The organism is Azohydromonas australica DSM 1124 (genome assembly GCF_000430725.1).
In the GTDB taxonomy this organism is placed as follows: domain Bacteria; phylum Pseudomonadota; class Gammaproteobacteria; order Burkholderiales; family Burkholderiaceae_C; genus Azohydromonas; species Azohydromonas australica.
The window spans coordinates 4,743-46,477 of the sequence record NZ_AUMO01000075.1 but is presented as its reverse complement, the minus strand read 5'-3'; the positions used below and the strand labels follow the sequence as shown (position 1 = coordinate 46,477).

The following is a 41,735-nucleotide window of genomic DNA, read 5'->3' as shown; positions in this document are numbered from 1 at the left end:
CGACAGCGGCAAGAGCGCCTTCGTCGGCCGCGAGCTGACCAAGTCGGACCGCCCCGAGCTGACCGCCGCGAAGATCATCGTGTCGGGCGGCCGGGCGCTGGGCTCGGCCGAGAAGTTCACCGAAGTGCTCACGCCGCTGGCAGACAAGCTGGGTGCGGCGCTGGGCGCCAGCCGTGCCGCGGTGGACGCGGGCTACGCCCCCAACGACTGGCAGGTGGGCCAGACCGGCAAGATCGTCGCGCCCAGCCTCTACATCGCGTGCGGCATCAGCGGCGCGATCCAGCACCTGGCGGGCATGAAGGACTCCAAGGTCATCGTGGCGATCAACAAGGACCCCGAGGCGCCCATCTTCAGCGTGGCCGATTACGGCCTGGAAGCCGATGTCTTCACGGCAGTGCCCGACTTGGCACGCGCTCTGGAGGCAGACCATGCCCGGCATGGCTGAGCGCTGAGCGCTGAGCGCTGAGCCGGATCGTGCCGGGGCCTAATGCAAGAGCGCTTGACCGATCCAAGGCTGCTTCGCGGTCGGAAATGCGCCACACCTGGGGCGCAAGATCCGACCGCCCTTGCCTCAGAACAGGTGCCGCAGGCCCAACGCGACGGTGCTGGCCGAGCCGCCGGCCGGCAGGGTGTTGCCAGGGCCGAAGACGCCGTACAGCGCCGTGGTGGCACGGCCGTTGAAGCCGCCGTTCTTGTCGTCGATGTGGGCGTAGCGCAGGTAGATGTCGGTGCGCTTGGACAGCACGTAGTTGGCGCCCAGGTTGACGTAGGTGTTGCGGCCCTTGGCCTTGGCCGCTCCGGTGGTGTACTCGTGGCCGTCATCCTGGACGCGGCCCACCTGGGCGACGAAGTTCCAGGAGGGGCCCACCGGCACCTTCACGCCGATGCTCGCACCCCGGACCTTGGGCGTGGCCCCGCTGGGCAGTTCGTTGCGGTAGTCCCAATAGTTGCCGCCCAGCTGGAACGCGCTGAACTTGTAGGTGGCACCGACGTTGAAGGCGCGCTGGTCGGCGTCGCCGGCCGCCAACTCCTGGCCACCCTGGACGTAGCCCACGTTGGCGTCGATCGGCCCGGCCTGGTAGCGCAGCATGCCGCCGACGTTGCGCTTCATCGTGCCGGCGGCTGGGATCCAGGGCGTGGCCGCGCCGGGGGCAACGGCCGCGCGCTCCCCGGCAGCCACGGCGACCATGCCCGAGAAGCCGCTGAAGTTCGGCGTCCAGTAGCTGACCTGGTTGTCCTGGCGGCTTTGCTCGCCGTTGGAGAGGTACATCGCGAAGATGGGCGAGAACACGGCGAAGGCGTCGACGTCGCTGAAGAGCAGCGAGTAGTGCAGCGGCGAATACTGCCGGCCCAGCCGGACCTCGCCCAGGCTGGCCGAGGTCAGGCTCACATAGGCCTGGCGGCCGAACAGCCGCCCGCCCTGCAGCGAAGTGCCGGTGTCGAGCGCGACGCCGCTTTCCAGCACCGCCGTGGCCTTCAGGCCGCCGCCCAGGTCCTCGATGGCCCGCATGCCCCAGCGCGAAGCCGTGAGGCCGCCGCTGCCCAGACGCGCCAACGAGCCGCGGCCGGAAACGCGGGTGGATTCGGCATAGACGTCGGCCACGCCATAGAGGGTGACGTTGGACTGCGCAACGGCGCTGCCAACACAAGCCAGCAGCGCGGCGGCCATGGCGGGGTGTTTCATCAGGTTGTCTCCCGGTGGTGAGTTGATTGGTTTCGGTTCGATGAGGAGCACTGGCGCCAGGGACCGGGCAGTGCTGCGCCGCAGCCACCGCATGCGGGGCGGCTGGGGTCGGGTTGGGCGCTGAGGGCGTGCCGGCGCAAGTCAGCGTCGGCGCGGCCAGCGTCGCGTCGGGCTCAGGCGGCGACGGCCTCGGGCGACAGGACGACCTCCTCGGTGGTCGCGCGGCGCAGTTCCCGCCGCTCCGAGAAGTCGTACCAGCGGCCGCGGTGCACGGTGGCCGTGTTGTCCCACATCACCAGGTCGCCAGGCGTCCACTCGTGCGTGTAGACGAACTCGCGCTGCGTGGCGTGTTCGAGCAGGTCCATGATCAGCATGCGGCCTTCGGCCGTGGTCATGCCGACGATCTCGCAGCAGTGAATGCCGACGAACAGGATCTTGCGGCCCGAGCGCGGGTCGGTCTGCACCAGCGGCCACACCGCCGGCGCGATCGCGTTGCGCTGCTCCTCGGTGTAGTTGGTGTCGCCCAGCAGGAAGCGCGAATGCAGCGCGTAATGCACCGCCTGCAGCTTGTCGATCTTCTGCTTGAGCCAGCCCGGCAGCGCGTCGTAGGCCATGCGCAGGTCGGCGAACTGGGTCTGGCCGCCGAAGCTGGGCGTGATGCCGCAGGACAACATCGAATACTTGGCGCGCGGGCGCTGGAAGGAGCTGTCGCTGTGCCAGAGCTGGTTCGCAATGTTGCCGATGATCTTCGCGTGCTCGCGGCCGGCCACTTCCCCCTCGGCCGTGACGTTGGAGATGTCGGCCAGCTCGGCATACTTGAAGCGGTGCGGACCGCCCTTGACCTTGCGCAGCCCGAGGTCCAGGGGACCGAAGCGCTTGGCGAAGGCGATCTGCTGGTCCTGCGTCAGGGGCTGCCCGTGGAACACGAGCACCGCGTGCGTGTCCATCGCGTGCTCGATCTCGCGCACCTGCTCAGGTGAGAGCGGTTGAGTCAGGTCGATGCCACTGGCTTCGGCGGCGAAGGGCGACAGGGATTTCAGTTGCAGGCTCATCGGAGTCTCCTTCACTCGGGTTTGATGTTGGCCGCCTTGACGACGCGGCTCCACTTGTCGATCTCGGACCTGATCACGGCGTCGTAGGCCTCGGGCGAGGAGCCCACGGGCTCCATGCCAAGCTCCACCAGGCGCCCCGACAGCTCGGTCGAGCGCACCGCCTTGCCGATGTCGGCGCTGATCTGGTTGAGCAGCGGCCGCGGCACGCCGGCCGGCGCAATGACGCCGATGAAGCTCATGGCGCTGAAGCCCGGCACCGTCTCGGCCACCAGCGGGATGTCGGGACTGGCCAGCGCCCGCTTGGGGCTCGACAGCGCGATCACCTTGAGCTTCCCGTCCTTGACGAAGGGCATGGACGAGAACAGCACGTCGAACAGCAGCGGCACCCGGCCGCCGAGCACGTCCTGCTGCGCCGCGGCGCTGCCCTTGTAGGGCACATGCACCATGTCGATGCCGGCCATGTGGTTGAGCATCTCGCCGGCCAGGTGCGTGCCGGTGCCCATGCCGGGCGTGGCATAGGACAGCTTGCCCGGGTTCTTCTTCGCGTACGCAATCAGCTCGGACACGTTGCTCACGGGCAGCGACGGGTGGGCGAACAAGCCGAAGTGGGCCTGCGACACCTGGGCCACCCCCACGAGATCCTTCGTCGTGTCATAGGGCAGCTTGGGCTGCAGGGCCGGGTTGATCATGTGCGCCGTGATTGCCATGCCCAGCGTGTAGCCGTCGGGCGCGGACTTGGCCACGAAGTCGGTGCCCAGCATCGTGCCGGCGCCGGGCTTGTAGTCCACGACTACGGGCTGTCCCCACTGCGCCTGCAGCCGCTCGGCCAGCAGCCGGGCCACGAGGTCGGTGGGACCGCCAGGGGCGAATGGCACGATCAGCTTGACCGGCTTGGCGGGCCAGGCCCCGGGCTGCGCGGCAGCCCACAGCGGAAGCAGGCATGCGGCGGCGAGCAGGCCGCGTCGCGCGGCTGCGAATCTGTTCATGGCGGTGTCCGTCGGCGGGTATTGGGGTTCAGTCAGCGGTGGCGCTTGAGGCCTTGACGACCTTGGCCCAGCGGTCGATCTCGCTGCGGATGTAGGCGTTGAACTCCTCGGGCTTGCTGCCCACCGGCGTCAACGCGATGTCGGCCATGCGGGCCTTCATCTCGGGCGACTGCAGCGCGCGCGCGAGGTCGGCGCTGAGCTGGCTCACGATCTCCGGCGGCGTGCCGCTGGCCACCACCGCACCGAACACGCTCTGCACCACGAAGCCGGGCAAGGTTTCGGCGGCGGCCGGAATGTCGGGCGCGATGGCCTCGCGCTTGGGGCTCAGCACGGCAATGGGCTTCATCTTGCCGGCCTTGATGTGGGGCAGCGACGAGAACAGCGGATCGAACAGCAGGTCCACGCGGCCGGCAAACACGTCCGGGTAGGCGCCGCCGGAGCCCTTGTAAGGGGCGTGCAGCATGTCCAGGCCGGCGCTCGTCTTGAGCAGTTCACCGGCCAGGTGCATCGAGCTGCCGCTGCCCGGTGATGCGTAGGTGAGCTTGCCGGGCTCCTTCTTCGCCAGCGCGATCAACTCCTTGAGGTTGCCGGCCGGGAGACTGGGCGAAGCCGCCAGCACCACCGGCGAGGTGGCCAGCATCGACACGCCGGTCAGGTCCTTGAGCGTGTCGTAAGGCAGGTTCTTGCGCAGGCTGGGATTGATGACATGCGACGTCACCACCAGCCCGATGGTGTGGCCGTCCGGCGTGGCCTTGGCAGTGAAGTCGGTGCCCAGCACCGTACCCGCGCCGGCCTTGTAGACGACCAGCACCGGCTGCTTCCAGATCGCGTTGAGCTGCTTCTCCAGCAGCCGCGCCAGGATGTCCACCGCGCCCCCGGGCGCGTTGGGTACCACCAGCGTCACGGGCTTGTTCGGGAAGCCGCCTTGCGCCCAGGCCACCGTCGGGCCCAGTGCACAGCTCATGGCGGCGGCGCACAGCAACGATCTGCGAATCATCTTGTCTCCGATCATGTTTGCGAAACTTTGGACGCAGCGACCGTTTTATTCAAGCCTTTACCGATCCACCTTTCAAACTTCAGGGTCAATTCATCGAATAACTTTGCTTTTTTCGGTCTCGACGTCCAAAATTTTGGCAACGCGACAGGAGCATTGACCCCCATGAAGACCATCACCCGCACCGACGAGCGGATCCTGCAGTCGGACATCTTCGAGCGCGAGACGCGCCGCCAGCGGCCCGACCTGGGCACTTGGCGCGAGGCCGCCCGCGACGTCAAGGTGTACCGGCGCTGCGATGTGCTGGTGGTCGGCGGTGGCCCGTCGGGCACGGCGGCGGCGGCCGCCGCGGCCAAGGAAGGCGCCGACGTGGTGCTGCTGGAGCGCTACAACCACCTGGGCGGCCTGTCCACCGGCGGCCTCGTGATCTGGATCGACCGCATGACCGACTGGTCCGGCGATCTGGTCATCCGCGGCTTCGCCGAGGAACTGTTCGACCGGCTGCCCGCCGACGCGGTGGCCGGACCGTCGCGTGCCGAATGGGGCTCGCGCGATCCGGCCAAGGCCGCGTACTGGAGCAACCGCACCGCGGCCTACCACGGTGTCGTGACCTGGTCGCCCACGATCGACCCCGAGCGGCTGAAGCTGCTGAGCCAGGACATCGTGCTGGAGCGCAAGGTCCAGCTGGTCTACCACTCCTGGGCGGCGGAGCCGATCGTCGAGGGCGGTGCCGTCAAGGGCGTCGCTTTCGAGAGCAAGGAAGGCCGCATGGCGATCCTCGCGAAGGTGGTGGTGGACGCCACGGGCGACGGCGACATGTTTGCCCGCGCCGGCGCCGCCTACGAGAACGACATCGAGGAGGCCGACGTCCACCACTGCATGAACACCTCATGGCTGTTCGGCGGCGTGGACATGAAGCGCTGGATCGACTTCAAGAGCGGCGAGCCCGAGCGGCACGCCGCGTTCATGCAGGGCGGACGCGACGCGCTGGGCCTGTTCGAGCGCCCCTTCGTGTCCTGGCGCAACGACATCGCGCTGTTCATGGGGCCGCGCCAGTCGGGGTACTCGGCCCTGGACGTGGACGACCTGACCGAGGTCGAGGTGAAGTCGCACCGGGCGATGGCGGCGCACCTTGAGCACTTCCGTGCGCATGCGCCGGGCTTCGAGAACGCTTACCTGCTGCAGAGCGCGCCGCAGATCGGCGTGCGCCATGCGCGGCGGCTGCGCGGCGTCGGCGCCGTGCGGCGCACGCAGTGGCCCGATGGCATCGCGCTGCCTGACGAGGTGGGCGTGTCGCCGGCGGTGTCGCCCAAGTTCCCCAACATCTCCATTCCCTACGGCGCGCTGGTGCCGGAGCGGGTCGATGGCCTGCTGGCTTGCGGCCGCCACCTCTCGTGCGACAAGAACTCGCACGGCTTCATGCGCGAGATCCCCCAGTGCTGGATCACCGGCCAGGCCGCCGGCGCGGCCGCCGCGCTGGCCGTGGCCCAGGGCGTGCAGCCGCGCGCCGTGGACATCGCCTCGCTGCAACGGGCGTTGGTCAGGCAGGGGGTCTTCCTGCGCACCGCGGACGCCACCGCCACGGTGGCCTGAGGCGCCGACGCGTTCGGGCCATGCGCAGTCCTACAGTGCCGGGTGAGGCCGCAAGGGTGCGGCCGCGGAATTTCACCATGGCTGAACAAGAAGACCCGCAGAACAACCCACAGGCCCAGCGGCCCGACACCGTCAGCGCGCTGGAGCGCGGCATCGCCGTGCTGCGCTGCTTCGACGAGCAGCATCGCCAGCTCACGCCCACCGAGCTCGCGCGCCTCACCGGCATCCCGCGGCCGACCGTCACCCGGCTGGCGACCACGCTGGTCACCCTGGGCTTCATGACCCAGGAGCCCGGTGGCGAGCGCTTCATGCTGGGCCCGGGCGTGGTGTCGCTGGCGCGCGTGTTCCTCTCCGGACTGGACGTGCGCGCGGTGGCGCGCCCGCGCATGCAGGCCCTGGCCGAGGCCGTGGGCGGCGCGGTCTACCTGGCCGTGCCCGATGGGCTGGACATGGTGCTGATCGAGGCCTGCCGGCCGCGCTCGACCATGCTCACCGCACGCCTGGACGTGGGTTCGCGCGCACCCATGGCCAACTCCGCACTGGGGCGCGCCTACCTCTCGGCCCTGCCGGCGCGCGAGCGCGAGGCGCTGATCGAGTCGCTGCGGCTGGCGCGCGGCAGCGACTGGCCCTCCCTGGAGGGCGGGCTGCGCCGCGCGCTCGACGAAGCCGCGCGGCTGAGCTACTGCAGCTCGGCAGGCGAATTCCATCGCGAGATCAACTCGGTATCGGTGCCGCTGATCGGCCCCAACGGCGAGGTGATGGCGCTCAACTGCGGCGGCCCCGCGTTCGTGTTCACCGAGCCGGTCCTGCGCGACAGCGTCGCGCCAGGGCTGGTGGAGCTGGCACGGGTGCTGGCGGCCGACATCGGCGGCAGCGTGCCGCCACCACGATCCTGACCACCCTATGCGACTCAACGACGACGAAAAGGCAATGCTCGACGGCCGCGACGGCGCGGCCGTGAGCAAGGCGATGGACCTGCTGGTGCGCTACGGCGACGCGCTGGGCGCCGAGCGGCTGGTGGACACCCGCAACGTGTGCGGCACCGTCAGCGCCAGCACGCCCTTCATGCGCGACTTCGCGCTGCAAAAAGGCGGCATGGACGCGGTGTTCTCCGAGTTCAACCTCGACAGCGACACCGTGGTCGAGGTGCCGCCGGTCAAGGTGTACAGCACCCACCTGCAGCTGGGCTTCGACCCGAACGAGGCGCAGCGCATGGGCATCGCCGAGGAGGTGGTGCAGTTCTATCGCAAGGGCGAGGCCTTCACGGCCGGGCGCGGGGTGCAGCTGGGCAACACCTGCACGCCGTACCAGGTGGGCAACGTGCCCACGCGCGGCGAGCACTGCGCCTGGATGGAGTCGTCGGCGGTCGTGTACTGCAACTCGGTGCTGGGCGGGCGCATCAACACCGAAGGGCGCGAGAGCACCGGCGCGGCCATGCTCACGGGCAAGATTCCCTACTGGGGCTACCACCTCGACGAGAACCGCCGGGGCACGCACCTGGTCGAGCTCGACATCGACCTGGAGTCCACCTTCGAGTGGGGCCTGCTGGGCTACTGGATGGGCGAGCTGGTGCAGGAGCGCGTGCCGGTGGTGGTGGCACGCGGCGGCCGGTTCCTGAAGGCGCCCAACCTGCAGCGGCTCAAGCACTTCGGCGCCGCGGCCTCCTCCTCCGGCGGCGTGGAGATGTACCACCTGGTCGGCGTCACGCCCGAGGCACCGACGGTGGAGGAAGCCCTGGGCGGCAACCGGCCCGTGCAGCGGCTGCGCTTCGGCGAGGCCGAGCGGCGCGCGACCTGGGACAAGCTCAACAGCACGGCACGGGACCACGAGGTGGACTACGTGATGCTGGGCTGCCCCCACTACAGCATCGAGCAGATCTGGGAGGCGTGCCAGCTGCTGCAAGGCCGCAAGGTGCACGAGAACAGCAGCCTGTGGATCTTCACCCCGCGTGCCATCAAGGCGCTGGCCGACCAGAACGGCTACACCAGGATCATCGAGGACGCCGGCGGGCACCTGATGAGCGACACCTGCTCGGCCATGAGCCGCGCCATGCCGCAAGGCACCAAGGTGGCCGCGCTCGACTCGGCCAAGCACGCGCACTACCTGCCCGCGATCATGGGCGTGCAGGCCTGGTTCGGCACCACCGCCGATTGCATCGACGCGGCCTGTACCGGCCGCTGGAACGGAAGGCTGGCATGAGCACGACGACAGGAACCAGCACCATCGTGCTGCGTGGCCGCAAGGTGGTCGGCGGCATCGCCGAGGGCGAGGCGCTGGTCACCACCGAGCGCATCTCGGGCTGGGGCGGCATCGACCCGCGCACGGGCAGCGTCATCGAGACGCGCCACCCGCTGCGCGGCGTGAGCTTCGCCGGCAAGGTGCTTGTGTTTCCAGGCGCCAAGGGCTCGTCGGGCTGGTCCAACCAGTTCCACATGACGCGGCTGATGGGCACCGCGCCGGCGGCCCTGCTGTTCAACGAGATGACGACCAAGATCGCGCTCGGCGCCGTGGTGACGCGCGCGCCGGCGCTGACCGGTTTCGACCAGGACCCGCTGCAAGTGATCCGCACCGGCGACTGGGTGCGTGTCGATGCCGAGCGCGGCATCGTCGAAGTGACCAGGCGATCCACCGATGAGTGACCAGACCCCCAAGCGCAAGCTGCGCAGCAACTTCCCTCGCGGCTCCTACCTGTGGGCCGTGCGCAATGCGCAGTGGCAGGCGATGGGCATTCCCGAGGAGGACTGCGACAAGCCCAAGATCGCGGTCGTCAACTCCAGCTCCGAGCTGGCGGCCTGCTACAGCCACCTGGACCAGGTCGCCAAGGTCGTGAAGGAGGCAATCCGCGCCGCCGGCGGCGTGCCTTTCGAGATCCGGACCGCGGCACCGAGCGACTTCGTCACCGGCGCGGGTGCGCGGGGCGCCTACATGCTCGCCGCGCGCGACCTCGTCACCAACGACATCGAGGTCGCGGTGGAAGGGGCGCAGCTCGACGGCATGGTGTGCCTGACCTCCTGCGACAAGACGGTGCCGGGGCAGCTGATGGCCGCGGCGCGCCTGAACGTGCCGACCATCCTGGTGCCCTGCGGCTACCAGGCCAGCGGCGAGTACAAGGGCGCGCACGTGGACATCGAGGAGGTGTTCATCCACTCCATGCACGTCGTCACGGCCAACAAGCCGGCCGAAGAGGTGGTGGAGATGAGCCGCTGCGCCATCCGCTCCCCCGGCGTGTGCTCGGGCCTGGGCACGGCCAACACGATGCATGTCGCCTGCGAGGCGCTGGGCCTGGCGCTGCCGGGCAGCGCGCCGGTGCGCGCCCTGTCCGACAAGATGTTCCAGGACGCAAGGGCGGCCGGGGCGCGCATCGTGCAGATGGTGTGGGACGACCTCAAGCCGCGCGACATCCTGAGCGAAGGTGCGTTCGCCAACGCGGTGAAGGCGGTGCTGGCCATCGGCGGCTCGCTCAACGCGGTCAAGCACCTGCAGGCGGTGGCCACCGAGGCGGGCAGCGACATCGACGTCTATGCGATGTTCGAGCGCTTCGGGCCCGAGACGCCGGTCGTTGCCGGTATCCGCCCGATCGGCGAGCGCTTCATCGAGGAGTTCGAGGATGCCGGCGGCTGCCGCGGCGTCATGAAGCAGCTCGGCGCGCTGATGGACACCACCGCGCTGACGGTTTCCGGCGCAACGGTAGCCGACAACCTCGGCACGGTCCAGGTGCGGGACGAGGAAGTCATCCGCCCGGCCAGCCGGCCGGTGGCGCCGCGTCCCGCGGTTGTCCTGCTGCGGGGCAACCTTGCGCCCGAGGCGGCGCTGAGCAAGCCCGGCATCGTCGAGCGCAAGGTACGCCGCTTCAGCGGTCCGGCGATCTGCTTCTCGACCTCGGACGAGGCGCTGGCGGCAATGAACGATGGCCGCGTGCGCCCCGGTCAGGTGATCGTCATGCGCGGCGCCGGCGCTTGCGGTGGCCCCGCGATGGGCGGCGGTGCGTCGCGTGTCGTGTTCGGCATCGACGGCAAGGGCCTTGGCGACCAGGTCGCGATGCTCACCGACGGCCACCTCTCGGGCCTGGTCTGCAAGGGCCTCGTCGTGGCCGAGGTCGCGCCCGAGGCCGCACTGGGCGGACCGCTGGCGCTGGTGCGTGACGGCGACACGATCACGATCGACCTCGACACGCGCCGCGTCGATGTGGACCTGAGCGATGCCGAGCTGGCGCAGCGCCGCGCCCAATGGCAGCCCCCTGCCCCGCTGTTCGACCGCGGCTGGCTGCAGATCTACCGCCGCAACGTCGGGCCGCTGTCCCAAGGCGCCGTGCTGGTGCGCGAGACGAAGTAGCGCCCGCGCGGCCCCGCGCCCGTACCGAACGAAAGCATGCCCTGCCCGCTCGCGCGGGCAGGCGAGGACTCGTCTTGTGTTGACCACCTTGTGGAGTGAGACCCATGTTGAGACGCCGAACCGTTCTTGCGCTCCCGGCCAGCGCCTTGGCCACCAGCGTGTGGAGCCAGGGCACAGCGGGTCGCCCCGTGCGCCTGGTGGTGGGCTTTGCGCCCGGCGGCGCGGCCGACAGCATTGCTCGCGTGATTGCGCAGGCACTGGGCCGGCAGCTGGGCCAGCAGGTGATCGTGGAGAACAAGCCCGGTGCCGACGGCATCCTGGCCGCGCAGGACGTGCAGCGCGCTGCGCCCGATGGACACACCCTGCTGTGGGGCACCAACACCGCCTTGGTCCAGGTGCCCTCGACACGCGCCAAGCCACCGTACGACCCGTTCAAGGCCTTCACGCCCATCAGCTCGGCGGGGCAGTTCTCGATGTTCCTCGTCACCAGCCCCGCAGTGAAGGCCGACCACGTCAAGGCGCTGCTGGATGAGGTGGCCGCGCATCCCGACCGGTACAACGCTGCCTTCAGCAACAGCGCGGCGCAGCTGGCCATGATCCAGCTGCTCGGGCCGCGCAAGGCCGTGTACGTGCGCTACAAGGGCGACGTGCCCGCGTTGACCGACCTGGTCGGCGGCCATGTCCACATGATCTGGACTACCGGCACCTCGGCGCCAGCCTTCGTGAAGGACGGCCGCGCGAAGGCGCTGCTCACCCTGCAGCCGCAACGCAGCCCGCTGCTGCCCGAGGTGGCCACTGCAGCCGAGGCCGGCCTGGGCGAGCTGACCATCCGGGCCTGGGCGGGCGTCTTCGGCCCGGCCGGCATGCCGCCGGAAACCGTTGCGAAGCTCAACGGCGAACTGCAGGCCGCACTCAGGCGCAGCGACGTGAGGGAGCAGCTCGCTGCGCAGGGCTTCGAGGGCTACGGCATGGGAGCGTCCGAGTTCGCCGCCTTCTTCAAGGAGCAGTACGACAGCTTCAACCGGATCGTGAAGGACAACCACATCCGGTTCGAGTGACGCCGCATCGCATGACGTTCAGGAGACATTGCGTGAACCCGATCCAACGCCTGTTCACCGTGGCCGCCGCCGCGTTGAGCTTTGCCGCCGCGGCGCCTGCATGGGCCCAGGCCTTTCCTGAAAAGCCGGTGCGCCTGATCGTGCCGTTTCCGCCAGGCGGCGCCACCGATGCGCTCGCTCGCCTCATGGGAGACAAGCTGGCCGAGCGCTGGAAACAACCGGTTCTGGTGGAAAACCGGCCGGGCGCGAATACCGCCCTCGGCACCGATGCGGTGGCCAAATCAAAGCCTGACGGCCACGTGCTGGGCATCGTGACCGGTTCACATGTCACCAATCCGCTGCTGTCCAGCAAGCTGCCCTACGACACGCTCAAGGACCTGACCGGGGTCATGGCGCTCACCCGGTTCCACATGGCGCTGTACGCGCATCCCTCGCTGCCCGCGAGCACGCCGGCCGAACTGATCTCGCTGGCCAAGCGCAATCCGGGCAAGGTGGCTTACGCCTCGGCAACCACGCAAAGCTACCTCGGCATGGCGCTGCTGGAGATGAAGACGGGCGTGAAGATGCAGTACGTGCCCTACAAGGGCAGCGCGCAAGCCATCAACGATCTGATCGGCGGGCATACGCTGCTGATGGTGGACCCCGTGCTGCAGAGCACCCTGGAGCATGTCAAGAGCGGCAAGCTCAAGCTGATCGGCACGCTCGGTGCCACTCCGGCCGAACTGACGCCCGGCGTGCCACTGTTCCCCAGCGTTGCGCCGGGCTACGACTTCTCCGGCGTCTTCGGTCTTGTTGCGCGCAGCGGCACACCGCCGGCCCTGGTGAGCCGCATTCGCGACGACTTCGCCGCGGTGATGAAGCTGCCCGAAGTCGCTGAGCGCATCCGCAGCATCGGCCAGGAACCGCTGGCCACGAGCCCGGACGAGTACAACGCCTACATACGCAACGAGATGAAGAAATGGGAGCCGGTGGTGCAGGCCACGGGTGCCCGCCTGGATTGAGGCCGATGCAACATGTCGAGGCAACGTCGAGATGTTGCATTGCCGGCCAAGTAGACGGTATGGACGCCTCCCGGGCGCTGAACTGCTAAACAGCAGGCATACCGCCGGTCCGCTCGTGGCGGCTCGGGTGACGTCCCGAACCCCGCTTCGAGCTGTTCGGCCATCCAAAGTCCGGTACCCGCCCGCTCCACCACTGAGCGGGCAGAGGGCCGGCCGTCGTCTGCTTGCGGGCGCTTCTCATTGCGCCCGTCCTTCGGCCGCGGAGAACAACATCAGGTCCAATTCGCTGGGCTCCAGCCACTGGCTGCCGTAGCGCCCCTTGCCATACACGTCCAGTACGACGCGGCTGATGAGCGGCGACTCCCAGTCCTTGTCAGCCAGGCGGCGCCGGATGCCCGGCGTGGCGACGGAACCCAGGATGACCGGTGCGGCCTCGTCGATCCAGCGCACCTTCTCCTCCTGTGACAGTTCGGCGAACTCCGCGCGGAGCTGGCGCATGCGGCTTGCCTTCCACGCAAGGGCCAGTTCCTCCTGGTCCTTGCGTGGGTCCTGCAACACGACGGCCTTGTCCTTGTCTGGCGCATTGGCGGCCGGAGCGCAAGGCTGCGGCTCCTTGTTGGCCAGGATGGCCTTGAGGTATGCCAGCCTGTTGTTGATCCGCGCCGCGTTCGGGTTCTCGACATAGCTCTCCAGAGCGTCCAGCGCCTCGTTGACCCTTAAGTCACCGTAGCGCAGCACCAGAGCGTCGAGATCCTCCTCGCGCAGGCCCAGCTTGCCCGCGCGCAGGGCTTGCGTCACGTCGGCCGGCTCGGGAATGCGCGGCTTCTCGCGCGGCCGCCGAGCGACCTTGAACTGCACCGACACCAGCTGCGTCTGCTCCCGGTGCTCCACCAGTTCCACCACGATCTCGGTCTTGTCGTTGATTTCCCCGATGGCCGGCACCAGCAGCTCGTTCTTGAACTTGCGGAATTCCCGCGGCTTCAAGCCGCCCCCCTCGCGCAACACCCGGGTCCAGAAGTCCGGGTCGTGCCGGCTCGTCAATCCACCGGGGCTGTCCTTGTAGCGCGCGCAGATCTCGTACAGCGCCACGGCCGTGTAGGTCGAGAGCCGGGCGATCGAGTTGAGCTCGATCTGGGCCCAGCGTTCGGGGTTGATGAGCTGCTCCTTGATGGACGGCGGGTAGTACCAGGTCACCCAGGCCTCGCCACCGCGCATGAACAGGCGCGCCTCGGCCAGCAACGCGAAGGTGCGCGCCTCGTCCGTGATGGGCGGCGCTGCTCCATTCTCGAAGCCGTCGAGCAGCATGGTGCCCTGCTCACTGGCAGCCAGCGGCCGCCACACGACGGTCGTCTGCACCATCTGCTCGATGTACCGCTGCACGCGCTCGGAAGCTTTGGTGGTGGACCCGTAGCTCCTGAGGATGGTGCTTACCGGGCTGGTGTAGCCCCCATCGGCATTGGGAGTGCTGCGCTGCGCCAGCCACAGCATCACGTCGTAGGCCTTGCGACCCGTGACCGTGAGCGCCATCGTCAGCGGCTCGATGGCCAGCGCGAAGACAGACTTGCTCAACGTCCCGGACGCTCCGGACGGGACCGCCGAGGGAACTTGCGGCTTCTCCTTTGCAGGCTTTGGCATGGCCACTAGTGTAAGTCCAAGCAGGTTGGACACCATGGCTCGATCCAGCTTGCCCGGTATTCCTGGCATGTGGCTGCCCCCTGCCGGCCGCCGCACCCTTCGCGGCCATTCCAAGCCACACTTGCCGGACAGGGGCCATCAATCTCTGGGCGCCGCGGTTGTGGATAACTTCGGCCTCAGGAGCCGGACACCGACCACATATGCCGGACAGCCATGCCACGTTTGGCGGACGCACAAGCCACAGTCACCGGACGAGCAAGCCGCACTTGGCGGACATCAAGTTATCCAACTCATTGACCTGCATGATTTTTTTGGAAATCAAACTATCTAAACAAGTCAAACGTATTGAAGATCTGGCGTTCTTGGATCAGGCGTCATGCACAGACAGCGGCAATGTCCGCCAAGTGTGGCTTTGGCCCTGTAGCCCGACCGATTTGTGTGTTCACGGTCTAAGGCCGCTTCGAACATACAATCTGCTCAAACAAACCACAGGAAGCTAGATGACCAATATCGTGGTTGAAGGCCGAGAGCAGGTGGAACTTGCGGATATCGGCTCGCAGGCAGAAAGAGCCAAGAAGATCCTTGCTCGCGTGAGGAAGGCGATGCTGGCTCCCAATGCCACCAAGGAAGCGCCACGTTTCTCGCCCGCGCAGCTGGGCAGCTTGGTGAACCTCGACACCCGGCAGGTGGACTACCGCGCCAAGAAGGGTGAGCTGCCCGGCGGCGGCCTCAACGCGGCGGGTACCAGGCGCGAATTCCAGCTCCCGGAGGTTCGGCAGTGGGCGCGTGAGCTGCGCAAGCTGCGGCTGCGCCCGGAGAATGCCGAGGCCATCACCATCGCGGTGGCCAACTTCAAGGGGGGCGTCACCAAGACGACCACGGCCGTGACGCTGGCCCAGGGCCTGAGCATCCGCGGACACAAGGTCCTCGTGATCGACTGCGATCCGCAAGGCAGCCTCACCACGCTCTTTGGCATCCTGCCGGATGCCGAGGTCGAGGCCCAGCACACCATCCTGCCGCTGTGCCTGGGCGAGGAGGAAAGCATCGAGTACGCCATCCGTCCGACCTACTGGGATGGCATCGACTTGGTACCGGCGACGTCGGTGCTTTTCAGCGCGGAGTTCGCCCTGCCGGGCCGCCAGCGCGACGAGGGCCCGTCGTTCCAGTTCTGGAACGTTCTGCACTATGGTATCGAGCAGGCGCGCCAGGATTACGACGTCATCATCATCGACACCCCCCCTGCCCTGTCGTACGTCACCATCAATGCCATGATGGCTTCGGACGGCGTCATCACGCCGCTGCCGCCCAATGCACTGGACTTCGCCTCCAGTGTCCAGTTCTGGGACCTGTTCTACGACCTGACCAAGGAACTGGTCTCCCGCGGCAAGACCAAGAAATTCGAGTTCATCGACGTCCTGCTGGCCAAGGTGGATGCAAGCGACATCGCCACGAGCGTCGTGCGCGAGTGGATCAGCGCCGCGTATGGCGCCAAGGTCCTGCCCTTCGAGATCCCCAAGACTTCCACGGCTGCGTCCGCCAGCGCGGAGTTCGGCTCGGTCTACGACATGAAGCCCGGATCCGCCGGCAGCAAGACGATCAAGCGCGCGCTCGATGCCTATGACCAGTTCGTCGAGACCGTGGAATCGCAGATGGTCGGTGCGTGGCTGCGCCAAGTCGTCGCGGTGGAGGAGGCGCAGGCATGAGCAAACTGACGGAAAAGGCCAAGGGCATCAACTTCGACGAGGACGAAGACGACGCGACGTCCCCTGCTCCCGCGCCGGTGGCCGACAAGCCGCGCACGGCCATGGGCGCCATCAGTGCGTCGCTGGCCCTTGGCCGCGGCGTGGAGGCCGAGAACCGGGCGCTCAAGGCCAAGCTGCAGAAGTTCGAGGACGCCACGTTCGTGGAGTTCCTGGACCCGAAGCTGGTCAAGCCCAGCCGCTGGGCCAACCGGCACGCCCTGTCTTTCTCGGGACCCGAGTTCGCCACGCTCAAGGCGGAGATCGCCGATGCCGGGCGCAACGTCCAGCCCATCAAGGTCCGTCCGCTGCCGGTGCAGCCCGGGCAGTCCCCGGAATACGAGATCGCCTACGGACACCGCCGTCACCGCGCCTGCCTGGAGCTGGGTCTGCAAGTGGCCGCCATCGTCGAGGAGATGAACGACTCGCGGCTGTTCGCGGAGATGGATCGCGAGAACCGGGAGCGTCAGAACCTTTCTCCGTGGGAGCAGGGGATGATGTACAAGCGGGCGCTGGAAATGGGCCTGTTTGCTTCACAGCGCCAGTTGGCGTCGGCCATCGGTGCACAGAGCGGCAACGTCAGTCGTGCCATCCAGTTGGCCTCGCTCCCGGACGAGATCATCGGTGCCTTCGCGTCGCCGCTGGAGCTGCAGTACCGCTCGCTCGATACGATCAATCCGGCCCTGGAGCGTGACGCCAAAGCCGTGCTCGACCGGGCGCGTGAGCTGGCCGCCATGGAGCCGAAGCTGCCGGCCAGGGACGTCCTGGATCGGCTCATGGGCAATGAGTCCACCGTGACGCCCGCAGCTGCGAGGACTCCCTTGATGGTTGGCGGGAAGCAATTGGGAAGCTGGGACAAGGACGCCAAGGGCAACGTGACGTTGCGCCTCAAGGCTGGCGTTCTTGGTGACGCAAAGGAAAAGCGGCTCAGGGAGTTCGTCGAGAAGCTGCTTGGCTGATCGGGATGGTTGGTGAAAGCAAAAGGGGCCTCGGCCCCTTTTTCGTTGAAGACACGCATCGTGCGTGGCGCGGCGGGGCCGCAACGAGCCCGCCTCGCCGGCCAGGTCGCAGCCTGTCGGCATGGCCATTGCGCGATGATCCGGTTGGCGCCAAACAGTGCTTTACGGTAAAGCACCCCTGAACTTCATCCATGATCAGCCCGGCGAAATGCCGAGGCCCGTGCGGCGATATTGCACATTGACAGACCAGCAACATCGTCATGGCCCGGATCGTTTGAGGCCGGGTAGCGGCGGGGCCGCTCCATTGGGCTTGCTCACTTGGTGGGTAGCAAGGTCTTGTCACTGCACGCGCGGCTGCCAGCCTCGACCGCTGCGACGGGGACGAAATCTCAGTCCGACGACCGGCAAAGGCATCGCTGCCGTTGCCGGCCTGCGCCGCGAGGCACAAGCCCACGGTAGGGGTCCTTGGCCACGTTGCTGGACTGGTGCAGCGCTACGGTGAAAAGCCTTCTGTCCCATGGTGCCTGTACTGGGCAGAGCGTGCGGTGAGCCACCCATACGGCAGCTGCGTCGGGGCGAGTGCTTTACGGTAAAGCACCCTTGGCGATGCATCCAACGGCTGACCGGGGACATCCGTGCACAAGGTTCAGCAGGCCGCATCAAGGGGCGCTTTACCGTAAAGCGCCCCCAGCGACCAGGTCATGCGCCGCTGCCGTACGGGCACGCCTTCGATGCCCGCGACCCGCTGGTCGTGTGCGCTCACAGCCAAGGCTGCCTGCGGAATTTCGTTTTGGGCCGTGCCGTCACCGCAGTGCTGCGCTTGAGCAGTGTGCGGGTGCTGTCTCTGCACCAAGGCTGTCGTGGCGCCAGCTGGCTGGTCGAACAACCCGGCTCTGCAGAGCCGGGGGGATACGCCATCGCTGAAGGCCATATCAAGCTTCAGAGCAGAGTGAAACAGCCGCGTCTTCTCACGCATGAGAACGTCACGGCAGGAGCAATGGCGCAAGGCATTGAGTCCTACGAAGCCAGCGAACTGGACCGCGCGCTGCGGGCCTGGGCGCTGCACGTCAACGTCCACATCGACAAACTTCCGGCCGGTGAGGTGAGGGCCCAGCTCCGGGTCACGGAGTGGTGGTCGTCCACGCAAGAGCACCCTTCAGACTTGAAGGCACCTCCACACCGCGCCGAAGGCATTGCCCGGGCCAACTGGGCTGCCGCTGACGCATGAAGCCGCGGCGGTTCCCAACGGTTCACGGACCATTCAGCACGGGGGCGACGAAGTCCCGACCAGCCGAGCCGAGCCCACACGGGCGTCCCTCAACGCCTGTACTGCCGAGCCGCTTGATGACTTGGCCAGGGCTCCGGAGCCTGTTGCGCGAGGTGACGGTGGGCGCCCGGCTGCAAGCGCTGGTGAAGATTGGGAACCTCATGCCCGCCGTCGAGCTGGCACTGCCGAATTGGGGGCGCACGCCGAGTCCGAAACACCGGGGCTGTGCTGCACAAGGCGGCAAGCCGACACGCCGCCGGCAGGTACTGAGCCGCTTGGCGTCGGCAGCCCCGCCCCAGCCGAGCCGGGGACTGGGGCCGCTCGACGCAAGGTCGTCACAGCGACTGGAGGTACTGGACCAGGTCCGCGATCTCCGCCTCGGTCAGGTACAGCGCCTTCTTCCGGTTGTAGGTTTGCACGACCTGCTCCAGCGTCGCCGCCGTGCCGTTGTGGAAGTAGGGCGGGTGCTGCCACACGCCGCGCAGCGGTGTGGTGCGGTACATCTTGGTCGCGCTGCGCGACGCGTAGCTCGGCGCGTCACCCGGTTCGGGCTCGCTGACCACCTCGCTGGGCGCGTGCAAGCGCCGGTTCGCGTCCGTGAACGCCGGCCCGCTGTGGCAGCTGGCGCAGGTGCCCTTGGTGTTGAAGATCACCCGCCCGCGTGCGGCCGCCGCAGGATCAAAGCTGCCGGCCGGCGGCGCCGGCGGCTGCAGCGTCAGCTGGTACGCCTGCAGCGCCGGCAAGCGGCTGCTGACCAGGTCGTCAGTCCCGTTCGTGACGGAGATGCCAATGCGCGGGTCGCGGAAGCTGCCGTGGCCGCCCATCTGCGTCACGGCGACGTAGCGGTTCCAGTAGGCGATTCGGTGGCCGTCGCCGGTGTAGGTGATGCGGTGCACGTCCTGCAGGCCATACGCGGGCGGGATGAGCACAGGGGCGCTGATGCCGTCCAGGTTGAAACGCGGGTCGTAGCGGCCCTTGCCCCACGAGCGGTAGATGGCCTTGGTGGCCTCGCCGAGGGCAGGGGACAGGGCGATGATGGCGCCCGGGTCCAGGTCCCGGTTGGGCCAGCCGTCCAGGCGCCTGCCGATACCCCGAGCGAACGAGTTGTCCACGGTGGAGTGGCACAGCGCGCAGGTCACGCCCAGCCGCGTGACCCGGTCGCGGCCGCCTACGGTCTCCACCCGGCCCTTGAGGCCGATGACGGCATCGAGCTTGAGCAGCGCCACCGTGGTCTCGGGGCTGGCGAGATCGACGCTGCCATCAGCGATGCCCTGGCGGACTTCCGGCGGCAGGGCCCTGACGTCCACCTTCAGGCCAACCGACAGTGCGGTCTTGGGCGACACCTTGGTTCCCACGACCTCGTGCAGGCGCAGGCGGTCGCTCCAGAACGTCTCGTCGCCGAAGGTCTGGCGCCGGAAGATGTACCGGCCCCGATCCGGGTCCGGTGCTGTCGCGGCCTGTGGCTCCTCCCGCGCCAGGGACATCGGCGCCTGCGGTACGTTGCCGGGATCCGAGCCGCCACAACCGGCGAGCAGCACGGTACACAAAGCAGGTAGCCGGAACAGTTTCATCGTGACCTCCGATCCAAAGCCACCCTGGAGGCACGCACGTGAAGCTGGTGTGCTCGGGCAGGGCTGGTGGGAGATAGACGTCACGAGGAGGCCGGGCGTTTCCGTTCACTGCCGGATGGCGTCGGAGGAGACCCGCACGACCATGCGCGGCCTTGAAGTGAGGTTGGCGCACCGGGGTGTCCACGCCGACGCTGAAGCGCCGCCGCATGCCGGTTGATTCATGAGCCCCAGACCGGCCGGCCTGCTGCATGGTGGCGCGGAGTTCCAGGCCCCGCATAAGCCGCTTGCACGGGACCGACGGCCTCAGCGCCTTGTCGCCCTCGGCGAAAAGGCCATGCAGCATGCCAATGGTCGATGGCACGCCGCCAACAGCACCCCATGACACCGCAAACGGTGATGAAGGTCTTTTGATCGTTTCATCAATCGTTTTGCATTACATGCATGGAACATGCAAGTCACCTCGAGGGTATGGATCCAAATCATCACTAAAATCGTTTCATGCCGTTGCCCGATGATCTTCTCCATACGCTGCGGACCTGGCAGCGGGCGCCGGCCGGGCGGCTGGTCGATCGACTGCAGATCAGCCGCGCAACGCTCAAGCGCGCGGTGGAGGCACTGGGGTCCTCGGTGGTCGCTCTCGGGAAAGCGCGCCGCACGGCCTATGCCGCACGGCGCGCGCTGCGCGGCAGCATGCAGCCGCTGCCACTCTTCGAGGTGGATCCCCAAGGGCGTTTGCATGAACTGGCCAGCCTCCTGCCCACTTATCCCGACGGATGTGCCGTGGCGTTCCGACAGTCTCTGGCGTGGCCGCTGGACGAGGACATGCGCGACGGCTGGTTCGACGGCGTGCCGTACTTCCTGGACGACATGCGTCCCCAGGGCTTCCTCGGGCGCAACTTCGCACGCCACCACGCCGCCTTGCTGCAGGTGAGCGAGCATCCCCAGGACTGGTCGGAAGACGACGTGCTGCATGCGCTGTCCCTGCTGGGCGTCGACCAGACGGGCAGCTACATCCTGGGCGAGACGGCTTGTCGGCAATGGCTGGAGCGCTCGCGGCAGGAGCCGGCTGCCCTGGGCGACGAGGATGTCGAGGCCGGCTACCCCGCCCTGGCCGAACAGGCGATGAACCTTGGCGTTGTCGGCTCGTCCGCTGGTGGCGAATTCCCGAAGTTCACGGCCATGCGCAGCAGCGACGGCGTGCTGCGACATGTCATCGTCAAGTTCTCCGGCTCGGACGGCTCGGCCGGGACCCGGCGCTGGTCGGACCTGCTCGTGTGCGAGCACCTGGCCTTGACCGTGGTGGCACAGCACCTGCAAGCTGACGCCGCAAGCAGCCGCATCCACCAAGCCGCGGGCCGGACCTTCCTGGAGGTCGACCGCTTCGACCGGCATGGCTACCTCGGTCGTTCGCCGGTGTGTTCCTGGGCGGCCCTGAATGCGGCGCTCTTCGGTGCCAACGGCATGCCATGGACGGGCGCTGCGGCGGCGCTGCACGGCCGCAAGCTCGTCGACGCGGCGACACGCTCGGCCATCGACGAGCTGTGGCATTTCGGCAGGCTCATTGCCAACACCGACATGCATGACGGCAACCTGTCGTTCAGGCCCGGGCTGACCCTGGCGCCGGCCTACGACATGCTGCCCATGCTGTACGCGCCGGCCCGGGGTGTGGAGCTGCCACCAAGGCACTTCTCGCCGCAACTGCCCCTGCCTGTCGAGCGCCCGGCATGGGAGGCTGCCGCGGTCGCCGCACAGGACTTCTGGCTGCGCGCCTCGGAAGATTCCAGGATCAGCGACGACTTCCGCCGTACCTGCGAACAGAACCACCGCACGCTCGTCGCGCTGGTGCGGTCGGCCTGAGTGAGCTGCGTGCGTGCGCCACTGTGCAGTCCGCCGGTCTGGCCAGCGTGCCTGGCGTGCTGCACGGCGACATCCGCGAACTGCACCTGGCGCCCGAGCAGCAGGAAGCGCTCGTCCCGCTCGCCTCGCCATTCGACCCGCTGAAAACGGTCGGCCCCGACGTCACTCCCCAGGAAGGCATCGCCCGCCACGCATGGGACCGCACCCAGGAGCCGGCCTGTGCTGTGGCGGCTGCCGCCGCAGCCGTCTGCCACGACGACCTCGTGTCCCTGGATGGCAGCCGCGGGCAGACCTGCCGGCGCCAGACCGACGTGCTCACCGACCTCGGCGCCGCGGGCCTGGCACGGGTGGCCCGGCAATCCGAGGCAGCCAGCTCGGCAGGAACCGACCGTCTGCGCAAACGTCTGCGCATCGGGCTGCACCGGGATGTTGAAGTCACCGGCGTGCGATCGAGCCAAGACTCCGTGGTCATGCAGGACTGCTGCTCGGCGTTGCCCGTGTTGGAGCGCTCAACCGGGATGCCGGGCACCGTAGTACGCTGACCGGACCACCACGCCGGGCCTCCCGATTCGGGATCAGGCCGGACCCGATCGCCATGGACCTCCAAGCCCTTACACACGAGGAAATGCACGCGTTCCTGCAGCGTGAGCGCATCCTGCGCCTGGGCCTGGATGCCGACGGTGAACGCTACCTGGTGCCGTTGGGTTACGTGTGGCTTGACGGGTGCATCTGCTGCGTCACCCTCCCGGGTCGGAAGACGCAAATGCTGGGGCGCAATCCGAGGGTGTCCTTCCAGATGGACGACTCGGCCACGCGGGGCGTGTTCGACTGGACCAGCGTGAGCGGGGAAGGGCTCGTCGAGTTCGTTGGCGATCCGGCACGAGCGCAGGAGATCCTGCGGGTCTTTCTCGCACGGTTTGCGGACATGCCGCAATGGGCGGCCAGGCAGTACGAGGAGCGGGTGATGGCCGGGACGCTGGTCTTCCTGCAGATCACTGTGCTGGGAATGTCGGGGCGGATCGGAGCGCCGCCCGGGTCGTGAACCTCACCGCGTGCATGCGTGCGGCGGCCGCTGGCCGGCTCGGCCTGCGTGCACGTGCTTCCCGGGGACGGTTGTGGGCGGCGCGGTGTTGAGCGTGCCCGTCGCGTGAAGAGCGCGGCGGCCTTGTAGCGTGCCATGAAGGCCGCGTGCTCTGCGGCGTCCAGGTGTCATCGACCACCGGGACACAGTCCTTCCCGGTTCTCATGTACTTCTTCCTTCCATGCAGCCAGCCAGACGCTGGCAGCGCGCATGGCGCGCCATGCGGATCACCCGCTGCAGGCAACCAGCACGAATCTGCGCAGCGCTGCACGAGTCAGTGAACCGCCGCTTGATAAGGCCGGGCGCATAGGGGATTTCATGCCCACTCTCTGGACCAAGGCATGGCCTGGCAATCGCCACACTCCGGTTCTCGCTTGGTCGCGGCCGTGAGCGGACCACCGAACAACGATGGACAACCTCGCGAACCTGGGCGCCGCGTTGGTCCATGGCCCGCCGTTGCCAGGGCCGAGGGCTTGTCAGGGAGGAGCCTTCCTTCGCGCACGAGCTCCTGCGCGAGTTGGGACAGCAGGGCAGACCGCTGTCGTCGCGCTTGCCGTAGCGGTAGACCGGTTCTCAATCCCGCTGCTCACGTCGGCGCTCGCGCAGCATGAACAGGTAAAGGCTTTCCACCTTTTCGCGCGCCCATGGCGTCTTGCGCAGGAACTTCAGGCTCGACGACACGCTGGGCTGGCTGCTGAAGCACCGCACAGGCACCCGCTCGGCGAGACCGGCCCAGCCGTAATGGTCAGCCAGTGCTGTGACGATCATCTCCAGAGTCATGCCATGGAGTGGATTGCGTGGCTGGGCCGGCGGCGGTGTGATGTTGCTCATCGTGCATTTTCGCAGCCCCCTGCGCCGATCCCGTCCATCGCCGCTCAGTGAGCAGTCTCTAAGGTGGCCGCGCCTGAACGGCATCGCTGTCGTCATCCGGTGAGCGGGCCCACCGCGCGACTGATCCGCAGTGGCGAGCGCATGAAGGCGTTGCTGGACGACCTGCTTGACTGCAGCCGCACGTCGCTGGACCTCGGGCTGCCGGTGTGGCCAGTGCCTTGCGATCTGGCTTGTGCCAGGAGAAGGTCGAATTGCAGGGAGCCGCGCTGCCCGGCTGCCGCCTTGAGGCCCTGTTCGAGCCGCTGCGCCGGGCCGCCCACGGCCACGCCAAGGTCGAGCGCACCAGCACGGGACTGGGCCCGTTCATCGTCCGGCAGGTGGCCCAGGCCCGCGGCGGCATGGTGAGCATGGACTTGGCCAATTGTCCGCACGGTATTCACCGTCGTGCTGCCCACGACGCCGCGCCAGCAGCGCCGCACTGACTGAACATCCGGGGGTGTCGGTGGCAGCAGTAAAGGGGGCACGCAGATCTTCGGAAACCACGTGCAGCGACCCGGGGTGTTCGAAGAACCACGCAGCATGCATCCGCTTCCGGGAACGGCATCCCGCAACTTGCCGGGCGCGTACAAGGGCGACCCCGACGTGGTAGGGTGCACTGCAGCTTTCCCGATGACGCTGAGACGTGAACGAGTCGTGAAACCCACCAGCTTGAAACGGCACTGGTAGCAGCGTTGCTCGTGTCTCGACAGGCCCGTTTGGCGCGCCGACGTGTGCCTGGGACTATTTGACCATGCAACCTGTTTTTCCCGATGTTCTCGTCCGCGCCCGACTCGGCGGGTTCAGTGCAGCTCGCTGCGAGGTGCTGAGCCACCAATTGCCCGCAGCCATCGCCTCCTTGTGGCGCCGCCGTGCCTGGGAAGTGCCCCAGGGCAGCCTGGACGACTTCGTCACCTTGGGGTGGATGAACTGGAGCCGCGGCGCACTGCTGCTGACGCCGGCCGGACAGATCGTGCACGACAGGGTCGTGGCTCAGGGAGCAACGCCATGAGACCAGGCGAGCAGGCCGAGCTTGAGAGACAGGGTGCCAAGGCCGCCGTGCGCGGTGACGAGGCAGGATCGAATCCGCTGCTGCAGCAGCGGAACATGCCCGCCTCGACAGGCGAGGCACTTCAGGAATGGGGACGCCGGTACGACGCTTGGCGAGCAGGCTACGAGCAGCAGGTGCTCAAGGCGGCTCCACGCGGCTGGACACGGATTGGGCGCTGACACGCGCAACTGGTGCGCGGCCGGCCAGCGTGCTCGGACGGTTCCTGTCTGCCGGACCTGTGCTTGTGAGCGCGTGCCGCGCGCAGAACGGCGCCAGCATGGCGGCAACGGCCGAGTGCCTCGGGCGGGTCGGTAGCAGCGGTGATGCGGTACCGCCGCCCGGTGGCGTCAGGTCAGGAATGCGGCTGCAGCCTGATTTCCGTTCCGGCGTGCGCCAACATCTGGTCGGCGTAGTACCAGCGCCAGGTGAAGTACCGGTACTGCTCACGCTGCAAATTGGCCTGGTTCTTCTGGTCGGACCAGACCTTCACGGCCGCGTTGTCCTGCTTGTCGTCCGAGGTGCGTTCGGGCAGCGAGGGTACCGAGAGGTGATCCATGGCCGGCTGAAACCAGCTCGGGATCTCGGTGGGCGCTTGCGCCGCAAAGTGGGCGCGTAGATCGTCGGGGGACATAGGCGGCGGTGGCTCACGGTGGTTGGTGGACCGCCAAGCATGCAACAGCACCTGGGAACCGTCTTCCCAACTTGCCAGCCAGCCTGTTGTTTCCAAAGCTTTCACCTCGCCTGGGACACCCAGTGCGGCCGGGCGGCACGTACTTGCCGGGGGTCGCCATGAGACCGGCGTGGCCCAGCAGCGTGCCGGTCACGTCAAACGGCACATCGACCGTCAGGCTCATGACGGTGTTGCATAAACGCGAATCGAAGGTCTTGCGCGCCGTACCCACCTGGACTGCATGTTGCATCGCACAATGACCTTGGTTCGGTGGTGACGCCGGGAAGGAATCCAATGCACACGCTCCGGGCAGTGGCGCTGATTGAGCAGGCGGTGCGGCTTGCCGATGCGCGGTTCCCTGGAGACGCGCTGGCAGAGGTCTGCCGCTGCGCGTCCTGGGAAGAGCGACAGGCCGTGATGTCCATCGTGCATTCGCGCTCAGCGCTGGCTGGTTATCCTGCGACACCGCAGCAGGTCATGGCCGCGCTGCGCCAGATGGTGCATGGCGACGCCTTGTAGCGAGTCTTCCAGAGGCGTGCCTATTCCGGCAGCGTAGCGAAAGGCGTGAGACAGACATGGATGTGCGACGGAGGAACAACGTTCATGTGATGGGCGGGGGACCGGCGACCATGATGTTTTCGCATGGTTTTGGCTGCGACCAGAACATGTGGCGGTTGATGACACCCTCGTTTCAGGACTGCTTCCGGATCGTGTTGTTCGACTTGGTCGGCAGCGGCCTGTCCGACCTCGCGGCCTACGACCGCGCCAAGTACGGCACCCTCCAAGGCCATGCGGACGATGTCCTCGAGATTGCGGAGCGGTTCGCAAACGGGCCGGTCGTCTTCGTCGGTCATTCGGTGAGTGCCATGATCGGCATGCTGGCGGATCTCGCGGCGCCAGGGCGTTTCGCGGCACAGGTGATGATCGGGCCGTCACCTTGCTACATCAACGACGGCTCCTACGTGGGCGGCTTCACCCGCTCCGACATTGGCTCCCTCCTGGAGACGCTGGAGAGCAACTACCTCGGCTGGTCCAGCACCATGGCACCCGCCATCATGGGCGCACCCGACCAGCCGGCGCTGGGCGCCGAGCTGACGAACAGCTTTTGCCGCACCGACCCCGAGATCGCCAAGCACTTCGCGCGGGTGACGTTCCTGTCCGACAACCGCGCCGATCTGCCCCGGCTGCAGACCCCCACGCTCATCCTGCAGTGCAGTGACGACCTGATCGCCCCGAGGGCCGTCGGTGAATACATGTGCCGCGCGCTGCCGCACGCCACGCTGCGCGTGGTCGAGAACGTCGGGCACTGTCCGCACCTGAGCGCGCCGTGTGCCAGCACGACCGCCATCAACGAGTTCCTGGGCTTGGTGTTGGGCTGAGGATGGAGCAGCGCGAGACTGCCGGGGCATTACCGCAAGCGGATGCCGAGTCCCTCTACGAGAACGCCGCTTGCGGCCTTCTGGTGACGCTGGCCGACGGCGTCATCCTGCGCGTCAACCACACCTTCTGCGCCTGGGTGGGCCGTGAGGCCGAGGAGCTGGTCGGGCGCGCCAAGGTGCAGGACCTGCTCAGCATGGGCGGGCGCATCTTTCACCAGACGCACTGGACGCCTTTGCTCGCGATGCAGGGCTCGGTTGCCGAGGTCAAGCTCGACGTGCTGCATCGTGACGGCCGGCCACTGCCGATGGTCTTCAACGCCGTCAGGCACACCAGCGCGACTGGCACGTGGCACGAGCTGGCCGTGTTCCTTGCCCACGACCGCCACAAGTACGAGAAGGAGCTGCTGCTGGAGCGCAAGCGCGCTGAGGGACTGCTTGCCCGCCACCAGGAGGCGCAGCGGGCGCTGGCCGTGGCCCAGGAGGAGCGCGACCGGCAGAAAACGGTGGCCGAGGACCGCGCCCTGTTCGCGGAGCAGATGATGGCCATCGTGAGCCACGACCTGCGCAACCCGCTGTCTGTAATCCGCATGAGCACCCACCTGATCGGCATGGGCGAGCTGTCGTCCAACCAGCTGCGGGCGCTGGGCAGGCTGAGCGCGTCGACCTTGCGTGCCACGCGGCTGATCGCGGACCTGCTTGATTTCACCCAGGCGCGGCTGGGCAACGGGCTGCAGGTCCACCTGGAGCCGATCGACCTTCATGCGCTGGTGGCAGAAAGCGTCGAGGACCTGCGGCTGGCGTTCGAGGGGCGCAGCATCGTGCACCAGCAGCGTGGACGCGGCGCCTGCGTCGCCAGCAGTGACCGCCTGGTCCAGATGATTGGCAACCTGGTCGCCAACGCCATCACCTACGGCGCGCCGGACAAGCCCGTCGTCGTGACCTCGGCCATTGACGACAGGACGTTCTCGATCGCCGTCGGCAACGAAGGGGCTGTCATCGCCGCGGAGCTGCTGCCGCACCTGTTCGACCCCATGACACGCGGCCAGAGCGCGCAGGAGGGAACGCACAGCGTCGGCCTGGGCCTCTTCATCGTTCGCGAGATCGCGCGTGCGCACCGCGGATCGGTGACGGTTACATCCGCCAACGGCGCCACCACCTTCACCGCACTGTTGCCCCGCGCGGCTGAAACGGCTGCCTGAAGACGGTGCTGGCCGTGACGGTGCGCTGCGGACTTCAGCCAGCGCGCGAGCTGCAACGGTTCGACGCGCCGCGGAGGCGCAATCCAGAGCCGGCGTCAGCAGCTGACCTTCTGGGGGTCGCACAAGTGCAGGAGCGCTTGTCTTCGACCCCGAAGGGCGTCCCAGTGTCATAAGCCGAGGGTGGAAATCTGGCGCGAAGGCTTCTCCATGGGCGAAATGCTTGTTGGAGGCAGCTGTGCCCATGCGTGCGATTCGATTGAAGCCGAGTTTGGGAAAACGGCTGGTCACAGGGAGTGCTCAAGCGTGAAGGCCTCGGCTATCGCGACAAGCCCGGGCCAAGCGACTCGAAGCAGCTTGTTCACGGTTCGGGGCGCCGCTGAAGTGGCTGTTCACGATCTTTCGTACGAGGCTGGACAAAAGATGGCACAGTGCGTGCACATGCAAATTTCATCCCCACTGCAGTTGCCCGAGTCGCTGACTGCCATCTTCAACCGCTTCGCCACCAGCTACAGCAGTGCCGGCATGCGGTTTTCCGATTTCCCAGGCCGCTGGCTGGCTTTCGAGGCTGACGAGCTTGAGCGCGGCGTGGAGCGTCCCCTGCTCGACATCGAGCCACCACAAGACGATGTTCTGGAGGCGAAGGACAAGTTCGATTCCGATGCAATGCTGGCCGCCGGCGCGGGGGTTGAAGTCATCATCGTCAGCATGTATCTGGCGCAGCAGTCCATGGTTGTGCGCAGGGCTGGTGAGAGCGAAGGGCTTGCCCCCTCTGGTCCCATGCTGTCGATCTCGGTAAGTAGCAGCGAACAGTCGTTGGGCGTGTCCGGGTACGTCGAGCTCGACAGCCAAGGCTCGCCGGTGCGGGTTGGTCAGCTGTTGCCGCTGTTCAACGTCAGCAAGGACGTTCTCCAGGAAGCCTGAGCCAGGGGGCCGGCCGGGCCGATGCCCGGCTGTGCTCGGCATGGGGCTGAGCGCGGATGGACGATCCCGATGAGGCCCCGGGCTTTCTGAGATGGTCAGTGCGAGCCGCCAGACCGGCATTTGCGGCACCAACCGCTCCTGAAATGCATGCCAAGTCAACGGCTTGGCGCACAGCCACTGGTGCCGTGCCTTGCCGGGCAAATGGCAGGCAGTAGCGCCAACTGATGTCCGCGTCCACGGCCCTGATGGCGTTGACGCTCTGGACTGTGCCAGCTTCAGTTCTCATACGCGGCCTGGCGTGCAGCCGCTGCCGCAGATGCACGGCGTAGCCAGCTGAACAGCGCACGCCACGGTGTTCAGGTCGAACTTGTCCGAGGCTCGGTGAGCGTGAGCAGGATGTCGGCGTACCAGGCGCAGTTCAGTCCGAGTGCCTCGTCCTGGCCCTGGTCGCGGTCGGCAATGTCCATGCGCGACGAATGCACGCCCAGCAGTTTCCATGGAAGGGCGTGGGCAGCTGGGGACGGGCTGGCATCGCGCATCAGCACCGGCGCTCCGCTGGTACCGCGGTGGGTGCGCGCATCTGTCAGGAAGTAACCCTTGCCCTGGAAGCGCATGCCGTAGGAGGATGCAATGACGGCTTGACGCACCACCGGGAGGTGGTGCAACAGGTCGTGGAAGCCCAGGGGAAAGCCAACGACCAGCAGCGCCGCGCCGACCTCGATCTCGTCGTGCACCGTTGGCAGATGCGCCGGCGTGAAGGCCTCCAGCACGCAGTGCTGTGGCAGCGAAGCGCGCTCGATCTCGATTACCGCGACGTCGATCTCGCCACCACCGTCGGTACCGTCGCACCATACGCTCTGGCCTTCGCGGTACAGCAGCATGGACAGCCCGGTAGAGCGGGTGAGGTTGTCCGGATCGGTATGTAACTCGATCTCGATACGGTCGGGAAAATGCTGGCTCGGCTCATCGATGACCACATGCCGGCTCGTCACCAGATAAAGTCGGCTCTCGCGTTCGAAGAAGAAGCCGCTGGCCCCGGTCAGCGCTTGTTGCCCATTGAAGGTCCCGATGCGGGCCGCCGAAAGCAGGATGGATTCGGGCGGTTTCAAGGGACTGTGGTTCATGGCAAGCACTCCTTGAGCGGTGAGGCGTTCCGTCCACCAGGGCGTTGGCGTTCAGGACGTGGGCAGGCAACACCCTTCAGGGGCGAGCGCTTGCCGTGGCTACAGCACCCGGATATTGGAAGCCTGCGGCCCTTTCCGGCCCTCAGTGATCTCGAATTCCACGCGTTGGTTCTCGACGAGTGTCTTGAAGCCGCCGCTCTTGATTTCGCTGAAGTGGGCAAACATGTCCTTGCCACCGTTATCAGGCGTGATAAAGCCAAAGCCCTTGGGTTCATCAAACCATTTCACGGTGCCGGTTTCGGTGGTCATGTGTCAATCCTTGTAGATACAGTTCGAAAACACGGGGTGCCGCAAGTGCCCCCAGTGATTTCACGGTGCGATCGGTCGAGTCGATGCGTTCAGGAAGCCACGGAAATGACCGCCGTAAGCCGTGTGGGGAGTATGGTTAAAGCACGCGAATGCTGGAAGCCTGGGGACCCTTCTGGCCTTGCGTGACTTCGAATTCCACACGCTGGTTCTCAGTGAGGGTTTTGAAGCCGCCGCCCTTGATTTCCTTGAAATGGGCAAACAGGTCCTTGCCGCCGTTGTCAGGCGTGATGAAGCCAAAGCCTTTGGTTTCGTTGAACCATTTCACGATGCCGGTTTCAGTCGTCATGTCGTCAATCCTTGCAGGAACAGTTGGATAAAAGGGGGCCGTGGGGGCTTACAGCGCGCGGATGTTGGAAGCCTGCGGGCCCTTCTGGCCCTGCGTGACTTCGAATTCCACACGCTGGTTCTCGGCGAGCGTCTTGAAGCCGCTACCCTTGATTTCCTTGAAATGGGCAAACAGGTCCTTGCCGCCGTTGTCAGGCGCGATGAAGCCAAAGCCCTTGCCTTCGTTGAACCATTTCACGGTGCCAGTTTCGGTCGTCATGTCGTCAATCCTTGTTGGGATGGGGGAGGAAAAAGTGGAAAGGCCCCAGCTCTTGCTGGTGCGGTGAATCAGCTTCCTTGCCAGGAAGCCAAAGTCGTGGGGTGTCGCTGCAGCCTGGAGCATCAACGCCTACGCTGTTGGGCTGACATGGGCGGTCCACGGCGTTCCAGGTGCCGGAACGTGATGCGACCCTTGCTGAGGTCGTAAGGCGAGAGTTCCAGCGAGACGTTGTCGCCCGCCAGGATGCGGATGTGGTGCTTCTTCATGCGGCCGGCGGCGTAGGCCACCAGCACATGCCCATTTTCCAGCTTCACGCGAAAACGCGAATCCGGCAGGACCTCGCCGACCACGCCCTGCATTTCGATCAGTTCTTCCTTGGCCATGGAGTTACTCCGGTGTGTGTAAAGGACGAGAAATTCGGGCAGCGCCGGCCGGGGCCTGATGGTCAGCGGCACGGCTGATCCAATCCAGTCCTTGAGCGGTGGCGTACTGCAGGGCAGCTTCCCCGGAGTTGAATTCCGGTACGAAGCGCATGACGCGGTCGTGGGTGGCGCTGCCGTGCCCGCTGCGAATGGAAACGGAGGCGGCGTAGCGGCTTGGCCCGAGATGTCGGGTCAATGGGGAGACAAGGTACTTGCCTACCCGTAAAGATTTATTAATGAGGGGCTTTCGGCGGTCCGGCCCTCACTTGGGGCCGGCCGGGTCTGACTGAAGTGGCGTGCAAGGTGCACGCACAGGCGGCGGATGAACTCGGTCCGGGCGCCAAGCTGGCAGGGGTATTCGCTGCGAGCCAAGGGCAACCAGAACATTGAGATCGCCGAAGCAATCAGCAGCTCTGGAGCAGGAGGGAGATCAACTCGTGATCCGGGCGCCGCATCGAAAGTGACCTTTTGCAAGGTCACTTGCTACAAGCGCCAGTGAATTAATGTAGCACCTTTGGCTCCGGGCTGTGCGTGAAAAATTCGCTGGCCTTGTTTGGGGCGGGGCCATCGACTACATCGCGGAAGCACTGCCTTTTTGGGAAAAGCCTAGCGTTGAGCCTCTACAGCGCCTGTTCTGCACCCTGGCGTCTGATTTTTGAAACGCTGCATGGGCTGTTTTTATGGATGTCATTCCTCGTTTTCGAGGCGGCGGCAGGCAGTGACTGTCTGTGTCAGGCTTTTTTGATGGACGTTAAGTCAGGCCAGTTGCCTCCGCAGCTTCTGCGCGGGATGGTGCTCAAGCGCCGGAGCGCCCGTTGAAGGGCCAGGCGCTTCCCCGGCTGCGGGTGTTTGCCGAGCCCAACGGCTCGGGAACACCGCCTTCCCTATCTTGACGCCAGGAACTCTTGCACCGCCTTGACCGTCGCGTCGGGCGCCTCTTCCATCAGCCAATGGCCGGTGCCCGGCACGACCAGTTCCGTCACGTCCGAAGCGGCATTGCGCATCACCACCGCCTCGTTGGCGCCAAAGGATTTTTCGCCGCCGATGGCCAGCACCGGCATGGTCAGCCTGGTTCGCACGAGCTCGGCATTGTCCTGCGCGTCCTTGCGGATCGATTGGAACTGGACGAACGCGGCGCGCATGGCGCCGGGTCGGGCATAGAGCCTGGCGTAGTGCGCGCGCGTGCCTTCGTCGACCTTGCGCGGGTCGCCCGCGAAGTCGTTCCAGAAGCGGTCCAGGTAGATCCGCTCACGGCCTCGCACCAGGCGCAGCGCGTCCTTGCCGCCGAAGTCGAAGTGCCACAGCAGCGGCAGCCGCACGATCTGCTCCCAGGGCGGGACGCCAGGGACCAGCGCGTCCATCACCACCAGCGTGGCGGTCTTGTCCGGGTAGCTGGCCGCGTAGGCGTAGGCCACCATGGTGCCGATGTCGTGGCCGACGACATGGGCCTTGTCGATGCCCAGCTTGTCCAGCACGGCGCGGATGTCGGCCGCCTGCGTCTTCTTGTCATAGCCGCCTGCGGGCCTGGAGGACAGCCCCATGCCGCGCAGGTCGGGGACGACGACACGGTGGTCCCTGGCCAGGGCCGCCGCCATCAGTGCCCACATGTCGCCGGTGTCGCCAAAGCCATGGAGCAGCACCACGGCCGGCCCGCTGCCGCCGACGCGCACGTGCAGCGTGGCGCCCCCGGCGGCCTGGATCCGCTGGGCCTTGAAGCTGGCCGGATAGGGCCGGGGCTGCGCCAGGGCCGGCAGCGCGGCGGCCGCCAGCACCATCAAACCAGCGCTGAGCCCGTGCCTGAGGTGGTTGAGCATGATGCGCTTGCCTTGCAGTTCAGGTGCGGGTGATGGACACGCCGCCGTCCACCAGCGATGCCGTGCCGGTGACGAACGCGGCGTCGTCCGAGGCCAGGTACAGGACCGAGCGGGCCAGCTCCTCCGGCCTGGCGACGCGCTTGAGCGCATGCAGCTGCGTCACGAAGGCCTGCGACTCGGGCGTGTTGTTGTTGCTCCGGTACATGTCGGTGTCCACCGCACCGGGCAGGACGGCATTGACGCGCACGCCTTGCGCTCCGAACTCGGCGGCCAGTGCCTGGGTCAGCCCGATCAGCCCGGACTTGCTGGCGGCGTAGGCCGCCATGCCCGGGAAGGCGAAGGTGTGGCCCACGAAGGTGGACGTGAAGATGACCGAGCCGCCACCGCCTTGCCGGAGCATTTGCGCGATCTGGTGCTTGGCGCCCAGGAAGGCCCCGGTGAGGTTGATGGCCAGGGTGTCGCTCCACCCCGTCTCGGACACTGCGGTGCTCGGTCCGCCTTCGCCCAGCGTGCCGGCGTTGTTGAACGCGATGTCCAGGCGGCCGAAGCGCTCCACCGCCTGCGCCACCAGCGCCCGGGCGTAGTCCTCCGAACGCACGTCGCCGGCCAGGACGGCCGCCTGGCCACCCGCGGCGCGGATCTCCGCGGCCAGGTCGTCGAGTTCGCCCCGGCGTCGGGCGCCCACGACGACGTGTGCGCCTTCGGCGGCGAAGAGCCGGGCCGTGGCGCGGCCGATGCCTGCGCTGGCGCCGGTGATGAGGGCAACTTTTCCGGACAGGCGTCCCATGGTGATCTCCTGAAGCACGTTGAAGGGTGCGGCGCAGTGTGGGCGGCCGAAACCGTTCGGAATAGAGTGCGGGAGATGGACCTGCTTTCCGGAAAGTCCGAACAATGCTGAAGCTCGATGGACTCGCCAGCTTCGTGGCGGTGGCCGAGTCCGGCTCCACCAGCGCGGCGGCGCGGCGGCTGGGACTGTCGAAGTCGGTGGTCAGCGACCGGCTGGCCGAGGTGGAGCGCACGCTGGGCGCGCCGCTGCTGCACCGCACGACGCGCAAGCTCAGCTTGACCGAGGACGGGATGGCCTTTCTGGAGCGGGCCGCGCGCATCGTGCGCGAGGTGGAGGAGGCCACGGCCGACATGGCCCAGCGGCGCGGCACGTTGTCCGGCCCCTTGCGGGTCTCGGCGCCGGTCACCTTCGGCCGCCTGCATCTCGGGCCGGCGCTCTATCCGTTCCTGCAGCGGCACCCGCAGCTGGAGCTGACGCTGGAGCTCGACGACCGGCGCGTGGATGCCGCTGCAGACAGTTTCGACGCGGTGGTGCGCCACGGGGCGCTGGAAGACTCACGCCTGGTGGCCTGGGAGCTGGCACCGAGCCGGCGCTTGCTGGTGGCGGCACCCGGCTACCTGGAGCATCACGGCACGCCATGCTCGCTGGAGGAACTGCAGCGCCACCGCGGCATCTTCTACGCCAACCGCGGCGTGGCGGATTGGCGCCTGACGGGTCCGCGGGGTGTGCAACTTGTACGTGCGGGCATGGGCTTGCGCGTCAACAACGGCGATGTCATGCGCGATGCGGCGGTGGCAGGGCTGGGCATTGCGTTGCTGCCCACCTTCATCGCCGGCGATGCGATCCGCTCGGGCGCCCTGCACGTGATCGACGTGGGCTTGCAGGCCGCGGCGGAGACCATCTACGTGGCACATCCGGAAGGGCGGCGCGCCTCGGCCAAGCTGCGGGCTTTCGTGCAGTGCCTCAGGGACGCCTTTGGCACGCCGCCCTACTGGGAGGTGCTGCTCCCGGCTGGCTCACTGCCGGCGCCGTGATCTGCATGCGTCGAATCGGGAATAACAGGCCTCAATGGCCGCCGCTGCCGATATCGCATTTGCAACTGCCGAGACCAGGGACTGCACCGGGAAGGGCTACCCAGGCGGACCATGTCGTGCATGGCCTGGGACAACAATGGGCACCCGGCGGGCTCGAAAAATCGGCATGCGGCGTGATGTGAAGCACCCTTGAACGCGCAGCGCGCGCGAGGTCAGGCCGGGTGGATTCGGCCGGTGCGCGCGCCGCCGCCGGCTGCTCGGCTGATGGATCTCAAAATGGCGAGCCAGCAGCGGAGCAAAGTGGCGACGCCCGTCACGGGCAAGGAGTCGCCCGATGAAAACCTCGCATGAATTCGCGCGCGCGCGCCTGCGCGCCCTGGTTCTGATCCTCGTCGGCCCATGGCTGGCCGCCGTGCCGGGCCCCGCCCAAGCTGGCGTAACCGGCACGGTGGTGGGCTGGGGCAACAATGATGACGGCCAGTTGAACGTACCTGCGGGGCTCAGCGACGTCGTTGCCATTGCTGCGGGCGGCTTCCACACGGTGGCGCTCAGGAGCGACGGCACGGTCGTCGCTTGGGGTTACAACCATGCGGGCCAGACGGACGTACCCGCCGGGCTCACTGGCGTCAAGGCGGTTGCCGCCGGTCTCTTCAACACGGCAGCGGTCAAGACCGACGGCACGGTGGTGGTGTGGGGTGGAGCCTCCGACGTACCTGCCGGGCTCACCGGCGTCAAGGCAGTCGATTGTGGAACCTTCCACACGGTGGCGCTCAAGCGCGACGGTACGGTGGTGGCGTGGGGGTGGAACGGACTGGGCCAAACGGACGTCCCTGCCGGTCTCAACAATGTGCGAGCCATTGCTGCCGGGGACGGGCATACGGTGGCGCTCAAGGAAGACGGCACGGTGGTGGCTTGGGGCGACAACAGCCAGGGCCAGACAACCGTACCCGTCGGACTCAGCGGTGTACAGGCCATCGCTGCCGGTTACAAGTACACGGCGGCGCTCAAGGTCGACGGCACCGTGGTGGCGTGGGGCGACAACAGCCAAGGCCAGACGTCCGTGCCCGCGGGGCTGAACAACGTGCGAGCCATCAGCATCGGAACCCTTCACACGGTGGCGCTCAAGCGCGACGGCACGGTAGTCGCGTGGGGTTGGAATGAGACAGGCCAGGCAAGCGTTCCCGTCGGACTGCACAACGCGATGCGCGTCGCTGCCGGGGCTCACTTCACGGTGGCACTCAAGAGCAGCTATGAATTCGGTGGCTTGCGCGGTCCGGTGAACGCACCGCCAGTTGTCAACACGCTTGAGGCGGGTGCGGCGGTGCCCGTGCGGTTTAGCTTGGGAGGCAATCAGGGCTCGGACATCTTCGCTGGCAACTACCCGCGCTCAAGGACAGTTCCGTGCCGTGCTGACGCCAAGACGGACGAGATCGAGCACGCCGTGGACGTTGACGACAACAGCCTGAGGTACGACCCTGCCGCCGACCTCTACACCTACTTCTGGAAGACCGCCTCCAATTGGAGCGGCCAGTGCCGCAGGCTGGTCCTGCGCTTCGCCGATGGCATCGAGCGCACTGCGCTTTTCCAGTTCAGGTAGGTCTCGGGCTCAGCCCGAACCGCGACAAGGACCAGCGGGCCGATCTCGTCGCCGGGGCAACTGAGAGTCACGTCGGCCCGGCGAACAGGGCGAGGCAAAGCGCTTCAAGTGCTTGCCTCTGTTAGACGCGTGAGCTGATCCGACAGCAGGCAGCATTTGTCACGGCATTTTCTTATAAAAGATTATGAATGATTATCTGCGTTAAGTTGCTTTGGCTAAGATCTGCTGAAACCTGCCCGGATGACTTCTTGGCCTTGGCATATACCAATAGCTATGAGACCGTAGCACCTATCACGCCACGCGTTGTTTAGCGTTCGGGCCAGCATCCATGTCCGCTGTGAATGCTTCATCCGGGTCGCCCGAGCGCGATCTGGTCTTCTTCAGCTATCGCCACGACGCTGAGGGAAAGCGCTGGCTGTCGCTGGTGCGAGGTGCATTGGAGCCTTACCGGCTCACTGCATCTCTGGTTGGTTGGTCGGACCACGACATTCGGATAGGTGAGCAGTGGCACAGCCGTATCCTGGCCGCCATCGAGCGCACCCGTGTAGCGGTGCTGCTGGTCAACCACTCCTTTTTTGCGTCGGAGTACATCTGCCAGCAGGAGTTGCCGCGCCTGATTGCCGATGCACATGCTGGTCGGATCACATTGGTGTGCATGCTCATCGGTCCCGTCGACCCGGAATTGCTGCTCGAGCACGGGCTGGCGGGGTTTCAATTTCCCCATGACTTGCATATATCGCTGAACGAGCTGAGCAAGACGCGGCGTGAGCGCACGCTGGTTGAAGTAGCCGTTGCCGTGAAGAAGGCCTACGGCGCAGCCGGGACCACTACTGCAACACCACCAGTGCTCCCGCCAGCGGGCCGGCAAGGCGTGCCGGTCGTGCCAGTACAGGCCCAGCTTGGCAACGCCCCTCAGCAACGCCGGCTGTTCGAGGTGCCTGCACTGCCACGGCATTTCGTTGCGCGCGATGACGAACTGCACGCCATTCGTACTCAGCTGCTCCATGGACAGGACATTACTCACGGGTTGAGTGCCGCGCCCGGGCTCGGCCTGCATGGCATGGGGGGCATGGGCAAAAGCGTTATGGCCCAGGCGCTGTGCCATGACTCTGAGGTTGGCCTTGCCTTCCCGGATGGCATCGCTTGGCTGGCCCTGGGCCAGCAGCCCGATGTGCTGGCGCTGCAGAACCAGCTGCTGCGTCACTTCACGTCCGCGGTTGCGCCCGCAACCGGGATTTCCAAGGCTCGACAGCAACTGCGTGATGCTCTGGAGCAGCGCCGGGTACTGATCGTGGTGGACGACATCTGGGACGCCCGGCACTTCGAGCCGTTCGATGTGGTAGGTCCGCAAGGTCGTGTCCTAGTGACCACCCGCGACGCATCGATCCTGACCCAGGTCGGTGCTCGCCTTCATCCGCTGCACCGCCTTTTGCTGGCACCCGCGCAGGAGTTGCTCGCGCGCTGGAGTGGCTGCCCGGTAGGGCAACTGCCCAAGCCGGCCAGCCAGGTGGTCGAACTCATCCGTGGTCTGCCGCTGGCCTTGGCATTGGCGGGAGCCCAGGTGGCCGACGGCGTGAGTTGGTGCACGCTGGTTGAGCAGTTGCGCCGAGGGCAGATCGATTTCCTAGACCATCCGTACGCCAGCGTCTACGTAAGTCTGGGCCGCAGCTTTGACCATCTTTCGGACACTGAGCAGGAGCGCTACTTGGATCTCGCAGCGTTCCCCGAGGAGGAAGCCATTGCCGAGCCGGTGGTGGCGCGTCTGTGGCAGTACACCGGTGGTTTGAATGCAGCAGCCACCGAGAAACTGCTGGCTCGGTTGGAGCGCAAAGCACTCCTCTCCCTGGCAGGTGACGCGCCGAATAGAAGCATCACGTTGCACGACCTGCAGCGGGATTTCTTACGCTTACGCTGTGATGACCTGTCAGTGCTTCACGCGCAGGTGCTGGATGCATATAGGCATGCATTTAATTTGCCGCTGAAAGGACAGGGGTGGGCCCAGCTACCGTTAGACGAAATTTATATATGGCGTCACTTAGCGATGCATTTAGTGGCCGCCAACCGCAGTGAAGAGCTTTACGAGGTTTTACTTAGTTTTGAATGGATTTCGGCACGCTTAGCGTCCGAAATGCGGCAAAAAAACGCCCAGTGTGTTGCCGATATCGGTGCGATGCAAAGAGATTACGAGCGTTATGCTGCTAGGCCTGAAACTAAACTCGTGGGCCGCGCAATTGCAGCATCAGGGCACGTGATTGCACAATATCCAGAAACTCTAGCGCAACAGCTTTTTGGTCGCTTAGGAAGGCATGCGGAAGCAGCTATCAGCGCATTAAGTAATGTGGCCCATAAATATATTAGACAACATGACGCATGGATCCCTTGTCGTTCTACACTTGAGTCACCCTCCGCGCTGCTTCAAGTTTGCACTGGACACACACAAGAAGTAAACGGCATATTAATATTGTCCGACGGAAAGCAGGTCCTGTCATGGTCATGGGACAGCTTCCTGCGAATATACGACTTGGAACAGCCGGGATCTGAATCAAGAGTTCTGTCTGGACATCTGGATGGTGTCCATGGCGCCCTCTTGATTGATAACGAAAAAGGACTGATATCTTGGTCTCAAGACCGCACATTACGGCTATGGCGTCTTACTGAAGCTAAGTCCGAACCCCAGGTGTTGCGAGGACATAAGGGAAGTGTTGCAGGCGCACTGTTGTTGCCAAACAAAAAACAAGTTCTATCGTGGTCACGAGACTTTACATTGCGATTATGGGACCTAGACCGGCCGGGTTTTCCTTGCTGTTCATTGGAAGGGCATAAAAGTCAAGTCGATGGCGCACTATTGTTATCAGATGGCCATTATGCAGTATCTTGGTCTTGGGATCGTACGCTACGCTTATGGGACCTAACACAGCCCAACGCTGAACCTATAGTAATGTCTGGTCATGAAGGGAGCATTGATGACGTGCTGTTACTACCAGATGGTCACCGCATTCTGTCGTGCTCACGTGATGGCACATTGCGTCTGTGGGACACGCAGCAGTTGAAGGTCGAAGAGAGAGTTTTCCAAGGACACAAAGGTAGTGTGTGCGGCGCTCTGATAATGCCTGGTGGAAGTCAAGCATTGTCATGGTCGCTAGATCGCACATTACGTTTATGGCAACTCGATGAGAAAGAAGCTGCATCTCTAGTTTTCGAAGGGCACCAAGGGACGGTCAACGGTGCGCTAGCTTTGGGTGGTGGTGAACAGATATTGTCATGGTCCGCAGATGGCACGCTTCGGTTATGGGATATTGCAAAACCAGATGCCGATCCGCGAGTGTTTTCTGGGCACAGTGGGCCGATTTACGGTGTCCTATTGCTGTCGAATGAACGACGAGCATTGTCACGATCAATGGATGGAACACTTCGACTGTGGGATTTACAGCATCCGGAAGTTGAGTCGCGCGTGTTGCACGCGCATGAGAACGAAGTTGGCGGCATGTTATTACTTCCCGGCGAGCAGCGAGCCATTTCTTGGTCAGTGGACACAATGATAAGAGTATGGGACTTGGAGCAACCTCTCTATGAATTACCCACGTTGGCTAGATATAATGGCCAAGTTCAAGGCGTTGCTACTGTCAAAGGCAGTCAACACGTGATTTCTTGGTCGATAGACCAAACACTTTGCCTATGGGATTTGGATCAACCCAATGCTGAGCCAAGAATTATGGCTGGCCACAATAGTGGCATTGAAGATGTAGAAGTCTTGAATGACCTTAATAAGGCATTGTCATGTTCATGGGACGGAACATTGAGATTATGGGACTTGACGTTACCAGACGCTAAATCAGTGGTTTTTACGGGGCATGAAAATGCAGTCGTTGGTGCAGTAGTGCTACCCGATAGGAGTAAGGTACTTTCTTGGTCTGAAGACCGGACACTTCGCTTATGGGATTTGTTGAACCCCAATGCCGCACCATGCGTCTTGGAGGGGCACAGCGAATCGGTATATGGAGCCCTGATGCTACCTGGAAGCCAAGGCGCAGTATCCTGGTCTGAAGACTCTACTTTAAGGATATGGGATTTCACCCATATTACACAGCCGAAAGTGCTTCGAGGGCATGAAAGCACGGTAAATGGCGCGCTATTGTTCTCCTGCGACAAAAGGATGTTGTCATGGTCAGCTGATGGCACATTACGGTTATGGAATATAGAGCTAGGCGGCACTGAACTTCAGATATTGGAAGGGCATAAAGGATCGATCAACGGCGCAATGCTGTTGCCCGATGGGACTGGTGGCCATAAAGTATTGTCATGGTCAGAAGACAGCACGCTGCGCTTATGGAGTCTACAGGATTCAACCCACAACTCTTTGGTGCTTACAGGACATACGTCCTCCGTTTACGGCGCAAGAATCCTGCAAAAAGGAAAAGGGCTAATATCTTGGTCTCAAGATGGCAAATTGCAACTCTGGGAGCTTGATCGACCCAATGCAGAGCCACAAACGCTTTGTGGCCATAATGGAAAAATTTATGGTGTGCGCCTTATAAATAAGGGGCGCTTTGCAGTTTCATGGTCCGAGGATAGGACAATACGGCTTTGGGACTTGGAGTCCTATCAACCAATAGCGATTTACTCCTCTGATGCCACTGTCACTGCTGCAGTTGTCTCAAACGACGAAACGAAAATTTTTGTCGGTGACGCTATCGGAGGCGTCCAAGTTCTTGAGTTAAATATTATCTAAAAAATATTTGCATGTGCAGTCGATCGATCTGGAGTAACCGAATTGACGTCCCACTCGAACTGGCATCAGCATGCGCAAGGTAGTAGACATTACTACCGGAACTGAGAGGATCGTCCACCACAAGCGTTACGACACGCAGGCTATTTGACGTAACGCCCGTTGAATATCGGCGAATGGAATACGAAGATAAATGCGCTGGTGCGCGCATGGCGCTCAACTTCTAAACTGTGCAGCAAGTCCTAGAGCGGCATCACTTGGGGCATCCGTGCCCAATTCGCAGCCAATGTTGAGTCCAGTGTTCCGATGCCATCAGGCTAAGGAAGGTTATATGGGCGACCCCCGGATCGCAAGTAACGTTGTCGAGTGATGAAGCAGGAGGCAGGGCTGCAGTCTTATATCCGGCCTGTAGTGCAGGCTGG

Annotated in this window: 41 protein-coding genes; 26 read left to right on the top strand and 15 right to left on the bottom strand. The window is 65.4% G+C overall.

Annotated elements, in window-relative coordinates; genetic code table 11:
- Window positions 1-445, top strand: a 445-nt coding sequence (locus H537_RS42670; protein ID WP_043458691.1) for an electron transfer flavoprotein subunit alpha/FixB family protein, incomplete at its 5' end; no start/stop codon positions are given.
- 126 nt (window positions 446-571) lie between these two features.
- Here H537_RS42670 and H537_RS0112730 read toward each other — a convergent pair.
- The 4 genes from H537_RS0112730 to H537_RS0112715 all read right to left on the bottom strand — a co-directional run bounded on the left by H537_RS0112730 (window position 572) and on the right by H537_RS0112715 (window position 4,719).
- On the bottom strand, window positions 572-1,684 hold the full coding sequence (locus H537_RS0112730; RefSeq protein ID WP_169516999.1) for a porin: 1,113 nt from the start codon (window positions 1,682-1,684) through the stop codon (window positions 572-574).
- A 173-nt stretch (window positions 1,685-1,857) separates the two neighbouring features.
- Window positions 1,858-2,736, bottom strand: coding sequence for a TauD/TfdA dioxygenase family protein (locus H537_RS0112725; RefSeq protein ID WP_028998231.1), 879 nt, complete (start codon window positions 2,734-2,736; stop codon window positions 1,858-1,860).
- A gap of 11 nt (window positions 2,737-2,747) precedes the next feature.
- Window positions 2,748-3,722: a tripartite tricarboxylate transporter substrate binding protein gene (locus H537_RS0112720; RefSeq protein WP_028998230.1), complete on the bottom strand. Its 975-nt coding sequence runs from the start codon at window positions 3,720-3,722 to the stop codon at window positions 2,748-2,750.
- 28 nt (window positions 3,723-3,750) lie between these two features.
- Entirely contained in the window at window positions 3,751-4,719 is a 969-nt protein-coding gene (locus H537_RS0112715) for a tripartite tricarboxylate transporter substrate binding protein (protein ID WP_028998229.1), read from the bottom strand.
- A gap of 162 nt (window positions 4,720-4,881) precedes the next feature.
- Between H537_RS0112715 and H537_RS0112710 the strand changes: the two genes are divergently transcribed.
- From H537_RS0112710 to H537_RS0112680, 7 genes are all read left to right on the top strand, one after another.
- On the top strand, window positions 4,882-6,309 hold the full coding sequence (locus tag H537_RS0112710; RefSeq protein WP_028998228.1) for an FAD-dependent oxidoreductase: 1,428 nt from the start codon (window positions 4,882-4,884) through the stop codon (window positions 6,307-6,309).
- Window positions 6,310-6,386: 77 nt separating this feature from the next.
- Window positions 6,387-7,205 (top strand): IclR family transcriptional regulator, encoded by an 819-nt coding sequence (locus tag H537_RS0112705; protein WP_028998227.1) that lies wholly within the window; start codon window positions 6,387-6,389, stop codon window positions 7,203-7,205.
- Between the two features lie 7 nt (window positions 7,206-7,212).
- Complete coding sequence (locus H537_RS0112700; protein WP_028998226.1) at window positions 7,213-8,508, top strand: aconitase X; 1,296 nt, start codon at window positions 7,213-7,215, stop codon at window positions 8,506-8,508.
- Window positions 8,505-8,948 carry an aconitase X swivel domain-containing protein gene (locus H537_RS0112695; RefSeq protein WP_028998225.1) on the top strand — a complete coding sequence of 148 codons (444 nt, stop codon included), beginning with the start codon at window positions 8,505-8,507 and terminating at the stop codon, window positions 8,946-8,948. The genes H537_RS0112700 and H537_RS0112695 overlap by 4 nt, the downstream gene beginning before the upstream one ends.
- Window positions 8,941-10,641 carry a dihydroxy-acid dehydratase gene (gene ilvD / locus H537_RS0112690; RefSeq protein WP_028998224.1) on the top strand — a complete coding sequence of 567 codons (1,701 nt, stop codon included), beginning with the start codon at window positions 8,941-8,943 and terminating at the stop codon, window positions 10,639-10,641. The genes H537_RS0112695 and ilvD overlap by 8 nt, the downstream gene beginning before the upstream one ends.
- 104 nt (window positions 10,642-10,745) lie before the next feature.
- Window positions 10,746-11,699 (top strand): Bug family tripartite tricarboxylate transporter substrate binding protein, encoded by a 954-nt coding sequence (locus H537_RS0112685; RefSeq protein ID WP_211235003.1) that lies wholly within the window; start codon window positions 10,746-10,748, stop codon window positions 11,697-11,699.
- A gap of 59 nt (window positions 11,700-11,758) precedes the next feature.
- Window positions 11,759-12,700 carry a Bug family tripartite tricarboxylate transporter substrate binding protein gene (locus H537_RS0112680; protein WP_169516998.1) on the top strand — a complete coding sequence of 314 codons (942 nt, stop codon included), beginning with the start codon at window positions 11,759-11,761 and terminating at the stop codon, window positions 12,698-12,700.
- A gap of 237 nt (window positions 12,701-12,937) precedes the next feature.
- On the opposite strand, the gene H537_RS0112675 is transcribed toward H537_RS0112680, so the two are convergent.
- A complete protein-coding gene (locus H537_RS0112675) occupies window positions 12,938-14,269 on the bottom strand; it encodes a replication initiation protein (RefSeq protein WP_028998221.1) in 1,332 nt (443 codons plus the stop codon).
- Window positions 14,270-14,835: 566 nt separating this feature from the next.
- Here H537_RS0112675 and H537_RS0112670 point away from each other — a divergent pair.
- The 3 genes from H537_RS0112670 to H537_RS52740 all read left to right on the top strand — a co-directional run bounded on the left by H537_RS0112670 (window position 14,836) and on the right by H537_RS52740 (window position 18,261).
- A complete protein-coding gene (locus H537_RS0112670) occupies window positions 14,836-16,038 on the top strand; it encodes a ParA family protein (RefSeq protein ID WP_028998220.1) in 1,203 nt (400 codons plus the stop codon).
- Window positions 16,035-17,033: a ParB/RepB/Spo0J family partition protein gene (locus tag H537_RS0112665; RefSeq protein ID WP_051242479.1), complete on the top strand. Its 999-nt coding sequence runs from the start codon at window positions 16,035-16,037 to the stop codon at window positions 17,031-17,033. The genes H537_RS0112670 and H537_RS0112665 overlap by 4 nt, the downstream gene beginning before the upstream one ends.
- Before the next feature lie 790 nt (window positions 17,034-17,823).
- Window positions 17,824-18,261 (top strand): hypothetical protein, encoded by a 438-nt coding sequence (locus H537_RS52740; protein ID WP_156901661.1) that lies wholly within the window; start codon window positions 17,824-17,826, stop codon window positions 18,259-18,261.
- A 374-nt stretch (window positions 18,262-18,635) separates the two neighbouring features.
- On the opposite strand, the gene H537_RS0112650 is transcribed toward H537_RS52740, so the two are convergent.
- Complete coding sequence (locus H537_RS0112650; protein ID WP_028998216.1) at window positions 18,636-19,871, bottom strand: c-type cytochrome; 1,236 nt, start codon at window positions 19,869-19,871, stop codon at window positions 18,636-18,638.
- 498 nt (window positions 19,872-20,369) lie between these two features.
- Here H537_RS0112650 and yjjJ point away from each other — a divergent pair, with 498 nt between their 5' ends.
- Genes yjjJ through H537_RS0112630 form a run of 3 tightly spaced genes read left to right on the top strand, consistent with a single transcriptional unit; the run spans window position 20,370 to window position 22,770 of the window.
- Window positions 20,370-21,728 (top strand): type II toxin-antitoxin system HipA family toxin YjjJ, encoded by a 1,359-nt coding sequence (yjjJ, locus tag H537_RS42665; RefSeq protein ID WP_051242476.1) that lies wholly within the window; start codon window positions 20,370-20,372, stop codon window positions 21,726-21,728.
- 56 nt (window positions 21,729-21,784) lie between these two features.
- The gene (locus H537_RS42660; protein WP_156901660.1) at window positions 21,785-22,270 is read left to right on the top strand and encodes a hypothetical protein; all 486 of its coding nucleotides are present in this window, start codon (window positions 21,785-21,787) and stop codon (window positions 22,268-22,270) included.
- 53 nt (window positions 22,271-22,323) lie between these two features.
- A complete protein-coding gene (locus tag H537_RS0112630) occupies window positions 22,324-22,770 on the top strand; it encodes a pyridoxamine 5'-phosphate oxidase family protein (protein ID WP_028998215.1) in 447 nt (148 codons plus the stop codon).
- Between the two features lie 612 nt (window positions 22,771-23,382).
- Here H537_RS0112630 and H537_RS0112625 read toward each other — a convergent pair.
- Window positions 23,383-23,640, bottom strand: coding sequence for a VF530 family protein (locus tag H537_RS0112625; protein WP_028998214.1), 258 nt, complete (start codon window positions 23,638-23,640; stop codon window positions 23,383-23,385).
- Between the two features lie 251 nt (window positions 23,641-23,891).
- Here H537_RS0112625 and H537_RS0112620 point away from each other — a divergent pair, with 251 nt between their 5' ends.
- The 3 genes from H537_RS0112620 to H537_RS52735 all read left to right on the top strand — a co-directional run bounded on the left by H537_RS0112620 (window position 23,892) and on the right by H537_RS52735 (window position 24,906).
- Window positions 23,892-24,122 (top strand): ATP-binding protein, encoded by a 231-nt coding sequence (locus H537_RS0112620; RefSeq protein ID WP_156901659.1) that lies wholly within the window; start codon window positions 23,892-23,894, stop codon window positions 24,120-24,122.
- A 392-nt stretch (window positions 24,123-24,514) separates the two neighbouring features.
- Complete coding sequence (locus H537_RS42655) at window positions 24,515-24,688, top strand: hypothetical protein (protein WP_169516997.1); 174 nt, start codon at window positions 24,515-24,517, stop codon at window positions 24,686-24,688.
- Window positions 24,685-24,906 (top strand): CrpP-related protein, encoded by a 222-nt coding sequence (locus H537_RS52735; RefSeq protein WP_156901658.1) that lies wholly within the window; start codon window positions 24,685-24,687, stop codon window positions 24,904-24,906. Before H537_RS42655 ends, H537_RS52735 begins: the two co-directional genes overlap by 4 nt.
- 173 nt (window positions 24,907-25,079) lie before the next feature.
- Here H537_RS52735 and H537_RS52730 read toward each other — a convergent pair whose 3' ends face one another.
- Window positions 25,080-25,463, bottom strand: a complete 384-nt coding sequence (locus tag H537_RS52730; protein WP_156901657.1) for a hypothetical protein — start codon at window positions 25,461-25,463, stop codon at window positions 25,080-25,082.
- A gap of 246 nt (window positions 25,464-25,709) precedes the next feature.
- On the opposite strand from H537_RS52730, the gene H537_RS0112605 reads away from it, so the two are divergent.
- The 4 genes from H537_RS0112605 to H537_RS0112590 all read left to right on the top strand — a co-directional run bounded on the left by H537_RS0112605 (window position 25,710) and on the right by H537_RS0112590 (window position 28,896).
- The gene (locus H537_RS0112605) at window positions 25,710-25,916 is read left to right on the top strand and encodes a hypothetical protein (RefSeq protein WP_156901656.1); all 207 of its coding nucleotides are present in this window, start codon (window positions 25,710-25,712) and stop codon (window positions 25,914-25,916) included.
- Window positions 25,917-25,972: 56 nt separating this feature from the next.
- Window positions 25,973-26,776, top strand: a complete 804-nt coding sequence (locus tag H537_RS0112600; protein WP_028998210.1) for an alpha/beta fold hydrolase — start codon at window positions 25,973-25,975, stop codon at window positions 26,774-26,776.
- A 2-nt stretch (window positions 26,777-26,778) separates the two neighbouring features.
- Window positions 26,779-27,975 carry a sensor histidine kinase gene (locus H537_RS0112595; protein WP_051242472.1) on the top strand — a complete coding sequence of 399 codons (1,197 nt, stop codon included), beginning with the start codon at window positions 26,779-26,781 and terminating at the stop codon, window positions 27,973-27,975.
- Between the two features lie 180 nt (window positions 27,976-28,155).
- A complete protein-coding gene (locus H537_RS0112590) occupies window positions 28,156-28,896 on the top strand; it encodes a hypothetical protein (RefSeq protein ID WP_156901655.1) in 741 nt (246 codons plus the stop codon).
- 356 nt (window positions 28,897-29,252) lie between these two features.
- On the opposite strand, the gene H537_RS0112585 is transcribed toward H537_RS0112590, so the two are convergent.
- The 5 genes from H537_RS0112585 to infA all read right to left on the bottom strand — a co-directional run bounded on the left by H537_RS0112585 (window position 29,253) and on the right by infA (window position 31,316).
- On the bottom strand, window positions 29,253-30,020 hold the full coding sequence (locus H537_RS0112585; RefSeq protein WP_028998207.1) for a S1 family peptidase: 768 nt from the start codon (window positions 30,018-30,020) through the stop codon (window positions 29,253-29,255).
- 99 nt (window positions 30,021-30,119) lie between these two features.
- Window positions 30,120-30,329, bottom strand: coding sequence for a transcription antiterminator/RNA stability regulator CspE (gene cspE / locus H537_RS0112580; RefSeq protein ID WP_028998206.1), 210 nt, complete (start codon window positions 30,327-30,329; stop codon window positions 30,120-30,122).
- Between the two features lie 136 nt (window positions 30,330-30,465).
- Complete coding sequence (cspE, locus tag H537_RS0112575; RefSeq protein ID WP_028998205.1) at window positions 30,466-30,675, bottom strand: transcription antiterminator/RNA stability regulator CspE; 210 nt, start codon at window positions 30,673-30,675, stop codon at window positions 30,466-30,468.
- Window positions 30,676-30,723: 48 nt separating this feature from the next.
- On the bottom strand, window positions 30,724-30,933 hold the full coding sequence (gene cspE, locus H537_RS0112570) for a transcription antiterminator/RNA stability regulator CspE (protein ID WP_028998204.1): 210 nt from the start codon (window positions 30,931-30,933) through the stop codon (window positions 30,724-30,726).
- 122 nt (window positions 30,934-31,055) lie between these two features.
- Window positions 31,056-31,316 (bottom strand): translation initiation factor IF-1, encoded by a 261-nt coding sequence (gene infA / locus H537_RS0112565; RefSeq protein WP_028998203.1) that lies wholly within the window; start codon window positions 31,314-31,316, stop codon window positions 31,056-31,058.
- A 651-nt stretch (window positions 31,317-31,967) separates the two neighbouring features.
- Between infA and H537_RS52725 the strand changes: the two genes are divergently transcribed.
- Window positions 31,968-32,174 (top strand): hypothetical protein, encoded by a 207-nt coding sequence (locus H537_RS52725; RefSeq protein WP_156901654.1) that lies wholly within the window; start codon window positions 31,968-31,970, stop codon window positions 32,172-32,174.
- A 65-nt stretch (window positions 32,175-32,239) separates the two neighbouring features.
- On the opposite strand, the gene H537_RS0112555 is transcribed toward H537_RS52725, so the two are convergent.
- Window positions 32,240-33,130 (bottom strand): alpha/beta fold hydrolase, encoded by an 891-nt coding sequence (locus tag H537_RS0112555; protein ID WP_211235004.1) that lies wholly within the window; start codon window positions 33,128-33,130, stop codon window positions 32,240-32,242.
- A 58-nt stretch (window positions 33,131-33,188) separates the two neighbouring features.
- Entirely contained in the window at window positions 33,189-33,956 is a 768-nt protein-coding gene (locus H537_RS0112550) for an SDR family oxidoreductase (RefSeq protein WP_028998201.1), read from the bottom strand.
- Window positions 33,957-34,060: 104 nt separating this feature from the next.
- Here H537_RS0112550 and H537_RS0112545 point away from each other — a divergent pair, with 104 nt between their 5' ends.
- The 4 genes from H537_RS0112545 (at window position 34,061) to H537_RS52715 (ending at window position 41,316) form a co-directional block, all read left to right on the top strand.
- On the top strand, window positions 34,061-34,990 hold the full coding sequence (locus tag H537_RS0112545) for a LysR family transcriptional regulator (RefSeq protein WP_028998200.1): 930 nt from the start codon (window positions 34,061-34,063) through the stop codon (window positions 34,988-34,990).
- A gap of 189 nt (window positions 34,991-35,179) precedes the next feature.
- A complete protein-coding gene (locus H537_RS52720) occupies window positions 35,180-35,341 on the top strand; it encodes a hypothetical protein (RefSeq protein ID WP_156901653.1) in 162 nt (53 codons plus the stop codon).
- Window positions 35,325-36,587: a PxKF domain-containing protein gene (locus tag H537_RS49135; protein ID WP_051242470.1), complete on the top strand. Its 1,263-nt coding sequence runs from the start codon at window positions 35,325-35,327 to the stop codon at window positions 36,585-36,587. The genes H537_RS52720 and H537_RS49135 overlap by 17 nt, the downstream gene beginning before the upstream one ends.
- Before the next feature lie 328 nt (window positions 36,588-36,915).
- Complete coding sequence (locus tag H537_RS52715; protein ID WP_156901652.1) at window positions 36,916-41,316, top strand: NB-ARC domain-containing protein; 4,401 nt, start codon at window positions 36,916-36,918, stop codon at window positions 41,314-41,316.
- Window positions 41,317-41,735: the final 419 nt, after the last annotated feature.

Bases quoted from the DNA above. Each gene is read 5' to 3' on its own strand.
- H537_RS0112730 (WP_169516999.1), bottom strand. From the start codon at position 1,684: ATGAAACACCCCGCCATGGCCGCCGCGCTGCTGGCTTGTGTTGGCAGC.
- H537_RS0112725 (WP_028998231.1), bottom strand. From the start codon at position 2,736: ATGAGCCTGCAACTGAAATCCCTGTCGCCCTTCGCCGCCGAAGCCAGT.
- H537_RS0112720 (WP_028998230.1), bottom strand. From the start codon at position 3,722: ATGAACAGATTCGCAGCCGCGCGACGCGGCCTGCTCGCCGCCGCATGC.
- H537_RS0112715 (WP_028998229.1), bottom strand. From the start codon at position 4,719: ATGATTCGCAGATCGTTGCTGTGCGCCGCCGCCATGAGCTGTGCACTG.
- H537_RS0112710 (WP_028998228.1), top strand. From the start codon at position 4,882: ATGAAGACCATCACCCGCACCGACGAGCGGATCCTGCAGTCGGACATC.
- H537_RS0112705 (WP_028998227.1), top strand. From the start codon at position 6,387: ATGGCTGAACAAGAAGACCCGCAGAACAACCCACAGGCCCAGCGGCCC.
- H537_RS0112700 (WP_028998226.1), top strand. From the start codon at position 7,213: ATGCGACTCAACGACGACGAAAAGGCAATGCTCGACGGCCGCGACGGC.
- H537_RS0112695 (WP_028998225.1), top strand. From the start codon at position 8,505: ATGAGCACGACGACAGGAACCAGCACCATCGTGCTGCGTGGCCGCAAG.
- ilvD (WP_028998224.1), top strand. From the start codon at position 8,941: ATGAGTGACCAGACCCCCAAGCGCAAGCTGCGCAGCAACTTCCCTCGC.
- H537_RS0112685 (WP_211235003.1), top strand. From the start codon at position 10,746: ATGTTGAGACGCCGAACCGTTCTTGCGCTCCCGGCCAGCGCCTTGGCC.
- H537_RS0112670 (WP_028998220.1), top strand. From the start codon at position 14,836: ATGACCAATATCGTGGTTGAAGGCCGAGAGCAGGTGGAACTTGCGGAT.
- H537_RS0112665 (WP_051242479.1), top strand. From the start codon at position 16,035: ATGAGCAAACTGACGGAAAAGGCCAAGGGCATCAACTTCGACGAGGAC.
- H537_RS0112650 (WP_028998216.1), bottom strand. From the start codon at position 19,871: ATGAAACTGTTCCGGCTACCTGCTTTGTGTACCGTGCTGCTCGCCGGT.
- yjjJ (WP_051242476.1), top strand. From the start codon at position 20,370: ATGCCGTTGCCCGATGATCTTCTCCATACGCTGCGGACCTGGCAGCGG.
- H537_RS0112630 (WP_028998215.1), top strand. From the start codon at position 22,324: ATGGACCTCCAAGCCCTTACACACGAGGAAATGCACGCGTTCCTGCAG.
- H537_RS0112625 (WP_028998214.1), bottom strand. From the start codon at position 23,640: ATGAGCAACATCACACCGCCGCCGGCCCAGCCACGCAATCCACTCCAT.
- H537_RS52735 (WP_156901658.1), top strand. From the start codon at position 24,685: ATGAGACCAGGCGAGCAGGCCGAGCTTGAGAGACAGGGTGCCAAGGCC.
- H537_RS0112600 (WP_028998210.1), top strand. From the start codon at position 25,973: ATGGATGTGCGACGGAGGAACAACGTTCATGTGATGGGCGGGGGACCG.
- H537_RS0112595 (WP_051242472.1), top strand. From the start codon at position 26,779: ATGGAGCAGCGCGAGACTGCCGGGGCATTACCGCAAGCGGATGCCGAG.
- H537_RS0112585 (WP_028998207.1), bottom strand. From the start codon at position 30,020: ATGAACCACAGTCCCTTGAAACCGCCCGAATCCATCCTGCTTTCGGCG.
- cspE (WP_028998206.1), bottom strand. From the start codon at position 30,329: ATGACCACCGAAACCGGCACCGTGAAATGGTTTGATGAACCCAAGGGC.
- cspE (WP_028998205.1), bottom strand. From the start codon at position 30,675: ATGACGACTGAAACCGGCATCGTGAAATGGTTCAACGAAACCAAAGGC.
- cspE (WP_028998204.1), bottom strand. From the start codon at position 30,933: ATGACGACCGAAACTGGCACCGTGAAATGGTTCAACGAAGGCAAGGGC.
- infA (WP_028998203.1), bottom strand. From the start codon at position 31,316: ATGGCCAAGGAAGAACTGATCGAAATGCAGGGCGTGGTCGGCGAGGTC.
- H537_RS0112555 (WP_211235004.1), bottom strand. From the start codon at position 33,130: ATGGTGCTGGCGGCCGCCGCGCTGCCGGCCCTGGCGCAGCCCCGGCCC.
- H537_RS0112550 (WP_028998201.1), bottom strand. From the start codon at position 33,956: ATGGGACGCCTGTCCGGAAAAGTTGCCCTCATCACCGGCGCCAGCGCA.
- H537_RS0112545 (WP_028998200.1), top strand. From the start codon at position 34,061: ATGCTGAAGCTCGATGGACTCGCCAGCTTCGTGGCGGTGGCCGAGTCC.
- H537_RS49135 (WP_051242470.1), top strand. From the start codon at position 35,325: ATGAAAACCTCGCATGAATTCGCGCGCGCGCGCCTGCGCGCCCTGGTT.
- H537_RS52715 (WP_156901652.1), top strand. From the start codon at position 36,916: ATGTCCGCTGTGAATGCTTCATCCGGGTCGCCCGAGCGCGATCTGGTC.